The organism is Streptomyces sp. NPDC044044, assembly GCF_056434405.1.
In genome coordinates this window covers 292496-350166 of record NZ_JBWKFG010000005.1, presented here as the reverse complement: position 1 = coordinate 350166, position 57671 = coordinate 292496, and the positions used below count along the sequence as shown (strand labels likewise).

Genomic DNA, 57671 nt, shown 5'->3' with positions numbered 1-57671 from the left:
ATACCGACGTTCGCGTTCGTCAACGGAGTCGCGATCGGCGGCGGTCTCGAACTCGCGCTGTCGTGCCACTACCGCACGGTGGCCTCGGACGTCCCCGCGATCGCCTTTCCGGAGTGCGCCCTCGGCCTGTTCCAGGGCTGGGGCGGCACGCAGCTGCTGCCGAACCTGATCGGTCCGGACCACGCGGTCACCGTGATCGTCGAGAACGCGTTCGACAACAAGATGCTCCAGCCCGCGGAGGCCGTCGAACTGGGCGTCGCTGACGTGCTGTTGGACCCGGCCGACTTCCTCGACCAGTCGCTGCGCTGGGTCGCCGGTGTGGTCAACGGCGAAACCACCGTGCCCCGCCCCGAGTTCGACCGCGGCGCGGGCTGGGACGCGGCCATCGCACGGGCACGCGCGCTCGTCGAAGCAAAGACCCACGGAGCCTCGCCGGGGCCGTTGCGGGCCGTGGAACTCCTCGACTTCGCCCGCCACAACGACCTTGACCGCGGCTACCCCGCCGAGTCCGAGGCCATGGCCGACGTACTGATGAGCGACGAGTCGCGTGCCAGCCTGTACGCGTTCAGCCTGGTGCAGTGGCGCACCGCCCTGCAGCCGGGCATCCCCGACGCCTCACTGGCGCGTCCGGTGGAAAGGGTCGGGATCGTCGGTTCGGGCCCCGAGGCCTCGCAGGCGGCGCTGCTGTGCGCGCGACAGCTGGGCGTTCCCGTGGTGCTGACCGACACCGACCAGGCACGTGTGGACGAGGGCCTGGGTCGCGTGCGCAGCGCCATCGCCGCGCTGCTCGACGGCGAGCAGATCTCGCAGGAAGAGGCGCACCGCCTCAAGACACTGGTGTCCGGCTCGCCGGGCCGGGAAGCGCTCCGGGGAACCGACTTCGTCGTCGAGGCCGTGGACGACGAACTCGCCGCCAAACAGCGGGTGTTCGCGGAGGTCGAGGAGTACGTGCCGGCCGGATGCGTCCTGGCGACCGCCACGTCCCGCGTGCCGGTCGCGGAGGCGGCGGCCAAACTGCGGCACCCGGAGCGGGTGGTGGGCTTTCACTTCGCCGCCCCGATCGCCGCCGCGCCGCTGTTGGAGGTCATCCGCACGGACCGCACCGACGACACCACGGTGGCGACGGCGCTCGCGCTGGGCAAGGGCCTGGGGAAGTCCTGCGTACTGGTCGCGGACACGCCCCCGTTCGTGGTCGACCGGGTGCTCGCCCGGTTCCTGGGCGAGGTCGTCGCGGCCCTCGACGAGGGCACACCGTTCGAGTCGGCGGACCACGCGTTCGACCCGCTGGGGCTGCCGATGACACCGCTGGGCCTCTTGCGGCTCATCGGCCCCGCCGCCGCCCTGCGCGGCGCCGAGACCCTGCACACGGCCTTCCCGGACCGGTTCGCCGTGAGCGGGAACCTGCGGCGGCTCGTCGAGGCGGGCAAGACCTCCGTGTGGCTGGAGGGCGCCGACGGCTCCGACGGCTCCCAGGACGGGAAGACGGTCGACCCCGAGGTCGCTGAGCTGTGGCAGGCCGGGTCGTCACCGTCCGCTCCGGCCGACCTCCTGGACCGTACGTCGGCGGCGCTCGCCGACGAGATCCGGCGGATGCTGGACGAGGGCGTGGTGACCGAACCCCAGGACGTCGACCTGTGCCTGATCCTGGGCGTCGGCTGGCCGTTCTGGCTCGGTGGGATCACGCCGTACCTCGACCGGGTCGGGGTGTCGGAGCGGGTGACGGGCAGGCGGTTCCTGCCGCCGGGCATCGCCAGCGTTCCCGAGGACTAGAGGGCCTGAGGGCCACCCGAGGAGGGGCGGTGACCGGGTCCCACCCGGTGACCGCCCCCACCCGGTTACCGGGTCGCCGCCCCCACCCGGCTACGGGGTGGCCGCTCCCAGCTCGGCGCGCTGCTGCAGCGGCTCCCACCAGTGCCGGTTCTCGCGGTACCAGGAGACGGTCTCGGCGAGCCCGGCGGCGAAGTCCTTGCGCGGCCGGTAGCCCAGTTCCTGGCTGATCTTGGCGCAGTCCACCGAGTAGCGGCGGTCGTGGCCCTTGCGGTCGGTGACGTACTCCACCGACTCCCAGCCCGCTCCGCACGCTTCCAGCAGCAGGGAGGTCAGCTCCTTGTTGGTGAGTTCGGTGCCGCCACCGATGTTGTAGACCTCGCCGGGGCTGCCCTTCGTGCGCACCAGCTCGATGCCCCGTACGTGATCGTCGATGTGCAGCCAGTCGCGGATGTTGAGCCCGTCTCCGTACAGCGGGACCGTGCGGCCCTGCATCAGCCGGGTGATGAACAGCGGGATCAGCTTCTCGGGGAAGTGGTGGTGGCCGTAGTTGTTGGAGCAGCGGGTCACCCGGACGTCGAGACCGTGCGTGCGGTGGTAGGAAAGCGCGAGCAGGTCGGCGGACGCCTTCGACGCCGCGTAGGGCGAGTTGGGGGCCAGCGGGTGCGTCTCCGGCCAGGAGCCGTGCGCGATGGAGCCGTACACCTCGTCCGTGGAGACATGGACGAACACGCCCCGGCCGTCAGGGTGATCGTCGGCACGGCCATCGGCATGGTGGCGCAGTGCCGCGTCGAGCAGGACCTGCGTCCCGCCGACGTTCGTCCGTACGAACTCGGCGGCGCCCAGTATCGAGCGGTCCACGTGCGACTCCGCGGCGAAGTGCACGATCTGGTCGTGCTCGGCGACCAGCCGGTCCACGGCGGCCGCGTCGCAGATGTCGCCCTGGACGAAGGAGAACCCGGGGTGTGCGCGCACCGGGTCGAGATTGGCCGGATTGCCTGCGTAGGTCAGCTTGTCGAGCACGGTGACCTGCACTCCGGCAGGACCCTGCGGGCCGAGCAGGGTGCGGACGTAATGGGAGCCGATGAAGCCGGCACCGCCGGTGACCAGGATCTTGGTGGTGGTCATGACGATATACGCACCTTGCTGTGGTCCCCGAGAACCAGCCGATGGGCCGCCGGCACCCCGGTGGCGGGTGTGACCTCGACGTCCCGCCCGATCAGCGAACTCTCGATGCGGCGGACCCCCTGGACGGTGGCCCCGGCCAGGACGATGGAGAACTCGATTTCGCTGGACTCGATCCGGCAGTCGGGCGCGATCGAAGTGGACGGTCCCACATAGGAGTTGACGATCCGCGTGTTCGCGCCGATCACGACGGGCCCCACGATCCGCGAGCCCCGTATCTCGGCCCCGGCCTCGATCGTGACCTGGCCGATGATCGCGCTGGCCGCGTCGACCGAGCCGTCGATCCGGCCCGCGACGCCCTCCAGCACGGCACGGTTGACCTCCAGCATGTCGATGACGTTGCCGGTGTCCTTCCAGTAACCGGAGATGGTCGTGGAGTGAACGTCACGCCCGTGGTCGATGAGCCACTGCAGGGCGTCGGTGATCTCCAACTCACCTCGCGTGGAGGGCTCGATGCCTTGTACGGCGTCGTGCACGGCCGGGGTGAACAGGAAGACCCCGACCACAGCCAGATCGCTGCGCGGGGCGGCCGGCTTCTCTTCGAGCGCCACCACCTTCCCGGCGCTGTCGAGTTCGGCGACACCGAAGGCCGAGGGGTCGGCCACCTTGGTGAGCAGGATCTGCGCGTCGGGGCGGCTGCCGCGGAACTCGTCCACGAGATCCGCGATGCCGCCGACGATGAAGTTGTCGCCGAGATACATGACGAAGTCCTCGTCGCCGAGGAACTCCCGGGCGATCAGGACGGCATGGGCGAGGCCGAGAGGCGCGGACTGCTGGATGTAGGTGATGTCGAGCCCGAAGGCGGAGCCGTCGCCGACCGCCTGCTGGATCTCGGCGGCCGTCTCACCGACGACGATGCCGACCTCGCTGATGCCTGCCTCTGCGATGGCCTCCAACCCGTAGAAGAGCACGGGCTTGTTGGCCACGGGGACAAGCTGCTTGGCGTAGGAGTGGGTGATGGGCCGCAGGCGGGTTCCGGCCCCGCCGGACAGTACGAGAGCCTTCATGTCGGCGCAGTCTAGGCTGCGGGACACATGTGCCGGTGGGGTGAACCTCACGAGTGCTGAACGCCACAAACGATGTACCAACACCGACGGCGAAGGCCTCTGACGACGGATGCGACCAGGCCCCACATCCCTTGCAGGGCCCGGCTGTTGACGTGGTACGCCGCCAAGCGGCCGACGCGCCCGATCTCCGGAGCCCTCTCCACGCCACTGCCCGCCAACTCCTCCCTGATGGCCGGAAATCGCCGCCGGGAACGGCTCAAGTCACGTACACGCACGTCGTTATGGACGATCTCGGCCCGCCCCGGACGTCAGGACGCCTCCGGCTTATGCTGACCGGATGAGGGGGAACAACAGCGTGGTGCGTGCGGTCAGCGATCTGCACGTGTCGTACGAGGACAACCGGGCCATAGTCAAGAAGCTGGAGCCCGGGTCGCCGGGTGACTGGCTGATCGTGGCGGGGGACGTCGGGGAGCGCTTCGAGGACATCGAGTGGACGCTCGGGCTGCTGCGCGACAGATTCGAGAAGGTGATCTGGGCCCCGGGGAACCACGAACTCTGGACCATGGAGAAGGACGACCCGGCCGCGCCGCGCGGGGTCGCGCGGTACGAGGCGCTGGTGGCGATGTGCCGGCGGCTGGGGGTGCTGACGCCGGAGGACCCGTACCCGGTGTGGACGGGGGCGGGCGGCCCGGTCCGGATCGCGCCGCTGTTCCTGCTGTACGACTATTCGTTCCTGGCGCCCGGCACCTCGACTCCCGAGGAGTCACTGGCCCGCGCCCACGAGACCGGGATCGTCTGCACCGACGAGTACTACCTGCACCCCGACCCGTACCCGTCGCGGGCGGCCTGGTGCGCCGCCCGGGTCGAGGAGAGCGAACGGCGGCTGACGGAGGTGGCGGGTGACGTGCCTCTGGTCCTCGTGAACCACTGGCCGCTGCTGCGCGAGCCGACCAAGATCATGACGTACCAGGAGTTCGCCCAGTGGTGCGGGACGGTGCGGACCGCCGACTGGCACACGCGCTTCGGTGTGGAGGCCGTGGTCTACGGCCATCTGCACATCCCCCGGCGCACCGTGTACGACGGGGTGCGGTTCGAGGAGGTGTCGATCGGCTACCCGCGCGAGTGGCGCCGCTTCGGGCTGCGGGCCGACCTCGCGCGGCAGATCGTGCCGGCACGGGACGTCCCGGAGGCGGTCGCGGGCAGGGTCGGCGTGTGATCGAGGGCCTGGGCCTGCTGCCGTCGAGCGCGGTGTGCGTCCACAGCTTCGCGGACCGCCTCGACACTCCCCTGTTCCCCGAGGAGGAGGCCGTGATCGCTCGGGCCGTCGCCAAGCGGCGGGCCGAGTTCACCACGGTCCGCGCATGCGCGCGGGAGGCGCTGGCGAAGCTCGGACACCCGCCGGCGCCGCTCCTGCCCGGGGAGCGGGGCGCGCCCCGCTGGCCCGAGGGCGTCGTGGGCAGCATGACGCACTGTCCGGGCTACCGCGCGGCCGTGGTGGCCAGGTCCGAGGAGGTGGCCGCGCTCGGCATCGACGCGGAACCGGACGCCCCCCTCCCGGACGGCCTCCTTGAGGGCATCGCCCTCCCCGAGGACCTCACCGCACTGGCCGCGCTGCCCTCCTCCGGGGGCCCGGCCTGGGACAGGCTGCTGTTCAGCGCCAAGGAGTCCGTCTACAAGGCATGGTTCCCGGCGGGCAGGCGCCTCCTGGACTTCAAGGAGGCCTCGGTCACCATCCAGCCGGACGGCACCTTCACGGCCCGCGTACTCGTGCCGGCACCGCTCCTGCGGGGCAGACCGCTGACCTCCTTCTCCGGCCGCTGGGCATCCGGAAACGGCCTGCTGCTGACGACGATCGCCGTGGCGGCCTGACGGATCACCTCCTGCCCCGGCCGCCCCACTCCTGGGGAGCCCCCACAAGCCGGGGTGATCAACTCAATCCCCCCGCCACGAGCCCACCCGCTACACTGGCCGCGGTGCACAGCCTCCAGAGGCCATGCGCACCATGCCTCGCCTTCGTAGCTCAGGGGATAGAGCACCGCTCTCCTAAAGCGGGTGTCGCAGGTTCGAATCCTGCCGGGGGCACCAGGTCAAAGAGGGGCCACATCCCGTTTTCGGGATGTGGCCCCTCTTTGACGTCTGCTTCTGACCCTCAACGCGGGCGATCACTGCCGACCGGGGTACCTCTTGCCTCGCCGCCCTACATTCATTTAACGTCCCTTGTATTCAATACATGATGCATCGGGGAGGTGCAGGCGTGGCGGAGGCGTCGGAGCGTCGCGGTTACGACTCGCAGCGTCGTCAGGCCCAGGCCCATCAGACTCGCGTCGAGATCGTCGGCGCGGCTCGTCATCTGTTCGTCTCGCGAGGCTGGGCTGCGACCACGATGCGCGAAGTCGCGCGCGAGGCAGGCGTGTCGGTGCCCACCGTGTACGCGGCCTACGGGAACAAGACCGGCCTGGTCCGTGCCCTGGTGGATGCGGCGGACCTGTCCGCGGACATGCCCCAGCTGCTCACCGAGCTGGAGACGAGTTCGGCGCCCGAGCGGCAACTGGCTGCGATGGCGGGCTACGACCGAAGGCTCTTCGAGCACGCCGGTGACCTCATCAGGCTGATGCGTGAAGCCGGACGGACCGACGCCGAACTCGCGACTGTCTACGACCAAACCCGCCGCGATGCCGACCAGTTCCGCAGCGAGGTCTTCTCCTCCTGGCCCGCCGACACGCTGCGTCCTGGCTTGGGACTGTCCGGGGCCCTCGACGTCTACGCCGCGCTGTGCAACGTCGACGTCTACACCACGCTCACAGTCGAACGTCACTGGGCGCCCGCCCGCGTCGAAAGCTGGTGGGCCGAGACACTCGTCGGCCTGCTGCGGCCATAGCCCGTCGGCGGGACGACATCACAGAAAAGGGAACCTCCCATGACTGATCAGGGCGTCACCTTCATCAACGTCATCGAGATATCCGCCGAACGAGCCGACGAGTTCGTCGAACAGTGGCATGAACGCGCAGCCCTCATGAGAACAGCACCCGGGTTCCGCGACGTCCGGCTGCACTGCTCCCTGCTGCCGGACGCCCGTTTCCAGCTCATCAACGTCGCGCACTGGGACAGCGTCGAAGCCTGTGAGGCCGCCGGCGCCAACCCCACCGTGGTCGCCTCCGTCTCCGAAGCAGTAACCATCGCCAGCGCCAATCCCGGCTTCTACCAGGTTGTCGCCGAGTACTCCTGAGATGGGCTGGCCCGCCGTGAGCTTGCGGCCCTGCTTCAGTCGGTCTCTTCGCCGTCGGAGCCCTCGGATCCCTCGGATCCCTCGGAGCTGTCAGGCTCGTCCGCCGCGTACGGATGGATGTACCGGTCCTTGTTGAAGGGGGTGAACCAGGTCGAGATCCCCATCGGAGTGATGCCGATGGCCGTGCCCGTCTCGCTCTCGTCCACGCCGTCCATCGCGTCGTCGTAGAGCCACTCGTGGTCCATGTCCTCGTAGACCAGATCGGCGAAGGACTCCAGCGCCGATGAGACGCCCTCGTCCAGGAGGCCGAAGGTGTCGAGCGTGACCGCCGCCTCGCGCAGCAGCAGCCTGAGCGTCAGTTCCTCGGCCACGCAGCTCAGCTGCTGGAAGCTGCCCTCCGTGAGCCGCGTGGTCAGCGCGATCGCCGTCACCAGGAATCGGCGGGCGAAGCGTGCGTCGTACTGCAGGGCGTAGCGCGGTGGCAGCTCGTCCAGGAGCCACAGGGGGCGGTCGCACTCGGCGACGTTGGTTCCCTCCCGGTCCAGCGCGTACGCGTCCTGGAACAGCTCGTCCAGGAGTACGTCCATGCCCCAGATCAATGCCCCCGCCGCCAGCTCGGCGTCTCCCTCGGTCGGGGTGCCCGCACATGACGCCTCCGCCTCCGCCTCCGGCACACCGAACGTTCCCGAGCCGAACGCCGCAAGCCGTGGAGCCATGGTGCGGATCTTGAAGCGGATCGCGTCGGAGTCGGCGGTCGTCCCGCCTGTCTCCTGGGTCGACGCCGCTCCCCCGGCAAGACCCATCAGCCGGGCGCGGCGGGACTCGACGTCGTCCGGCGGCGCGTCCGGGCCGTCCGCCGCGTCCAGGCTCTCCTTGGCCAGGTCCGGCTGCAGCTCCACCTGGCAGCGCTCGACGGTCCAGTCGGCGAGCAGCTCCGTGCGATCGAGGAGTTCCTCCACCAGTTCGCGGACGGCCTCCTCGGCGAACTCCAGTGCCGGGGCGTCCACGAAGACCTTGAGCAGCGCCCCACCGGGATACACACCCACAAACGTGTCGAGGACCTTCACCTCCATCCCGTCGGGGCCCTCGATCTCCTCGACGGAATCGAATCCGTCCTCAAGAAGAGCGCCGGCGCCGACCCGATGCAGCTCATCCATCTCCGAGGTGCCGTTGGCTATCCGCGTATCCACACTCACTGCATAGGTCACACGCCCAGCCTCGCAGGAGGTGCCGCCGCTTGCTCACGCAATGCCGACTCCCGTCCCCTGACGGGGTGCCGCGCCGTGCCGGACGGGCATGGTGGCGTTCGCGCATTCAACCTGTGTTGAGCGCCTCGCCGTGGGAACCCGATACGTGAACCGGTGGCATCGGACCTCGCCGGTCCGACCGACGACCGACGTCACGGTTCCGTAGCTCCCATGGAGATCGGCACGCTCCCGCACCGTCGACCCCCATGGTTGAGGCGGGCCGGCCGTGGCCAAGGGGAGCCGCCGCGGCCGAGCCCTGCCACCAGGGCCTCACCGCCCCCGTCGCCGCCCCGCCCCCCGCACCACCCCCGCTGTTACGTCCCCCTAATACGGTCCCGGCCAACCGCCCCACCCCCGCGCCCCCTCTCCTCCACCATGGGGACACACACTCAGGGGAAGCCCGCGACGCGCAGGAAGCCCAAGCACCCCCGCGCCCGCACGCCACGCCTCCGCAACCTCAGGAGCCTCCGCCTCCACCGCCTCCACCGCCTCCACCGCCTGCACCGCCTGCACCTCCGTCGACGCCTCATCGACTACCCCCGTCACGGCAGACGCGGCATCCGGCGGTGGATCCCCTCCTGGCGGCAGGGGCTCGGTTCCCTCACCCTCACGTTCTCCGCCCTCGGCTGCCTCTTCGCCCTCGTGTACGCGTCCGTCGACATCCCCGACGAGAACGCGACCGCCCAGCGCGAGGCCAATGTCTACTACTGGGCCGACGGCACCCAGATGGTGAGCACCGGTGAGGTGAACCGGCAGAACGTGCGGCTCTCGGAGATTCCCGATGCCGTCGAGAACGCCGTCATCGCCGCCGAGAACGACACCTTCTACAGCGATTCCGGCGTCTCGCCCAAGGGCCTCGCCCGCGCCGCCGTCAACATGGTCCGCGGGCAGGAGACGCAGGGCGGCTCCACCATCACCCAGCAGTACGTGAAGAACACGTACCTCTCCCAGGACCAGACGGTGACGCGGAAGGTCAAGGAGTTCGTCATCGCGCTGAAGGTGGACCGGAAGAAGAGCAAGCGCGAGATTCTGCAGGGATATCTCAACACCAGTTGGTTCGGGCGTGGCGCCTACGGCATCGAAGCCGCCGCCCACGCCTACTACGGCATCCCCGCACGGCAGTTGAACCCCAGCCAAGGTGCCGCGCTCGCCGCCCTGTTGAAGGGTGCCGAGCAGTACGACCCCTCCGTCAGCGAGGCCAACCACCGCCGCTCCGTGGCCCGTTGGAAGTGGATCCTCGACCGGCAGGTCAAGTCCGGGCTGATGAAGGACGGCGTGCGGGCGAGGTTCACCGCCTATCCCGAGCCCCAGAAGGAGTCCCGGACCACCAGTCTCGGCGGGCAGACCGGCTACCTCGTCGACGTCGCGAACAAGTACGTCAAGCAGCACACCGCCCTCACCGACAAGGATCTCGCGCACGGCGGCTACCGGATCCACACCACCTTCGACAAGGACAAGGTGCGGCGCCTGAAGGGCGCGGTCGAGCGAGTCGTCGACCGCGACATCGACCCGAAGAAGCGCGCCGCCGACAAGGGCGTGCAGGTGGGTGCCGCTTCCGTGCGGCCGTCCGACGGCGCCATCGTCGCCCTGTACGGAGGGGCCGACGCCACCCGGCACTTCACCAACAACGCCGACACCTCCGGCGTCCCCGTCGGGTCCGCCTTCAAGCCCTTCGTGCTCGCCTCCGCCCTTGAGCACGGCCTCCGTACGTCGGCCGGGCGCAGCACGCGGTGGCAGCCCGTGTCCACCGGGAGTTTCTACGGCGACGACGGCCTGCTCCAGGGCGCCGTCTCGGACGGCTCGGGCATCGCCGCGCCCACTCTCGGCAGCGGCAGCGACAGCGACAGCGGCACCAGCCGGCCCGACTCCGCCCACCCCACCCTCCGCCGAGCCCTGGCCAAGGGCGGCAACGCCACCTACGTACGCCTCGGCAAGGACGTCGGCCTGGAGCGCGTGCGCCGCACCGCCATCTCCTCCGGGCTGCTCGAAGGCAGCATGGCCCGCCTGGAGAAGACCTTCCCCATCGGCACGTCGACCCCCAGCGCGATCCGCATGGCCGGCGCCTACAGCACCTTCGTCAACCGCGGCCTGCAGCACGATCCTTACTCGGTGACCAAGGTCGTCAAGGACGACGAGACCGTCGGCGGGCTCGCGAGGCCCGGTGCGCGGCGCGCGCTGGATCCGGATGTGGCCGACGAGGTCGCGGGCGCGATGCGGGGCGTCGGCGCGTCGTCCGTCCACCGGCCGGTCGTCGCCGGGCGCACCGGCGAGCAGGACCGCCTCCGGTCGGCCTGGTTCACCGCCACCACCGAGGAGTTGTCGACCGCCGTGACGATGTTCCGGACCAGTGCGGGCCAGGCGCAGTTGATGCCCATGTCGGGCGTGGGCGGGGCGCGTTCGCAGCACGGGAACGTCTTTCCGGTGCGGATCTGGCAGGACTACGTGAACTCCCCGTCCACTGACGGCGGTTCATAGCCGTTCCGTTCTTCGCCCTTGGAGCCTTGGCCTTCCCCCGCCGTCGATCGGCTGTCATTGTTCCGATATGTATCCGTATGGGCCACCGCCCGGACCGCCGCCACGCATCGACGCGCGGCAACTGCGCCCGCGGCGGCGGTGGTTCGTCGTCGCGGGGGTGATCGCGGCGATCTGTGTGGGCATCGGCGTCGCGAGCTTCGTCCTGACGCTCACCTCGACCGTGGACTCCGTCGACGACGGCGAGGCGTTCGCGAGCGGGCAGTCCGTCACGCTGCGGATCGGGCCCGACGACCACGCCGCCATCTACGTACGCAGCCCCTTCATCGCCCGTGCGCACTGCAAGGTCGTCTCCGGCCCCTCCGGCTCCACGCCGCGCGTGACCACGCCCGACAGCAGCTTCACCGTGACCAAGGGCAGCGTCGAGTGGCAGCGGGCGTTCGTGCTCAAGACGGACACGGACGCGGACTACCGCGTGATGTGCGACGACGCACGCGGCGTCCTCACCTTCGCGCCCGGCGACGACGCCGACCTCGCGTCCTTCGTCGGCGGCATCGTCGTGACCGTCGTCGTGCCGCTCCTGGGCCTCCTCGCGGGCGCCGGCATCGCGATCATCGTCGGTGTGCGGCGCGGCAGGCACCGCCGATGGCTGGAGGCACAGGCGTACTACGGCTACCGGGGCGCCCCTCCCCCGCACGCCGGTTGACCTTCCCCCTGGGGCAGAGCCCATCGTCCTGCGTGCCGGGCCAAGGGGCCTGGTGACGGAGGATTCCCCCATGGACGCGCACGCAGGCATGGACTCAGGCATGGATGCAGGCATGCACACCGGCATGCAGGCAGACGTACCGGCAGGCGGCGAACCGCTGCTCACCATCGGCGACTTCGCCGCCCGCGCACGGCTCTCGCCCAAGGCACTGCGCCTGTACGACCGCCTCGGGCTGCTGACTCCCGCGTACGTCGACGAGTCCACCGGCTACCGCCACTACCGCCCTGCGCAGGTGGAGCACGCCCGCATGGTCGTCCTGCTGCGCCGCCTCGGCATGCCGCTCGCGGACATCGCCGCGACGGTGCGGCTCGACGGCGAGGAGGCGGGGCGGGCGGTCGCCGCGTACTGGGCGGGCGTCGAGGAGCAGCATGCGGAGCAGCGCACGCTCGTGGGGTACCTCCGTGGACGATTGTCCGAGAGAGGTTTTGAGATGTACGCGAAAGATTTCGAGGTCAGGACCGTCGACGTGCCGGAGCAGTACGTCATCTGCGAGAGCAGGCACGTGGTCTCCGAGGAGCTGCCGGTCTGGATCGACGCGTCGACGCGTCGCCTGGAGGAGGCGGCCGAGCGCGAGTGCGGCGGCATGGCGGACTCGCCGTTCGTCGTCTACCACGCGGAGGTCACCCAGGACAGCGACGGCCCCGCGGAGGCCTGCGTGCCGGTCAGGGACGCGGCGGCCGCGCGGGCGTGGGCGCAGAAGGCGGGCCGCGAGCGGGGCACGAGCTCCCGCGTGGAGCCCGCACGCCGTATCGCCTACACCCGCATCACCAAGGCCCAGGTCTCCTATCCGCAGATCCTCGGCGCGTTCGAGGCGGTGGAGGCGTGGGTGGCCCGCGAGGGCCTGAAGGTCACGGGCCCGTGCCGCGAGATCTACTTCGTGGAGTGGGACACGGCCGGTCCGGAGGACCAGGTGTGCGACGTGGCGTTCCCGGTGGCCCCTGCGGAGTGAGCCGGTAGCCGTAGGACGGCAGGGTCTGCCTCCGCCGTGCGGCGGAGGCGGACCCTGCCATGGGCCGACGCGGACACCCCGCCCCGGTTCGTAGCGTCGACGTATGCGACACCTCCCCCGCGAACTCCCCGGCGGCCTCCGCCCCACCGCACCGGTCCGCCCCACCGCACCGGTCCGCCCCGGCTGGGCCCACGCCGCCGCGCTCTGGCTCGCCGTCAGCTTCGTATGGCATCTCCAGATGGGCGTGATGTACGAGGAGTCCATCGGCCCCGGCGACCACAGCGGCACCGAGATCGCGGTGTTCCTCGCCTACGACGGGCTCGTCACCCTCATGTCGGCCGCCGGGGTCGTCTGCGTCCTGGCCACGGTCAGGCCCTGGGGTGCCCGCGTCCCCCGTTGGCTGGTGCGGGGGCCGCTGATCTTCGGCTGCGTGCTCCTGACCGTGCGCGGTCTTCCCGGCCTCGTCGAGAACATCACCGTGACGACCGGGCTCACCCCGCACGGGCTGCTCGGCATGGAGGACGAGGCGATCGACACCGGCACCTGGGCGTTCTGGAAGAGCATGGCGATCAACGCGTACTTCTTCCTCGGCGCGGTCACGCTCGTCCCGGCCACCCTGCGCCACATCCGCGGCCCGCGCGCGGCTTCTGCGGCCTGATACGGACGAGAGGCCCTAGCGCACGCTCTCGCGCAGTTCCTCCGGGCAGGCGGTGCCGCGGGGCAGCTGGTAGGGGGCGCCGAGGCGGTAGACACCGGGACCCGGAGCGAGCAGCTCGGTCCACTTGTCGCCCTCGGCGTCCTCCTCGGCCTCCATCAGGCAGCCGTTGAGGTTGTCGAACTCCTTGGGGGCGTCCTCGTCGTCCTCGCGCTGCCGCTGGGACTCCTCGGTCTCCCTCGGCCGCTCGACGCCCTTGCCTTCGGCGTCGACGAGGCTGAGCCACGGCGAGTACGGGACACGGATCAGGACGCGGCCCGCCTCCTTCACCTCGATCGTCATGCCGCCCGCCTCGGCGCGGTCGACGACCGCGGGCGGATCGGCGAGCGGCGTCGGGTCGGTGACCTCGTACAGCTGCCAGTTGGAGTCGACCCACACCTGCTTCAGATACGGCAGGCCCCGCTCGACCAGCGCGGCCTCGCGCTTGCCTCCGTCGCCGTCGGGCTCGCCCTTGGGCAGCACGACGTAATGCACGGACCAGCGCTGGAGCCACTCGTGGTAGTTCGCGGAGTTGAGGGTGTCGTCGTAGAAGAGGGGGTTGCGCTCCATGTCCGCCTGGCGGTTCCAGCCGCGGGCGAGGTTCACGTACGGCGCGAGGGCGGATGCCTCGCGGTGGCTGCGCGCGGGCACGACCTCGACGCGGCCCTTCTCGGCGCCGACCTCCTGCAGTTCGTTGACGAGCGGCGCGAGCTCACGCGTCCAGGAGGCCTGGGGCGTCGTGTGCACTATGTCGTCGACCGCCTTGAACCCGACCCAGCCGGTGAAGGCGACGAGCGCCATGACGATCGTGTACCACTTGCGGGACTTCTTCACCGTGAACGGCAGCGCGGCGAGGAACGCGACGCCCGCGAAGGACATCGCGAGGCGGCTGATGTTGGAGCCGATCTGCGAGTTGATCAGCCAGACGCCGAGCACGAAGGCCGCGTACACCGCGGTGGTGATCCGCACGGTCTTCCACTGCTTCGGCACGAGGAAGAAGACGAGGCCGGAGCAGATCAAGGGCAGTGACGCCGACCCGAACGACATCGGCTGCGTGCCGGAGAACGGGAAGAGCCACGCGGACAAGCCCACGACGACGGCGGGCGCGAGCCCGAGCGCGTACGCGCCGGGGTAGCGCTTGCTGAGGAAAAGGGCGACGGCGACCAGGCCCACGAAGAGCCCGGCCACCGGGCTTCCCATGGTCGCGAGCGCGGCGAACGGCGCGGCGACCAGGGCCTTCGCCCACCGCTTGTAGCGCCAGCGGTAGGGCCAGCAGAAGACGGCGGCAACGGCCATCAACGCGAACATCTGACCGAGGCCGTACGTCACGCGGCCCGAGACCGCGTTGCAGAACAGCGCGAAGACACCCGCGAAGGCGGGCCACAGGGGCTGCTTCACCGCACGGCTGCGGATCAGGATCATCGTGAGCAGCGCGGCGGAGACCGTCCCGGCGATCATCATCGTGGTCCGGACGCCGAGCACCGACATCAGATACGGCGAGACGACGCTGTACGACACCGGGTGCATCCCGCCGTACCAGGCGAGGTTGTACGCGGAGTCGGGGTGCCGTCCGACGAACTCGGCCCAGGCGTCCTGCGCGGCGAGGTCTCCACCGCTGTTGGCGAAGGTGAAGAACCACAGGACGTGCAGGACGGCCGCGGTGAGGGTCGTGATGGTCACGGGGTGCCGCAGGAACCGCATCCACCCGGGGGCCTCTTGGGGCGTCACGGGATGGGCGCGGCGCTGGGCGGGCAGCTGTATTCGCGCCCCGGTGCGGGTGCCACCACCGGTGCCGGAATCAGGATCGGCGTCGTCGGCTCGCGTCGGCTCCGCTGTGGCCACTTGCGGCACTCCCCGTGTCGTTCTTGTCCGTCCGGGGGCCGTGTCAGGGGGCCCGTCCCGGAACACCCCGTCGCTCAGCCCCGGCGTACTGCCCCCGAACTTGTGACGCTAGCACGCACGGTCCGCAGGGAGCAGACGTGGGCGGCGGCTTGCGCCTCCGCCCACGCCCACGTCGTACTGCTCCTGCGTCGTGCCGCGTTGCGTTGTACTGCGCGCGTCGCGTCTGCCTCAGCCGACGCGCTTGAGCTTGGCTCCGAAGCCCGGCTCGCCGAGGTCCTTCTGGAGCGCGACGGGCACCTCTACGGCGCCGTCCTTGCCGTCGCCGACGCTCAGCACGCCGACCTTCGTACCGGCCTTCGCCGAGTGCGGGACGGTTTCGCCGCCGTCCTCGCCGAGCTTCAGCTTCACGGTCAGGCCCGACCAGCCCGCGGCGGTGACGTCCTTGGTGGCGACGACCGGGGTCGTGCCGCCCAGGCCGTCGTCGACCTCGCCGACGACATCGCCCTTCTTCACGATCTTCTTGGAGATGAGCGCTTCCTGCCCGGCCTCGATGAGCGTGCGGGTGACCTTGGTGACCTCGTCGATGTTGGCCACGCCGTTCTGCCCGTACTGACCGAGTGCGGCACCGATGATCGTCCGGGTCTCGCCGCCGATCTTCTTCTCCGCGGCGAAGAGGATGTTGCCGCCCGCCGCGGTGGTGGTGCCGGTCTTGATGCCGATGGCGACCGTCGGGACGAGCCCGAAGAAGTTGTTCTGCTTGTCGCCGTTGAGGTCCTTGTAGCTGGGCTGGCGGGAGATCTCGTTGAAGACCGGGTCCTCCATCGCGGCCCGGCCCAGCTTCACGAGGTCCTCGGCGGTCGACACGGTCGTCTTGTCGAGGCCGCTGGGGTCCGTGTAGTGGGTGTTCTTCATGCCGAGTTCCTTGGCCGTCTTGTTCATCTTCGCGACGAACTCGTCCTCGGAATCGCTCTTGGTGTCCCAGCGGGCGAGCAGCTTGGCGATGTTGTTCGCGGACGGCAGCATGACCGCCTGCAGCGCCTCGTACTCGCTGATCTTCTGCCCCTCGGTCACCTTGACGACCGACTCGTTGTCCGCCTTGCCCGTCTCGTAGTGCTTCGCCGCCGCGGCGTCGACCGGGATGTCCGGGCCGTTGTCGCCACCCTTCTTCAGCGGGTGGTCGCGGAGGATCAGATAGACGGTCATGACCTTGGCGATGCTCGCGATCGGCACGGGCTTCTGGCTCCCGCTCGTGCCGAACGTCCCGATGCCGTTGACGTCCATCGCCGCCTCGCCCTGGCTCGGCCACGGCATGGACGGCTTGTCCCCCTCGAAGGAAACCGTCTCCTTCGCGGTGAGCGTGAGGCTGGGCGTCGGCAGCGGACGCACTGCCTGTACGACCGCAAAGACGACCACCATGAGCAGCACCAGCGGCGTCCAGATCTTGACCCTCCGCACGGTGGTGCGCACGCGGGTCTCGGGCGGCGGCGGAGTGTTGGTCAGCTCGGCGAGGAGGTCGAGCGGCGGCCTCGGGGGAAGAGGCTGCTGGGTGGTGCGCTCGGGGCCTACGCTGCCCTTTTCCGGCGTGGGCGCCTTCTCGGGCGTCGCGGCTCCGGCTGCGGGGGCCGCCTTGGCCGGGGGCAGCGCACCGCTGGACGAGGCGTTGTCCAGGGGCTTGAGCGCGACGAACTTGCTGGTGCGCTCGGCCTCGCCTTCCGGCTTTGCGGTCGGCTTTGCGGTCGGCTCTGCAGCGGGCTTTGCCCCGGCCTTGTCGGCGGGCTTGTCCTCAGCCTTGTCGGCCTTGTCGGCGGCCTTGGGCTTGGGCTTGTGGTCGCCCAGCTTGAGCATGGTCGTCGGCTGGTCGACGGCCTTCGGGGGCAGCGCCTTGAAGACGGCGGTGGCCTGATCGACTCCGCCGGAGGGGGGCTCGGGGGTCTCGTCCTTGGCCGCTGCCTCGGCCTTGGTCTCGTCCTTGGCCTCGTCCTCGTCGGCGTCGTCCTCGGTGGAATCCGTGGAGTCGGCGGAGTCGGCGGAGTCAGTGGGCTCGGGGTCCTCCGAGGCGTCGGCCTCGTCGTCAGCCGGGGCCTCGTCGGCCGCATCGCTCTCCGAAGCCGCAGCCTCGGAGTCGGATTCGGATTCGGAGTCGGAGGGCTCGGACTCACCGGCAGCGTCGGACTCGGAGTCGCCGGAGGAGTCATCCTCGTCATCGGCGGCGGTCGCCTCGTCGTCGGCGGTCGCGTCCTCGTCAGAGGCTGCGTCCTCCCCAGAGGCGGCCTCCTCGTCGGCCGCAGCCGCCTCCTGCGCGGACTTCTCGCCCTCCGCGGCCTCGGGGCCCTCCTCGTCCGCGGAGGCCACCCACGCCGCCACAGCGGCGCGCAGCCGCGCGTCGCCCTTCTCCTCGCCCTTGGGCTCGGCCTCGGCCTCGGCGGCCTCGGAAGAACCCTCAGAGGAACCCTCGGCGGACCCCTCGGCGTCCTTGGAGCCGGAGGCATCCGCCTCCGCCTCAGCCGCGGCCGCCTCAGCCACCGCCTTCGTCGAGAAGACGGCCGTCGCCTTGTCCTCCCGAACCTCGTCGCGCACCTCGCCGCGCGTCTCCTCGCGCGCCGCGGGGACCTCGCGGGCCACCGCAAGGCGCGGATCGCGTTCCTCCGGCGCCGGCACGGACGGTTCTGACCCAGTCGGTTTCCCCGACGACTTCCGCTGCTTCGACCTGTCGGGGGTCTCGCCCGCCACCGATGCCTCCTCGTACGCCATGCCGCTCGCGTTGCCGTTGCGCCAAAACATGGCCGGACCCGCTGTCCGAACCATGTACCAGTGTCCTGTGTGGGGGCTTAACCCCCGTGGTAGACGAGAACGACATACCTACTGGTTCCCGTACTTACCGGTCACGCACTCTCGACAGACCAATGTGAGAGGGGTCACCCTGTCATTCATCCACGCGGGGAGGCATGGATGGGCAAGAGCCGCAGAACGATTCCGGAGGAGCTTCTGCTGCTCGCTTTGGACCCGGCCACGGGTACCACAGCGCAGCCGCAGTCGCTCGACCTCGGTCTGGCCGGAGCACAGCTAGTGGAGCTGGCGCTGGCCGGACGGATAGCCCCAGACGGGGATCGTATCGCCGTGGTGATGCCACGGCCGACCGGAGATCCGACTCTGGACTCCGCACTGGAACTGCTGCGCAGGCGCGGCAGCCCGGTTCGGGCAGTCCACTGGATTGGCGGGCCCCGACTGGGGCTGCGCCAGATTTACCTCGCGCACCTGGAGCGGTGCGGCATGGTGCATGCCGTATCGGGCCAGATGTGCGGAGTGCTGCCGACGACTCGCTATCAAGCGACGGACACGGCAATCAGCCGGGACATCAGGTCCCGACTGGACAGTGCGATCCGCACCGGCGTACCTCCGGACCCGCGGACCGCGGCGCTCGCCGCGCTCGCTCACGCAGTGGGACTCGGCAAGCACCTCTACCCCGGCAACGAAGGGCGTTCATCGCGCTCCCGTCTCCGGGACCTGATCAGGCACGACCCGATGGGCGGCCTCGTGGCGCACGCCGTGATGGACGTCCAGAACGGTGTGGCCGCTCAGCCACGCCGCAGCCCGGCCCCAGCGGGCCCGGGTGGGCCGGGTGGGCCTGGTGGACCGGGCGGTGGCCGACAGCCGGCCAGGACCGCGCCGGAACCCGGCGGGGTTCCGATGCAGCCGCGCCGCGGGTCCATGGCACGTGCCGTGGCCCACTGAACCGGTCGCCCTGGCTGGACGCACCGCAGTAACCGCAGCAACCGCAGCAAAAGACTCACCGCAGTAGAGACTCACCGCAGCATCGGCAACAGCAACGCCGCACCGCAGTCCCCCAGACCCGGTTCGGGAGCCGCTGGGCCGCGCGGGGCACTGGCACCGGAACGTCCGGACGACGACACCGGTACCTCCGCCCCGCGCGGCCGCACATTCACGCCGGCACCGCGCGGCCGGGCCGCACCCCTCACACCAGTCCTCACGTCCGTCTTCGTGTCGCATTGCGGTTCGCACCGCACATCGGCTGTTTCCCAGCGGTGCGCGACACGTTGGTGGCACTCTGCTGAACAGCAGATACGCAAAGTAGAGGCATGTAGTCGGAGGTGCACGTCCGTGGCGTCCAGTGTCAATCCCACCGTCAGGCGACGCCGTTTGGGCCAGGAGCTCCGCAGGCTCCGTGAGCTCAAGGGCATGACGGCCGAGGAGGTCGCCGAGCGCCTGCTGGTCTCGCAGTCGAAGATCAGCCGCCTCGAGAACGGCCGCCGTTCGATCAGCCAGCGCGATGTACGCGATCTCTGCGGGGTCTACGAGGTCGAGGACCACCGCATCGTCGACTCGCTCATGCAAATGGCCAAGGACTCGCGCCAGCAGGGCTGGTGGCACTCCTTCGGCGACATCCCGTACAGCGTCTACATCGGTCTGGAGACGGACGCGGCATCCCTGCGCGTGTACGACCCGCAGGTCGTCCCCGGCCTGCTCCAGACCCGTCCGTACGCGGAGGCCCTCATCACCGGCGCCCTGCCGGAGACCACGCCGACGGACATCGAGAAGCGCGTCCAGGTCCGCGTCCGGCGTCAGGAGCGCATCAGCGCCCCGGAGAATCCGCTGCGCCTGTGGACCGTCCTGGACGAGTCCGCGCTGCGCCGCGTGGTCGGCTCCCGGCACCTCATGCGCGACCAGCTGGAGCATCTCGTGGAGCAGTCCCAACTGCCGCACGTGACCGTCCAGGTGATTCCCTTCGAGATGGGTGCGCACCCCGGCCTCAACGGCCAGTACGCGATTCTGGAGTTCCCGGACGCCGCGGATTCCAGCGTGGTCTACATCGAGGGCGTCACGAGCGATCTCTATCTGGAGAAAGCGAACGACGTCCAGCAGTACAGCGTGATGTACGAACATCTGCGGGCACAGGCCCTGAACGTGGATCAATCACGCCAACTCATCGCAGACATCGCGAAAGAGTACGCACGCTAGATCGCGGACCGCGTATACGACCGCCCCGCACAGGAAAGTGCCGCACGGTACACCTTGGCCTCGGCGAGGCGGAAGACCCCACTGGAATATGCCATCCGGTCGAGTGAACGCTCTCTTCACTCAGCGATGTTGGCGAGTAGCGTCATTCACGCCACCAAGCAACACCTGTTGGCGCAGCCGCACTTGGCGGTGACCGCAACTCAACAACTGGGCAAACCGGAGTAACCATGGCAATTCATCAGGGCGCTACGAATACATGGGTCAAGTCCTCGTATTCCACGGGAAACGGCGCGTGTGTCGAGGTCAAGTCCCCCATTTCAACGGCAATTTCGGTCCGGGACTCAAAGGTCACCGAGGGCCCCGTCCTCGCCTTTCCCTCCGACTCATGGCGCGCGTTCGTCTCCGAGGTCGGCCGGGAGACCACACACCTCGGCTGATAGGCGACCCCCCGCACAACAGCACCACAGGATCAGCGAGAGATCAACAACCGCATAAGCAGAACCGATTGAGCCCTCTCGACTGGCCCGCCGTCCCGGCCGAGGGGGCTCGGCCTTTTCTACCGGAGCTGATCGACGTACAGATCCGTTCCCGGCACCGTGGGAATGAACGGCGCCACCAGCTCCACCCTCCCCATCCCTGACTCCGCCACCGCGTCCGCCCGCCCGGCGAAGTGCTCCTGCCAGCACTCCCGCGGATCGGCCTGCAGGAACCAGAGCAGCGTGAGCCGCGTGTCGACTCCCTCGACCTGCTTCACGTACGTCATCCGGTCCCCCGGCAGCGGGGTCGGCCGGAAGATGGTCACCATCGCGGCGGGCGATCCGGCGAGGGCGCGCGGCAGATGCTTGGCGCGCAGCCACTCCAGGAGTTCCTCGCGCCGCCCGACCGATTCGGCGTCGACGACTTCGAGCACGAGGCCCTGGTAGGGGTGGTCGAGCGCGTGGAAGTCGCGGGGTCCCGCGGCCCCGTCCCGGTAGACGGTGGCCTCGTGGTCCTGGAAGGCCGTGAACACGTGCGTGCGGTCCTGGTAGACGCGGCCGTCGCGGTTGAGGCGCTTGTTGATGCCGACGGTCCACTTCATGTGCTCGTCGTAGCGGCCCTCGGTGACCCAGTACGTGGAGAGGTAGCAGCCCGCGGTCAGGGGCTCGGCGACCGCCGACTTCTCGGGCAGGCGCAGGAGTTGGAGCTCCCGGGGTGCGACCCAGCGGCGGCCCGCGTACATCCAGGGCATCGCCATCGCGCCGGCGTAGTAGTGGTCGTCCTCGTACCAGCGGTTGTAGGCGTACTCATGGCCCGGGTGCGGCTCGACCATGGTGATCAGGGCGTGGCCCGGGTGCACGCCGTAGGGCCCGACGGCGGCCAGTTCGCCGTACACCTCGCCGCGGGTGCCGTCGCGCGTGTCCTCGCGGGCGCTGCCGCTGGTGTCCTCGCTCATGCCTCTCCCCTTCCTCCCTCTTCCTTCCTCCGGTGGACGCCCATACTCTGACGCCCCGTCAGCAAAACTGCCAGAGCCGGGAGGCGCCCCATGCGCTCGCTCCTCGAAGGAAAGACCGTCGTCGTCTCGGGGGTCGGTGCCGGTCTCGGCCATCAGGTGGCGGCCGCCGTCGTACGTGACGGGGGCCGGGCCGTCCTCGGGGCGCGCACGGAGGCGAACCTCGCGAAGTCCGCCGCGGAGATCGACCCCGAGGGCACGCGGACGGCGTACCGCGCGACCGACATCACCGACGAGACCCAGTGCGAGGCCCTGGCGGGGCTGGCGCGCGAGCGCTTCGGCGGGATCGACGCGGTGGTCCATGTGGCCGCCTGGGACAGCTACTTCGGGGGTGTTCGGGACGCGGACTTCGCGACCTGGCAGCAGGTGATCGACGTGAACCTCCTCGGCACGCTGCGGATGACGCGGGCCTGTCTGCCCGCGCTCAAGGAGCGGGGCGGCGGCTCGGTGGTGTTCATCGGCACGCAGTCGGCCATCGCCTCGCCCTCGCAGGTGCGGCAGGCGGCATACGCGGCGTCGAAGGGCGCGCTGACGTCGGCGATGTACTCGCTCGCCCACGAGGTGGGGCCCGACCGGATCCGGGTCAACACGGTGCTGCCCGGCTGGATGTGGGGCCCGCCGGTCGAGGCGTACGTCCAGTTCACCGCGCACACCGAAGGGGTGCCGGAGGAGGAGGTGCGGGGGCGGCTCGCGGAGCGGATGGCGCTGCCCGAGCTGGCCACGGACGGGGATGTGGCGGACGCGGCGGTGTTCCTCGCGTCGGACCGGGCGCGGGCCATCACGGGGCAGTCGCTCCTGGTGAACGCGGGAGAGCTGATGCGATAGGGGTTCATGCGGCAGGCGTCGCGCCGCCGAACGGACAACGGCTGTACGGGACCTGGGTCCCGTACAGCCGTTTTTTGCGCGTGGTCAGGGTCCGGCTCGAAGATCACCCAGGATCAAGAATGTGAACGCAGGTCAGCAAACAGAACGATTTTACTTGCTCTTGACCTCACGGGCGGTTGTCCGCGGCGTGCGCCCGAACCCACCATGAGCGGGCACTTCAAGGCCGCCCACGTCCCGTATGTCACGAAACTGGCGAAGTGCACGGCATTTCAGCGCAGTTCACAAGGCGGACCCCTGGAGGGGGCACATGAACAGTCTCGACTGGGCCGTGCTCATCGGCTACTTCGGCGTCATGGTCGCGATCGGCATCTGGTCCCACAAGCGCGTGGACAACGTCAGCGACTTCTTCACCGCGGGCGGCAAGATGCCCTGGTGGCTGTCCGGCATCTCGCACCACATGTCCGGCTACAGCGCGGTGATGTTCACCGGGTACGCGGGCATCGCGTACACCTACGGCGTCACGTCCTTCATCACCTGGTCGTTCCCGATCGCGCTCGGCATCGCCATCGGCTCGAAGCTCTTCGCTCCCCGCATCAACCGGCTGCGCTCACGGCTGCACGTGGCCTCGCCGCTCGAATACCTCAAGAACCGCTACAACCTGAAGACCCAGCAGGCGCTCGCCTGGTCCGGAATGCTCCTGAAGATCGTGGACGTGGCCGCCAAGTGGGCCGCCATCTCCACACTGCTCTCCGTCTTCACCGGCATCTCGATCAACCAGGGCATCCTGATCACCGGCGTGATCACCGCCATCTACTGCACCATCGGCGGCCTGTGGGCCGACGCGCTCACCGAGCTCGGCCAGTTCATCATCCAACTCCTGGCCGGTGTCGCGATGTTCGTGGCCGTGGTCGCCAAGCTCGGCGAGCACGGCGGCTTCTTCGGCGTCTGGGACGAGCCCGAACTGGCCGGTCACGGAAAGCCGTTGGTCGGCCCGTACGGCACGATCTTCCTGCTGGCGTTCCTCTTCATCAAGCTCTTCGAGTACAACGGCGGCATGCTCAACCAGGCCCAGCGCTACATGGCCACGTCGAGCCCCCGCGAGGCGGCGCGCTCGGCCCGGCTCTCGGCGATCCTGTGGCTCGTCTGGCCGGTCGTCCTCTTCTTCCCCATGTGGATGTCCCCGCTCCTGGTCGACGCGCAGAAGCCCGACGGCTCGGACTCGTACGCCCTGATGACCGAACAACTGCTGCCGCACGGCCTGTTGGGACTGGTCATCGTCGGCTTCTTCTCGCACACGATGGCCATGTGCTCATCGGACGCGAACGCGATCGCCGCGGTCTTCACGCGGGACGTGGCACCGGTGGTGTCCAGGGCGGCCAGGAGCTGGAACGACCGCAAGGGCCTCATCGCGGCCCGCCTCACGACGGTGGTCTTCCTGGGCCTCTCGATGGCGGTGGCCACTCAGGTCAACTCCCCCGCGTTCAAGGACATCATCACCGTCGTCATCAAGTGGGTGGCCGGACTGATGGGCCCGATCGCGATCCCGATGATGCTGGGTCTGCTGCGCACGTTCCGCAAGTCGGGACCGACCGCGGCACTGACCAGCTGGTCGATGGGTCTGCTGGCCTTCTGGCTGGTCAACTACCCGATCAACTGGAACGTCGAGGGCGGGGTGCCGCTGGAGTACCAGGTCTCGATCCCCCTGGCGGTCTCGCTCGTCCTCTACATCCTGGTCGGCCACCTGAAGCCGGAGGACACCCCGGAGCGGGACGCGATCATCGAGAAGATCAATACGGATGATGACGGCGACTCCGCCGGTGCGGCAGTTGTTCCGCCGCGGGCGGGCGAGGGTGACGAGGTGGCCACCCCCCAGGGCCGGTTGCCGTAGATCACCGGCTCCGCCGGGTTCGTCCTCGAACGCCGGGCAGGCTGCTTCCCGCGGCCTGTCCGGCGTTCGCGTCGAAGCCCACCCTCACGCCCGCGGATACCGCGCCAGCCACCCCGGCGAGGAAACGGCAGGCCCGTGCAGCGCGGGCCCCTGCGTCATCTCCATCGCGAAGTCGTCCGCAAGCTCAAGAATCGTCGCGCGGCCCTCCAGCTCGGTCAGCCAGCCCGGAGGCAACGCGGTCTCTCCGTGCAGCGCGCCGAGCAGCGCCCCGCACAGGCCTCCCGCTGCGGCGGACGCGCCGCCCTGGTTGACCGCGAGCCGCAGCCCGTGCCGGATGTCCTCGCCCACGAGGGCGCAGTACACGGCGGCGGCGAGCGCGCCCTCGGCTCCCCCGTCCCCCATCAGCTCCTCCACCCGGGAGGGCGTGGGCATCCCCTGCCGCACGGCCCCCAGCGCATGCTTCAGCGCATCGGTGACGGGCTGATGACCGGGCCGGGCGGCGAGCAGCGCAAGCGCCCGCTGGATGGCCCCGTCCAAGGACTCGCCCCGGGCGAGACCGTGCACGAGGACCGTGTGCGCGCCGGCCGCGAGGTAGGCGGTGGGATGGCCGTGCGTCTGCACGGCGCACTCCACGGCCAGCTGAAGCACGAGCTGCGGCTCCCACCCGACCAGCAGCCCGAAGGGAGCGGACCGCGTCACGGCCTCGGCCCCCCGCTCGTCCGGATTCTTGGGGGCCTCCAGCGTTCCCATGGTGTCGTCCCCCAGCCCGACCAGGCAGGCGCGGGCGGGCGAGCGCCGCGAGTAGAGCCACTCCTCGCGGGCCAGCCATCCGTCTTCCTTGCGCCGCTCGTCGGGCCCCCAGTCGCTCTGGGTGGCCGCCCAGCGGCGATAGGCGCGGTGCAGGTCGGTGGGCGGATGCCAGGCGCCGGTGTCGCGCCGCACCTGGGCGCGTATGAGTCCGTCGACGGTGAAGAGGGTGAGCTGCGTGGCCGCGGTGACGGCTCCGCGCCTGCCGTGAGCGGGGGCGGGCTCGGTCAGCCCTTCCGCGCCGTGAGCCTCCCGTATCCCGTCGAGGCTCAGCTCGTCGACGGGCGCGCCAAGGGCGTCCCCGACGGCGGCTCCGAGCAACGTGCCGCGAACCCGGCTGCGGAAGTCCTGCTGCTCGGCACGCCCCCAGACTCCGGTGGCTGCTGCGGTGCTCACGGCACCCCCTCTCCCTGCTCTCGGCGCGCACCCTCTGCGCACGTTCTGCGCAGCACTGTAATCGACCAGGAACGGTCGGTTCAGGGTCGATGCGATATCTAAGGAGTCGCCCTTCAGATCACTTTTGACCGGCCTTCACCAGGGCTTTTCATCGCGGGAGGGGGTGGAAGGGCCATGGCCGGAACCCGTCGGAACCTCGATGTGAAAACCCGATGTGAAAAGCTGCCGCGATGCGCAAGCCCACGCCCCGCGTCGCGTTGATGTCCCTGGCCGCCGCCATCGCCGTCTCGGCCGTCGCCACGGTCGTGCTCGAGTCCTCGGCCTTCCCCGCCAGGGACGACCCGAAGGCCAAGGAAGCCTATGACCAGGGCTATGCGTGGGTGAAGGCCCGTACCGAGGCGGAACCTGACCCGGCGACGCCGCCCGCGCCCGCTCCCGCAACGACCGCCGCGCCCACGCCCGCAACGACCGCGGCGCCCACGCCGTCGTCCCCCTCGCCGTCGGCAAAGCAGCCCTACCCACTCCAGTCCCCGAGCCTCACGACCGAGATACCGACGGACACGATCACGATCAGAACGCGCACGGTCGGCGAGGACGGTGAAGTGGACTACCAGGAGATCTGCCACAGCTACGTCTCCATACCCGAGTACACGGGCGCCCTTCCCGCGAAGTACCGGAGTCACTGGGTACGCGGCTGCCAGGCGGCCCTGGTGCGCCATTCCGGAAGCGGACCGCGCCCCAAGTGACGCGGACCGCACGGACCTTGACGGTGCGTGGGCGCGAACTCCGTGCTCTGTAACGGAAATGTCCGGGCGTCGTAACGGTGAACCTGTGGTGTACAACCACTTGCCCGAGGCGCCCGTCTCCTCTGGTGTCACACGCAGTTTCCCCACAGGAGGACCAGTGCGCCGTTCACTCATTGCCGCCGTCGCCGTCGCCGCGCTCACGACACCGCTCGCCGTCGTCGCCACGGCGGGTTCCGCCGCCGCCGCGCCCGCCGCGTCCGCCGCGAGCAAGCCGGTGACCGACTTCAACCACGACGGATATGCCGACCTCGCCGTCTCCGCGTACCGCGGCGCCGTCGACGGCGTGTCCGGCGCGGGCTACGTCTCGATCGTGTACGGCTCGGCGTCCGGCGCCGACACCGCGCACGCCAAGCAGATCAACCGCACCACCGCCGGCGTACCCGGCGACCCCGAGGTGGACGGCGGCTTCGGCGCGAGCACCGAGGCAGCCGACCTGGACGGCGACGGATACACCGACCTCACCGTGAACAACGGCTCCAAGGACGTCGTGATCTGGGGCTCCGCGAACGGCCTGACCCAGGGCAGCGAGCTGCCGGGCGAGTACGTGCAGACGCTGAAGGCAGGCGACTTCAACGGCGACGGCAAGTCCGACCTCGTCGCCAACTCCTCCTCCACCCTTGAGGTGCGCTACGGCCCCTTCACCCGTGACGGGAAGCCCGCCTCCACCTCGTCCGTCGAGAACGGCGACGACGGCCCCAGGGAGCTCATGGTGGGCGACGTGACCGGTGACGGCGCCGACGACCTCGTCACCAGCCACGACTTCGAGGAGATGCAGCACTCCTCGCGCCTGTGGAAGGGCAGCAAGGACGGCCTCGCCAAGACGTCGACGGCGACCAAGAAGTTCACGACGAACGGCGTCATCGCCGACGTCGACAAGGACGGATACGGCGACCTGGTCGCCCGCGAGGTCGACGAGGTCTCCGAGACCCAGGTCTACGACGCGGGCGCGGTCCGGGTCGTCTACGGCTCCGCGGCCGGCTTCTCCAGCCGCACCGCGAAGATAGACCAGGACACCGCGGGCGTTCCCGGCGCCGGCGAGGCCGCGGAGATCAACGGGCCCGAGCGGGGCGACCAGTTCGGCTACTCCCTTTCCGCGGGTGATGTCACCGGCGACGGCTACGCGGACATCGTTGTCGGCGTGCCCGGCGAGAACCTCGGCGACGTCGCGGACACCGGCGCGGTCGTCCTGCTCAAGGGCGGCGCGAACGGCCTGACCGGCACCGGCGCCCAGGCGTTCAACCAGGACACGGCAGCCGTCCCCGGCGTCTCGGAGAAGGGCGACAACTTCGGTGAGGAGGTCAAGCTCGCCGACGTGAACAAGGACGGCCTCGCCGACCTGACCGTGGGCGTGCCCCAGGAGGACGGCACCACCAAGGACTCGGGCGCCGCCTGGCTGTTCCGTGGCGCCAGGACGGGCCTGACGACGACCGGCATCACGTCGTTCAGCCCGTCCTCGCTCGGCACCCCGGAGGCGGGCGCCCGCTTCGGCGGCGAGCTCGCCTGACCCGCCGTCGGGCGAACTCGCCCGACGGCCCCGCCCCGCCGGGCTGACCTCTCCCCCGAGTCAGTCCAGGACGGGAAGCAGCTCCGGGAGGTGGCCGTCCGAAGCGGCGGCCGCCTCCTGGCGCTCCAGCGGCACCTCTCCGTACAGCGTCGTCCGTGGTTTCGCCGGACGCCCGGCCTCCTCCGCGATCGAGACGAGGTCCTTGACCGAGCGGTACGAGCCGTAACTGGAGCCCGCCATGCGGGAGATGGTCTCCTCCATCAGCGTCCCGCCCAGGTCGTTCGCGCCCGAGCGCAGCATCTCCGCCGCACCCTCCGTGCCCAGCTTCACCCAGCTGGTCTGGATGTTCGGGATGTGGGGGTGCAGCAGCAGCCGGGCCATCGCCACCACCGCGCGGTTGTCGCGGGTCGTCGGCCCCGGGCGTGCGATGCCCGCCAGATACACCGGCGCGTTCGTGTGGATGAAGGGCAGCGTCACGAACTCCGTGAAGCCCTCCACCCCCTTGCTCAGTGCCTCCTGCTGGATCGCGGCCAGCGTGCGGAAGTGCCCGAGCCAGTGCCGCGGCTGGTCCACATGCCCGTACATCATCGTCGAGGACGAGCGGATGCCCAGCTCGTGGGCCGTCTTGACCACCTCGATCCACGTCGCCGTGGGCAGCTTGCCCTTGGTCAGGACCCAGCGCACCTCGTCGTCGAGGATCTCCGCGGCCGTGCCGGGGATCGAGTCCAGGCCCGCTTCCTTCGCGGTGCTGAGCCAGTCCCGTATCGAAAGACCCGTGCGCGTCGCGCCGTTCACGACCTCCATCGGCGAGAAGGCGTGCACGTGCATGCCCGGCACGCGCTCCTTCACCGCACGCGCGATGTCGAAGTAGGCGGTGCCCGGCAGGTCCGGGTGGATGCCGCCCTGCATGCACACCTCGGTGGCGCCCACCTCCCAGGCCTGCGCGGCCCGGTCCGCGACCTGGTCCAGGGAGAGCGTGTACGCGTCGGCGTCCGTGCGGCGCTGGGCGAACGCGCAGAAGCGGCAGCCGGTGTAACAGACGTTCGTGAAGTTGATGTTGCGCGTGACGATGTACGTGACGTCGTCGCCGACCATCGACTTGCGCACGTCGTCCGCGATGCCGCACAGCGCGTCGAGCGCGGGCCCGTCCGCGTGCAGCAGGGCCAGCGCCTGCTCGTCACTCAGGCGCGTCGGGTCGTCGGCAGCGGTCTTGAGCGCGGCCCGCACGTCGCCGTCGATGCGTGAGGGGACCATGCCGGGCGCGGCCTGCTCGCGCAGGGCCTCCCAGTCGCCGTACACCTCGTCGAAGTCGTCGCGGCGGTCGGACGTGCGGCCCGTCGTGTCGATCGTGCGGTGCAGGTCCGTGCGGCCGGACGAGGCGACGTACCCCTCGTCGGGCTCCTGCCAGGGCAGTCCGCTCGGCCGTGCGTCCTCGTTCGCCAGGCCCGTCTCCGGGTCGACGAGCGCGCGCACGTGCGGCAGCAGGCGCGGGTCGAGCCAGGGCTCGCCGCGCTCGATGAACTCGGGGTAGATCGTGAGCCGTTCGCGCAGCGTGAAGCCCGCGTCGGCGGTCTTGCGCGCCAGTTCGTCGATGTGCGGCCAGGGGCGCTCGGGGTTCACGTGGTCGGGCGTGAGGGGCGAGACGCCGCCCCAGTCGTCGATGCCCGCGCCGATGAGCAGCGCGTACTCCGCGTCCACCAGGTTCGGCGGCGCCTGGATGCGGGCGCTCGGGCCGAGGATGTGCCGGGCCACCGCGATGCACGCGGCGAGCTCCTCAAGCTCGGCGTCGGGCATGCCGCGCATGGCCGTGTCCGGCTTGGCGCGGAAGTTCTGGACGATGACTTCCTGGATGCCGTGGTACGAACGCTGCGTCGAGCGCAGCCGGAAGAGGGCGTCCGCCCGCTCCTCGTACGTCTCGCCGATCCCGATCAGGACCCCGGTGGTGAAGGGGACGTTCGAGCGGCCCGCGTCCTCCAGGACCCGCAGCCTGACCGCGGGCTCCTTGTCGGGCGAACCGTGGTGCGGGCCCCCCGGCTCGCTCCACAGCCGCGTCGCCGTCGTCTCCAGCATCATCCCCATGGAGGGCGCGACGGGCTTGAGCCGCTGCAGGTCGGTCCAGGTCATGACGCCGGGGTTGAGGTGCGGGAGCAGACCCGTCTCCTCAAGGACGCGGATCGCCATCGCGCGGACGTAGGCGAGGGTGTCGTCGTAGCCCTCCGCCTCCAGCCACTCGCGCGCCTCGGGCCAGCGGTCCTCCGGGCGGTCGCCGAGCGTGAACAGGGCTTCCTTGCAGCCCATTTCCGCCCCGCGCCGCGCGATGTCGACGACCTCGTCCGGCGAGAGGAACATCCCGTGCCCGTCGCGCCGCAGCTTGCCGGGGACGGTCACGAAGGTGCAGTAGTGGCACTTGTCCCGGCACAGCCGGGTCAGCGGGATGAAGACCTTCTTCGAGTACGTGATGACGCCGGGCCGCCCCACCGCCGCGAGCCCCGCGTCACGCACCCGCGCGGCGGACGTGGCGAGGTCCTTCAGGTCGTCGCCGCGCGCCTGGAGCAGCACGGCGGCCTCGGCGGTGTCGAGCGCGACTCCGTCCCTGGCCCGTTTGAGGGCGCGTCGCATGGCGTTGGCGGTGGGTCGGGCCGGCGCGGGGGCCGACTCCTGAGGGCCTGGGTCCTGCGGCGCGCTGTTGGTCATGCGTCCGAGCATACGAGCGACCTCCCGGAGAAACAGCTACAGGTCAGTGCTGGTTCGGTCCTGCCCGGCGGGGGCGGGTGTGAGGTGCACGTATCGCTCGAACCCGTCGAGCACCCGGAGAACCTCGGCTTCACCGCCCGCCGGAAGCTGCACGATGACCTCGTCCACGCCGAGCTCTTCGTAGTGCGCGAGCTTGCCCTCGGTCGGCTCGACGGCGGAGAGCGCCACGTACAGACCGGCGGGGTCGCGGCCCGCGTCCGCCCAGGCGGTGCGCAGCGCGGGGAGCGTCTCGCGCAGTCCGCCGCCGCCGATGGGCAGCCAGCCGTCGGCGTACTCCGCGATGTGCGCGAACAGCTGGGGGCCCGCGGCCCCGCCGATGAGGGTGCGGGGGCCGTGGAGTGGGCCCTCCTTGCGCGGGCGGGGCGCGCGCACCGGCTTCGGATGGACGTCGCTGGCCCGGACACTGGCGAACTCACCCTCGTACGACGTCGGTTGCTCGGCCCACAGCGCCCGCATGACCGCCATCCGGTCCCGCACGAGCGCGCGCCGCGTGCGCCACTGGACGCCGTGGTCGGCGGCCTCCTCCTTGTTCCAGCCGTAGCCGATGCCGAGGGTGAAGCGGCCGCCGGAGAGGTGGTCGAGGGTCGCGATCTGCTTGGCCAGGTCGATGGGGTCGTGCTGCCCGACGAGCGTGATGTTCGTGCCGAGTCCGAGCCGGTCGGTGACGGCGGCGGCCTGGGCCAGGGCGACGAAGGGGTTGAGCATGCGGGCGCACTCGGGCGGGAGTTCACCGCCGGGGTAGGGCGTCTCGCGGGACACGGGGATGTGGGAGTGCTCGGGGAGGTGGAGCGCCGCGAAGCCGCGCTGCTCCAGCTCACGGGCCAGGCGGATCGGGGTGATGGTCTCGTCGGTGAGGTAGAGGGTGGCGGCAACTCGCATGTGGTGGCCTCCGGTCACGTCGTCGTACGTCGCCGTGCCGCTCGCGCACGGACTTCCGTACGCGAGCGGGGCTCACTTACTAGCCGCCTGCGCCGCAGGAGTCCATGCCGCGCCCGCACCTCCCGTCCGCCGCCTGTAGTACGCGGCCGTCACCGCGACGAGCAGCGGGGCCCACAGGACGAGCGGCGCGTAGCAGGCCACGAGGAGTGCCTCCTTGGCCGCGCTGCCGGTGACGCCCGGACCCAGGCCCGCGTACTGGGCGTAGGCGAACCAGCCCATGATCGCGAAGAGACCGGCCGCCCCGAGCAGGGCCGGGACCACCGCGGCGAGCGGCCGCACCCTGCGCCCGCCGAGCAGCGGTATCCACCCCGGCACGACCTCGCCCCACCCGCGCACCAGGCCGAGCGTCAGCAGGGCGAGGCCCTCGGAGACGACGCTGAGCCCCAGGACGTAGAGCACCGCCGCCCATCCCCTGACGGGCTCGTCGGCCACCGGGAGCCCGGCGACGAGGGCGATCCGCCACAGCCCGGAGGGGAGCGTGGCCAGGGGGACGGCGTGGGCGGCGATCACGGCCCAGCGGGGCACGTCGGGCAGTGCGGTCGTCTTCAGCACGTTCGGCATGTTCGGCATGCGAGCCATGCTGGCCGCGGGTCCGTGCCGCCCACATCGGCGTACGGGCCGAGTACGGGCCGCGCCCCTCCGCCGCACGGGGGAGCGGAAAATCCGACCACCTCGCGCACCCGCCGAACTACCCTGCCCCTCATGAGCAGACGGCGCCACAAGAAACAGACGAAGAAGCTGGTCCTGGCAGCGCAGCTGGGCTGCACCACCCAGGCGAAGGCGCTGCTGCGAGCGGGCGCGGACCCGCGGGCCGCCGACCCCGACGGCACGACCCCGCTGTACGGAGCGTCCGTCCACGGCACGGCGCCCATCGTCCGGGCCCTCCTGGCGGCGGGCGCCGACCCCGACGCCGAGAGCGGCCACGGCGACCAGGGCACGCCGCTGTGCGGGGCCGCATGCTGGGGCCACACCGAAGCCGTGCGCGAACTCCTCGCCCACGGCGCGGACCCCAACCTCCGCGAGGACGGCGGCACGGGCAGCACCCCGCTGTACTGGGCGACGCAGGGATCGCACGAGGAGACGGCGGCCGTGCTTCGCGCGGCGGGCGCGAGCACCTAGGCGCGGGGCGCCGCATGCCCTAGGATCCGCCGGAATCAAAGGAATCGGGGGGTTTCACCATGCGACTTCGCTTCGCGACCGTACTGCTGCTGCTCGGCGCACTGATGGGGGGCACGGCTTCCGCGGGCGCCTACGCGGCCACTCCACGGACGGCATCGGCATCCGCTTCGACGGCGCACACGGCAGGTGCCGCCGCCGCGAGGACGGACACCAGGGCGGCGGACGAGTCACGGGCCCAGCCCGAGGCCAAGCCCAAGAAGAAAAAGAAGAAGTCCAAGGGCGGGTCCATCGGGCTGGTCCTCGGGATCATCCTCGTCGTCGTCGTGATCGTCGTCATCGTCGTGATCGCCCGCAACCGCGCGCGCAAGGGCCGCCGCGGCGCCTGAGCGACACCCCGCGTAAGTCTGTCAATTGCCTTCCCTTGCCGGAGAGTTCACGGCTCAATACCAGGGTTGCCCTGCAGTCCCTTCCGACACCCTGGGGAGCCGACACATGTGCGAGGACGAACACCACCGGGCCGGACCCGCCGACACACCCCTCAACCGGCGCGGTCTGCTCGTGACGGGAGCCGCCGCCGCGCTTACGTTGAACAGCGTGAGCTTCGCGAGCGCCTCGGGGCGCGCATCCGGAAGTGACGACGAGACCAAGGTGGTGCGCGGGACGCTGCCCACCGGGTCACCCGACTTCGTGTATCTGCCGGTCGAAGTCCCCGACGGCGTACGGGAGATCCACGTCGCGTACACCTACGAGAAGGTCACGGTCCCGGCGGGCACCCAGGGCAACGCGCTCGACATCGGCATCTTCGACCAGCGCGGCACCGCCCTCGGCGGCAAGGGATTCCGCGGCTGGTCGGGCGGCGCGCGCACGGAGTTCTTCATCCGCGCCGACGACGCGACCCCCGGCTACATCCCGGGTCCGGTCAAGGCAGGCACCTGGAACATCGCGCTCGGCCCGTACACGGTCGCCCCGCAGGGCCTGCCCTACGAGGTCACGATCACCCTCAAGTACGGGGCGCCCGGCAAGACGGTCAGGCCCGTCTACCCGCCGGAGCGGGCGAAGGGGCGTGGCCGCGCCTGGTACCGCGGCGACTGCCACCTGCACTCCTGGTACTCGGACGGCAGGCGCACCCCGGCCGAGATCGCGGCCCTCGCGCGCGCGGCGGGCCTCGACTTCATCAACTCCTCCGACCACAACACGCACTCCGCGCACGCCCATTGGGCCGACGAGGCGGGCGACGATCTGCTCGTCATGCTGGGCGAGGAGATCACCACGCGCAACGGCCACGTGGTCGCGCTCGGCACGGACCCCGGCACGTTCATCGACTGGCGCTACCGCGCCCGCGACAACCGCTTCGGCAAGTACGCCCGCGAGGTCCGCGACGCGGGCGGCCTCGTCGTCCCCGCCCACCCGCACGCCACCTGCATCGGCTGCAACTGGAAGTTCGGCTTCGGGGAAGCGGACGCGGTGGAGGTGTGGAACGGCGCCTACACCCCGGACGACGAGATCTCCCTGGCCGACTGGGACAGCACCCTCGTCGCCTCCGTCCGGGGCCGCAAGCCGTGGATCCCCGCCATGGGCAACAGCGACGCCCACCGCGACCCCGACCCCATCGGCACCCCGCAGACGGTGGTCCTCGCGGACGACCTGACCCGCGACGCCATCCAGGCGGGCATCCGCGCCGGCCACAGCTACGTCGCCGAGTCCAAGAACGTCACGCTCAAGTTCACGGCGACGGGCGGCAAGGGCAAACAAGCGGGCATCGGCGAGCGCCTCTACGTCGAGCAGGACGCCCCGGTGTCGGTCCGCCTGGACGTCACGGGCGCCCCCGGCTGCACGATCCGCTTCGTGACGGACCAGGGCGTCCTGTTCACCTCACCGGCGCTGCCCGCCTCCGGAACCGGCACGGCGGAGTGGCGGACGACGCCCTCGTACTCGGCGTACGTACGGGCAGAGGTCCGCCACGCGCCCACCGTGCCGGGCCTGCCGGGCCCCCTGACGGCGTTCACGAACCCGGTGTTCCTGGGCCGGAGCTAGACGCTCCGGGGCGGCGTGGAGGGACCGCGTCGACCGCCTTAGGGTCGAGACCAAGGACCCGCAAGCGCCGCCCCAGGAGAGCCCCATGCCGTCCGCCCAGCCGCCCACGAGGCCCCGCCTCCTGTTCGTCACCGACCTCGCCTACGAGGCGCGGGGCCGCAGGTACTGCGACGAGGACATCACGCTCGCCTCCCGCCTCCGCGAGGACTTCGACACGGCGCTCTGCCACCCGCTGGACGCGGCCGCGCTGATGGACTCCTTCGACGCGGTCCTGATCCGCAACAGCGGCCCGGTCCTGAACTACCAGGCGGCGTTCGACGCCTTCCGCACCCGGGCGGTCGCCTCCGGCACCCGTGTCTACAACCAGCTGACGGGCAGCGCGGACATGGCGGGCAAGCAGTACCTCGTCGACCTGACGGCGGAGGGCCACCCGGTGATCCCGACGGTCGACCGCCTTGCGGACGTGGGGAAGCTCCCGGACACGGCCGAGTACGTGATCAAGCCCAAGCAGGGCGCGGACTCGATAGGCCTGCGGTTCCTCACCCGGACCGAGCTGGAGACCCACGTACACACCGAGGGCGCGACGCTCGTCCAGCCGCGCATCGACTTCACGTACGAGGTGTCGTTCTACTTCGTCGACGACACGTTCCAGTACGCCCTGCACGCCCCGCACCCGGACAGACGCTGGGTCCTCGAGCCCTACGCCCCGTCCCCCGCGGACCTGGCCTTCGCCCAGCGCTTCATCGACTGGAACACCGTCGACCACGGCATCCAGCGCGTCGACGCCTGCCGCACGCGCGCGGGCGAACTGCTCCTGGTCGAACTGGAGGACCTCAACCCGTACCTGTCCCTGGACCTCGTCCCCCAGGAACACCGCGACGCCTTCATCACGAACCTGAAGGCGTCACTGCGGAGGCTGCTGGCGAGCTGAGGCTCAGTCCGCGACGACCAGCGCCGGGGTGTCCCGCTTCAGGACCTCGCCCCGGAAGAACGCCGGGCTCCTGCGGCCCATCGCCAGCATGATCACCACGCCGAGCAGCAGCAGGCCCACGCCGATCACGAAGACCGACCCGACGCCGAAGACGGAGGAGCCGCTGCCGTAGGCGGGGTTCCACATGTCCACCAGCGTCTTGACGAAGACCGCGGTCAGCAGGATGCCGCCGAACACCGGGAAGAAGCCCTTGAAGGCGAAGTCGCGCGCGGACGAGAACAGCTCGCGGCGGAAGTACCAGACGCAGGCGAAGGCCGTCAGCGCGTAGTAGAAGCAGATCATGAGGCCGAGCGCGTAGATCGTGTCGACCAGGACGTGCTCGGAGACCAGCGTCATGACCGTGTAGAAGACGCCGGTCGCGACGCCCGCGACGACCGTGGCACGGCCCGGGGTCTTGAACCGGGGGTGCACGCGCGCGTAGGACGGCGGCAGTGCCTCGTACGTCGACATCGCGAGGACCGTGCGGGCCACGGGGATGAACGTGGTCTGCAGGCTGGCGGCGGCCGAGGCGAGGACGGCGACGAAGAGCAGGATGCCCAGGCCGTTGCCCATGATGGGCCCGGCGAGCGCGGCGAAGACGTTGTCGGAGGTGTCCGGGTTGGCGAGGCCGAGGCCCTTGTCACCGGAGCCGACGGCCATCTGGGCGGCGATCCCGGTGGCGAGGTAGGAGCCGATCAGGACGACCATCGAGATGAGCGCCGCGCGGCCGGGGGTCTTCTCGCTGCCGGTGGTCTCCTCATTGGCGGTCAGGCACGCGTCCCAGCCCCAGAACATGAAGATCGACAGGGAGAGACCGGCCGTGAAGGCGCCGAAGGACTGGACCGAGAACGGGTTCAGCCAGGACCAGGAGAAGTCCATGGATCCGGCGATGTCCCCGCTGCGGGCCTTGCCCAGGGCCATCACGACGAAGAGCGCGAGGACCACCAGCTGAAGGCCGACCAGGAGGTACTGCACGCCCTTGGTGGCCGTCATCCCCCGATAGCTGATGGCCGTCGCGGCAGCGATCAGGGCCAGGCACGTGAGGATGTGGACGGCCTTGTTGTCGTCCAGGGCGGCGACCGAGTCGCTGCTCGTGATCTCGCCCGCCAGGAGCCAGAAGTACGAGGTCGCCACGCCCGCCAGGTTCGACAGGACGATGATCGTGGCGATGACGAGGCCCCAGCCGCACATCCAGCCGATCCGGGGGCCGAAGGCCTTGACCGTCCAGGTGAAGGACGTGCCGCAGTCCGGCATGGCCTTGTTGAGCTCGCGGTAGGCGAAGGCCACCAGGAGCATCGGCAGGAAGCCCGCGAGGAAGACCGCGGGCATCGCCAGGCCGACCTCGCCGGCCGTGGAGCCGAGGGTCGACGTCAGGCAGTAGACGGGGGCGACGGTGGAGATGCCGATGACGGCGCTGCCCATGAGGCCGACGGAGTTCCCGCCGAGGCCTTTGGCGCGTACGCCCCCGTCTGGGGCGCCGCCTACCGTGTCTCCGGCCTGGGGCCGTACGTCCAACTGGGTCATGAACAGGACGTTAAGGGCTGCGGTTTCCACATGCGGAGGATGAACATCCGGATCCATTGGCTTGCAATCCATGGGCGAATCGGGGCATGCCCCATGGATTGCTTCATCACTCAACCGAATCGCTTGCTCATTGCCAGGCAAATGCCAGACCGTCCGGTATGCGGGAACCGCAGCACTGTCCATTTTGTCCTAGTTCAAAATTTTCCCGAGCGTCTTCCCGTGTTCCACATATCGGACATCACCCAGGCCGTACGCCCGCTCACCCAGGCCACACGATCGACTGCAGCTCGCTGTACGCGTGCAGCGCGTACGAGCCCACGTCCCGGCCCACCCCGCTCTTCTTGAACCCGCCGAACGGCGCCTCCATGTTCCTGCCGATCGTGTTCACGCCGACCCCGCCCGCCCGCAGCCGCCGCGCGATCCGGAAGGCGCGGGCCACGTCGCCCGACCAGACGTAGTCGAGGAGGCCGTAGTCGCTGTCGTTGGCCAGAGCGATGCCCTCCTCCTCGTCCTCGAAGGGGACCACCACCACGACCGGGCCGAAGATCTCCTCGCGGACCACCCTCATGTCGTTCGTGCAGTCCGCGAGTAGCGTCGGCGCGACGTAGAAGCCCTTCTCGAACGAGGCCGGGCGCTCGCCGCCCGCGACGACCCGCGCGCCTTCCTTGCGACCCAGCTCCACGTACGACTCGATGCGGTCGCGGTGCGCCGCCGAGATCACGGGACCGACGATCGTCCCCTTCTCCCGCGGATCCCCGACCTTCATGAAGCCGATGTAGCCCGTCAGCTTCTCGATCAGTTCGTCGTGGATCGCGCGGTGCGCGATCACCCTCGTCGGGGCCGTGCAGATCTGTCCGCTGTAGAAGGAGAACGTCGTCCCGATCCCCGCCACCGCCGAGTCCAGGTCCGCGTCGTCGAGGACGAGCGCCGCGCCCTTGCCACCCAGCTCCATCAGCTGCCGCTTCATGTCCCGGCCGCACACCTCGGCGATCCGCTGCCCCACCGACGTCGAGCCGGTGAAGCTCACCATGTCGACGTCCGGTGCGTCCACGGCCGCCTCGCCCACCTCCGGGCGCGCGCCGCTCACCACGTTCACGACTCCCGGCGGCGCCCCGGCCTCCTCAAGGGCCGCCGCCATCCGGTACACCGACAGCGGGTCCTGCGGGGCGGGCTTCACGACGACCGTGTTGCCCATGGCCAGGGCGGGCGCCACCTTGCCCGCCGGGTTGGCCCACGGGTTGTTGTACGAGGTGATGCACGTGACGACGCCCACCGGCTGGCGGACGGTGAGCGCCCCCACGACGCCCGCCCTGCCCATCGGACCCGCCTCGTTGATCTGCGGGGGAAGGGCCGCCTCGACCGGCTCCAGGGCACCCTTCGCATACCGCTTGAAGCGCGCCACCGACACCGCGACCTGCATCCCGCGCGCCGTGCCGGTCGTCGCGCCGCTCTCGGCCTGGGCGAGATCCGCGTACGCGGCGAAGTCGCGCTGCATGATCGACGCGGCGCGGTCGAGGACCGTGGCGCGCTCCTCGGGTGTCGTGCGCGACCAGGTGGCGAAGGCCTCGCGGGCCGCGCCGGCCGCCGCGTGCACCTGCTCGCGGCTCGCCTCGGGGGCCAGGCCCACGACGTCCTCGGTGGCCGGGTTGACGACCTCGTAGTGGCCGCCGTCGGGCTCCGTCCACTCGCCGCCGATGAACAGCCTCTGCTCCTGCGGGAGTTGTCCGCTCACTTGGTGCTCACCGTCCGAGTGTCCCGGCCCGACCGCAGGACCGTGCCGGGCGTCGCACCCGTCACCCGGTCCTCGCGGATCGCCTCGACGCCGTTCACCCAGACGGCGTTGATGCCGATCGCCTTCGAGTCCAGGCGCGGGCTGTCGCCGGGCAGGTCGTGCACCAGGGTGGCCTTGCCCGCGTCGATGCGCTCGGGGTCGAAGAGGACGAGGTCGGCGTGGAAGCCCTCCTCGATACGGCCCCTCTCCCGCAGCCCGAAGAGCTGCGCGGGGTCGTCGGTGAGCATCTTGACCGCCTGCTCCAGTCCGACCAGCTTGCGCCCGCGCAGGCAGTCCCCGATGAACCGGGTCGTGTACGGGGCTCCGCACATGCGGTCCAGGTGCGCGCCGGCGTCGGAGCCGCCCAGCATGACGTCCTCGTGCTGCCAGGTCTCCTGGCGCAGGGCCCACGAGTCGGGGTCGTTGTCCGAGGGCATGGGCCAAAGGACCGTACGCAGATCGTCGTTGGCGCAGATCTCGACGAGGCACTGGAAGGCCTCCTGGCCGCGCTCGGCCGCGATGTCACCGACGACGCGGCCGGTGAGGCCCTCGTTCTCCTTGGAGTACGTGTCCCCGATGACGTACCGGTCGAAGTGCGTGAGCCGCCGGAAGACACCGGCCTCCTTGCTGTCGGCGCGCCGCAGCATCTCGCCCCTGACGTCGGGGTCGCGCAGCTCGGCGATGCGCTCGGGGACCGGGAGGCCGAGCACGTCGCCCCACCCCGGGATCAGGTTCAGGGCGCAGAAGGTGCCCAGCGACATGTTCATGGGGGTGAGGATCGGCATGGTCAGTGCCACGATCCGGCCACCGGACTCGCGGGCGCGCTCGCTGGCGATGAGCTGGCGCGGGACGCGCTCGGGCACGGCGGCGTCGATGGTGAGGACGTTCCAGTTGAGGGGCCGTCCTGCGGCGGCGCTCATCTCGACGAACAGATCGATCTCCTCGTCGCTGAACTGGTCGAGACAGCCCGCGACGATGGCTTCGAGCTGGGTGCCCTCGTGCTCGGCGACGGCGCGGCTGAGCGCGAGCAGCTCGTCGGGCTTCGCGTGCCGTGAGGCCACCGGCTGCCCGTCGCCGTCGGAGTGCGTGGACGACTGCGTGGTGGAGAGCCCCCAGGCACCGGCGTCCATGGCGTCATGGAAGAGCCGCAGCATCTCCTCCAGCTGCTCGGGCGACGGCTGCCCACCCACGGCGTCCGCGCCCATGACGTACCGCCGCAGCGCGCAATGCCCCACCATGAACCCCGCGTTGACGGCGACGCGCCCGTCCAGGGCGTCCAGGTACTCGCCGAACGAGCTCCACGTCCAGGGCGCGCCCTCTTCGAGCGCCACCAGCGACATGCCCTCGACCTTGGACATCATCCGCCGTGTGTAGTCGGCGTCTTCGGGCCGCGCCGGATTCAACGGCGCAAGCGTGAAACCGCAGTTGCCGCCCGCGACGGTGGTGACGCCGTGGTTCAGGGAGGGGGTCGCATAGGGGTCCCAGAAGAGCTGGGCGTCGTAGTGCGTGTGCGGGTCGACGAACCCGGGGGCGAGGATGCGCCCTTGGGCATCCTCACTGGTGGCGGCGGACTCGCTGACGGTACCGGGCTCGGCGACGACGGCTATGCGCCCGTCCCTGATGCCGACGTCGGCGGTAAATGCGGGGGCACCGGTTCCGTCGACTACGGTCGCGCCCTTGATCAGGTGGTCGAGCATGGCGAGGTCGTCCCCCTTGAAGGCTCTTTATGGGTGCGGATTCGACTGAAGGTCTTTGGTGGGTGCGGATTCAACCCGTCCAGAACGGGTGGGTGGGCGGGAGAAAGCCCGTCCGGCGCTTGAGGACACGCCCGAAGGGCAAAAAGGGGTGCCCCGACCTCCGTCCGGGAGGGGAAGCCGGGGCAGTAGGAGGACCGGCTCAACCGCCGGAGGCGCCCCGCATACGGGTGGTCCGATGCACAGGATCCGTATCGATCTTCGGAATCACATGCTCACCGATCAGCTTGATCGTGTTCTTCGTGTCCTCGGGCGAGATCCCGATCGGAAGCCCGAAGCTGAGCTGATCGGCCCCCGCCTGCTCCCACCGCTTGCACTGCGTGAGCACCTCGTCCGGGTCACCGCAGATCATCAGCTCCTCGGCGATGAGCAGCTCGATGATCTCCTCGCTGTACTCGGGCAGCAGCTCGGGCCACTCGGGGATGCCCTCGGGCCGCGGGAAGGTGTCGTGGTAGCGGAAGAGCAGCGACTGAAGGTAGTTGAGACCCCCGCTCACCGCGATCTCGACCGCCTTCTTGTGCGTCTCCGCACAGATCGCCGTCGAGGTCACCATGACGTTGTCGTTGACGAAGGCGCCGACCGGCTCCGCATCCTTCACGGCCGTCTTGTACGACTCGAGGACCCATTCCATGTCGGAGACCTTCTGCACACTGAAGCCCAGTACCCCGAGCCCCTTCTTTCCGGCCATCGCGTACGAGGGCGGGGACCCGGCGGCGTACCACATCGCCGGGTGCGCCTTGCCGTACGGCTTGGGCAGGACCTTGCGGGGCGGCAGCGACCAGTGTTTGCCCTGGAAGCCGACGTACTCGTCCTGGAGCCACATCTTGGGGAACTCGGCGATGGTCTCTTCCCAGAGTTCCTTGGTGTGGTTCATGTCGGTGATGCCCGGCATGAAGCCCAATATCTCGTGCGACCCGGCGCCTCGCCCGGACCCGAACTCGAAGCGTCCTTCGGAGAGATGGTCGAGCATGGCGACCTTCTCGGCGACCTTGACCGGGTGATTCACCGGGGCGAGCGGGTTGAAGATGCCGGAGCCCAGGTGGATGCGGTCGGTGGCGTGGGCGAGATAGCCGAGGAAGACGTCATTGGCGGAGAGGTGCGAGTACTCCTCCAGGAAGTGGTGCTCGGAGGCCCAGGCGTATTTGAAGCCGGACTTGTCCGCCTGGATGACGTACTCGGTCTCCTCGATGAGCGCCTTGTGCTCGGCTTCGGGGTCGACCTTCGCCCGCTTGGCGGGCACGTATCCCTGTACAAAGAGACCGAATTCCAAGGAGGTTCACCATCCTCGTGAGTTTCTGACGAACGAGTTTCTGACGAACCGTCAGATTGCGATGCGTCGACTGTTCCACCGGCCGCGAGGACCGTCAATACCCGCGGGCACGCTTACTGACGTTCCGTCAGACAGTGCGCGCGGCAGGCAGGGCGGCCTCAGACGATGCTGACCCCCGCGAGCCACCCCCCGTCGATGACGAACGGCTGTCCCGTGATGTACGCCGAGTCGTCCCCGGTCAGGAAGAGCGCGAGGGCGGCGACCTCCTCGGGCTTCCCGATCCGCCCCAGCGGCACGAGCTTCTTGTAGAGCTCGGCCACGGCCTCCTGCGCCTCGGCGGGGTCGGCGGCCGGGTCGAGCTGCGCGGGGTTGGTCATCGGGGTGTCGACGGCCCCGGGGCAGACAGCATTGACGCGGATGTTCTTGGCGGCCAGCTCCATCGCGGCGACACGGGTGAGCCCGAGGATGGCGTGCTTGGTCGCGGCGTACGCGCCGACGTACGCCATGCCCGTCATCGCCGTGTACGAGGCGGTGTTCACGATGGTCCCGCCGCCGGCGGCCTCGATCTCGGGCGCGACGGTGCGGATGCCGAGGAAGCAGCCGACCTGGTTGACCTGGATGACCTGCTGGAACTCTTCGAGCGGGGTGCTGACGAGCTCGTTGAAGCGCAGGATCCCGGCGTTGTTGACCAGGCCGTCGATCTTCCCGAAGGCGTCCTTGGCGGCACCGACCGCAGCGCCCCAGTCGGCCTCCTGACCGACATCGAGGTGCACGTACTTGGCCACGTCCCCGCCGAGCTCCTTGGCGAGGGCCTCCCCCTGGTCGTCGAGCACGTCGCCGATGACGACCCGCGCTCCCTCGGCGGCGAAGAGCCGCGCCTCCTGCTCACCCTGCCCGCGCGCCCCGCCGGTGACGATGACGACGCGGCCGTCCAGCTTGCCCATACCTGTCTCCTTGAATGAGCTCGGCGAGCTCTCAGTTGAGGTGCGGAGCCACTTCGGCGGCGAACGCCGCCATCTGATCGGTGAGTTCGGTACGACTCCGCGACCGGAACCGCACCTGGATCTGCTGAACCCCCATCGCCCCGTACGCGCGCAGCGACTCGGCGAGGGCATCCGGCTTCCCGCTGAGCGTGCGCCGCCCCACGGACCAGCCGGGCTCCCCCACGTACAGGGGCTCGGCGATCGCCCCCACGACGATCGGCTCCGCCACCCCCGCCTCCTCGCGCAGCCGCTTGAGCCTGGCGATCTGCGCGGGCAGCTTGTCGCGCGGGTCGCCCTGCGGCAGCCACCCGTCGCCGCGGACGGCGGCCCTGCGCACTGCGGCGGGCGAGGAGCCGCCCACCCAGATGGGCACGCGGGGCTGCACGGGTCGCGGCTGCTGCCCGAGGCCCCCGAAGTCGTAGTGCTCGCCGTGGTGTTCGGGATACTCCTCGGGCCCGAGCGAGGCCTTCAGCGCGTCGACGGTCTCGTCGAGCACGGGCCCGCGCCGCGCGAAGTCGGCCCCGACGGCGTCGAACTCCTCCTGCACGTGCCCGGCCCCGACCCCGAGGATCAGCCGCCCGCCGCTGAGCCGGTCCAGGGTCGCGTACTGCTTGGCACTGACCAGTGGATGCCGGAGCCCGACGACGGCGACATGGCTCATCAGCCGTACGTTCTCGGTGATCCCGGCGAGGAAGGAAAGCGTGGCCACCGGGTCGTACCAGACGGTGCTCATGGTGTCGGCGAGCCGCCGCGGGATGGCCACGTGATCACAGCTCGCGATGTACGCGAAGCCGCCCCGGTCGGCGGTGCGGGCGATCTCGGCGAGGTCGTCGGCGGTGGCGTCCGCCTCCCACGCCTCCGCGTAGATGACGCTCTGCGACTGGATCGGGAGCTGCATCCCGTAGACCAGTCGCCCTTGCGGGAAGATGTGCGCCAGCGCGTTGGCAGCCATGAGAACCCGACCCCTCACCTTGATCTGACGGCATGTCATATACGGCGACGGGTCTCATCGTCGTAGCTGACGGTCCGTCAGGCAAGGGTTGGGGGGCGGGCAACTCCGTGGACGGTGCGACGGGAGCCCGCCGGGCAGCCGCTCGACCCCTGAGCCAGGGCGGCCACCCGGCAGCGCGTGAGCCCCTACGCCCCCGGCCCCGCCCACAGCCCGTCATCCGTGAGCCCCAGCAGGTCGATCGCGTTGCCCCGCACGATCCGGTCGACGACGTCCGGTGCGAGGTGGCCCATCTGCGACTCCCCCACCTCCCTGGACTTGGGCCAGGTCGAGTCGGAGTGCGGGTAGTCGGTCTCGTACAGGACGTTTCCGACGCCGATCGAGTCGAGGTTCTTCAGGCCGAAGGCGTCGTCGAAGAAGCATCCGTAGACGTGCTCGGTGAAGAGCTCGGACGGCGGCCGGTGCACCTTGTCGGCGACCCCGCCCCACCCGCGGTTCTCCTCCCAGACCACGTCGGCGCGCTCAAGGATGTACGGGATCCACCCGATCTGCCCCTCCGCATACATGATCTTGAGGTTCGGGAAGCGCTCGAACTTGCCGCTCATCAGCCAGTCGACCATCGAGAAGCAGCAGTTGGCGAAGGTGATGGTGGAGCCGACGGCGGGCGGCGCGTCGGCGGAGGTCGACGGCATCTTGCTGCTCGACCCGATGTGCATGGCGATGACCGTGCCGGTCTCGTCGCAGGCCCGCAGGAAGGGATCCCACTCGTCCGTGTGGATGGAGGGCAGACCCAGGTGCGGCGGTATCTCGGAGAAGGCGACGGCGCGCACGCCGCGGGCGGCGTTGCGGCGGACCTCGGCGGCGGCGAGCTCGGCGTCCCAGAGCGGAATGAGGGTGAGGGGGATGAGACGGCCCTGCGCGTTGGGCCCGCACCACTCGTCCACCATCCAGTCGTTGTACGCCCGCACGCCGAGCAGGCCGAGTTCGCGGTCCTTGGCCTCGGTGAACGTCTGCCCGCAGAAGCGGGGGAAGGTGGGGAAGCAGAGGGCGGACTGGACGTGGTTGACGTCCATGTCGGCGAGGCGGTCGGGCACGCTGAAGGACCCCGGGCGCATCTGCTCGTACGTGATGACCTCGAGCTTGATCTCGTCCCTGTCGTACCCCACGGAGGTGTCGAGGCGGGTGAGGGGCCGGTGCAGGTCCTCGTAGATCCACCAGTCCCCTATGGGTCCTTCGTCCCCCTTCGCCCCCATCACGGGGGCGAACTTCCCGCCCAGGAAGCTCATCGACTTCAGGGGCGCCCGGACGATGCGGGGCCCGCTGTCCCGGTACTTCGACGGGAGCCGGTCCTGCCAGACATGGGCGGGCTCAACGGTGTGGTCGTCCACCGAGATGATCCTCGGGAACGTCGGCAAGGTCTCAGTGGTCTCCATGTGCTCCACGGTAGCGCTGATCTGACGACCCGTCAGCTCCTCGTCAGCTATCCATCGGTGATCGGCCGGCCGTCCATCCCCCGTCCATTACCGGCCGCCGAGTGCGTGGACCCTGTGAGAGCCGTCTCGCACGGCTGACGTATCCGCCATGAACAAGGCAAACTGGCGGGGAGCAAGAGCCGGGTGGAGAACGGAACCAGGCAAAGAGCGACAATCGCGGGCAGGGCAGACCCGCGCGCACGACCAGACCCGGTGACGGCCGGGCACGGAAGGGCAGCAGGGGGAGCGATGGACGTTGTACCGCGAGTACCGGACCAGCGACGTCCGGCCCCGGGGAACGCCCCCGAGGGGCTGAGACCGCACTTCAGCGTGCTCGGCCCCGTACGCGCATGGCACGGCGCCGAGCAGCTGTCCATGGGCTCTCCGCAGCAGCGGGCCCTGCTGGCGGCGCTCCTGCTGCGTGACGGCCGCACGGCGACGGCACACGAACTGATCGACGCGCTCTGGGGCGAGGAACCGCCCTCGCAGGCACTGGCCGCGGTCCGTACGTACGCCTCGCGCCTGCGCAAGGTGCTCCCGGCCGGTGTCCTGGTCAGCGAGTCGGGCGGCTACTCGATCGCGGTGGCCGACGGCGCCCTGGACCTGGCGCTCGCGGAGGACCTGTGGGCGGAGGCGGAGAAGGCGCGCGGCGTCGCCGATCTCTGCCAGGCGCGCTCCCTGGTCAACAAGGCGCTGAGCCTCTGGGACGGCGAACCCCTGGCGAACGTCCCCGGTCCGTACGCGGAGACGGAGCGCACCCGCCTGGAGGAGTGGCGTCTCCAGCTGCTCGAATCCCGCCTGGACATGGACCTGGAGGTCGGCTGCCACGCGGAGGCGGTGTCGGAGCTGACGGCGCTCACGGCGGCGCACCCCCTGCGGGAGCGGCTGCGCGAACTCCTGATGCTGGCGCTCTACCGCAGCGGACGCCAGGCGGAGGCCCTCGCGGTCTACGCCGACACGCGCCGCCTCCTGGCCGACGAACTGGGCGTGGACCCGCGCCCGGGTCTGAAGGAACTGCAGCAGCGGATCCTCCAGGCGGACCCGGCGCTCGCGGAACCCTCGGCGGCGGCCCCTGAGCCGGCGGCAGCGGCGGTGCGCCCGGCGCAGCTTCCCGCGACAGTGCCGGACTTCACGGGCCGGGCGTCCTTCGTCTCCGAGCTGAGCGAGATCCTCTCGGCTGCGGAGGGCCGGGTGATGGCGGTCTCGGCGCTGGCGGGCATCGGCGGCGTGGGCAAGACGACTCTCGCGGTCCACGTGGCGCACGTGGCCCGCACGTACTTCCCCGACGGACAGCTGTACGTGGACCTGCAAGGGGCGGGTTCGAGGGCGGCCGAACCGGAGACGGTGCTCGGCGCCTTCCTGCGGGCCCTGGGGACCGCCGACTCGGCGATACCGGACTCCCTGGAGGAGAGGGCGGCGCTGTACCGGTCGGTGCTGGACGGGCGCCGGGTCCTCGTGGTCCTGGACAACGCACGTGACGCGGCGCAGGTGCGCCCGCTGCTCCCCGGCATGGAGGGCTGCGCGGCGCTGGTGACGAGCCGGATCCGGATGGTGGACCTCGCAGGGGCCCACCTGGTGGACCTGGATGTCATGTCCCCGGAGGAGGCGCTCCTCCTCTTCACGCGGATCGTGGGCGAGGAGAGGGTCACGTCGGAGCGGAAGGCCGCGCTCGACGTGGTGGCCGCGTGCGGTTTCCTGCCCCTGGCGATCCGTATCGCGGCGTCCCGCCTGGCGGCCCGCCGCACCTGGACGGTCTCGACCCTCGCCGCCAAGCTGGCGGACGAGCGGCGGCGCCTGGACGAGCTCCAGGCGGGCGACCTGGCGGTGAAGGCGACGTTCGAGCTGGGCTACGGCCAGCTGGAGCCGGCGCAGGCGCGGGCGTTCCGGCTCCTTGGCCTCGCGGACGGGCCTGACCTGTCACTGGCGGCGGCAGCAGCGGTCCTCGACCTCCCGGCGGAGGAGACGGAGGACCTCCTCGAATCGCTGGTCGACACGTCTCTGGTGGAGTCGGCGGCTCCCGGCCGGTATCGGTACCACGACCTGGTCCGGCTCTACGCGCGTGCGTGCGCGGAGCGGGAGCTGCCGCCGGCCGAGCGGGAATCGGCGGTGTCGCGGCTGCTCGACTTCTACTTGGCCACGGCGGCTCGGGTGTACGCGATAGAGCGGCCCGGGGACCGGACGGCGGACCATCTGGAGGTCACCGATCAGGTCGGCCTGGACTTCACCGACGGCACCAAGGCCTTCGACTGGCTGCACGCCGAGGCCTCCTGCATCCTGGCGTGCGTCCAGCATTCGCTGAGCCGCGACAACTTGCGACGTGCGGTGGACCTGCTGCTCGCGGCGAAGGACCTCGCGGAGTCGGGGGCGATCTCGTACCGGTACGAGATGGCGACGCGCGCCGCGTGCGAGGCCGCCACCGCGGCGCGGGACACGCGCGCCGAGGGCCGGGCGCGGGTGAGCCTTGCCCAAGTCCTCAACAAGGTCGGCCGTTTCGACGATGCCGCCGTCGAGCTGGAGCGCGCCACAGAGCTCGCCCTGGACTCCGGGGACCCTTGGACCACCGGAAACGCCCTCAACGAGCAGGGGATCATCAACAACTGCATCAACCGGCCCGAGGTGAGCGAGACTCATCTGCGCAAGGCCATCGACGTCTTCCGCGCCGATGACAACCGCCACAGCGAGGCCAGCGCCCTGTGCAACCTGTCCCGGGCCCTCCTCGCGATGGGACGCACCGCCAAGTCGATCGACCTCGCCGAGCAGGGGATCGCCATATACAGCGACCTCGGAGTCACGTTCCGCCTGGCCAACGCGAAGTACGCGCTCGGGCTCGCCCTGAGCGACGCGAATCGCCACTCGGACGCCCTCGACCAGCTGAACGACGCCTTGCAGATCTTCGCCGAGAACCGCCAGCGCCTGTGGCAGGGGACGACGCACTACCGGATCGCCCAGGTGTACCTCGCGGACCGTCATGTGGCACAAGCCGCCCAGCACTCCGAGCAGGCGCTCGCCATCGGGTGCGTCGGTGGCGAGTGGATGCGGGCCAATGTCCTGACCCTGCTGGGAAGGTCCCTCGCCGAACTGGGACAGCTCGACCGCGCCCAGGCCTGCTGGCGCGAAGCTCTGGCCATCCACGAGGAAGCGGGCGCACCGGAAGCCGCTCAGGTCAGGAAACTCCTCGCTCCTGCCACCGCCGCCTGACCGCACCCTGACCGGCGTTCATCGAACGTTTATGACCGGCTGCCACTCTCATGGAGTCGATCCGTCGCGTCGGGGGGCAGACGGGTCGCCAGGGCCCTACGGATAAGGTAAGCGGCCCAATACGCCCGTTCGGCGATCCTCGGGGGAGTTGCCGAACGGGCGTATCCGATCCCGAAGCCCCGCCCAGAGCTTAGGAGTTGTCCTGTATGAGCGAAATCGACAAGAACACCGGCATTACCACCATGGGTGAAGGCCACACGCCCGCCCCGCCCGCCAAGGACGGCACGGCCACCACCCAGGGTGAAGGCCACACGCCCGCCCCGCCCGCCAAGGACGGCACGGCCACCACCCAGGGCGAGGGCCACACGCCCGCCCCGCCCGCCAAGGACGCCTAAGACTCCTTTCCTGACGGGGGGCACGGGGGGCACGGGGGACGGGGGACGGGGGCACGGGGGAACAGGGGGAAAACGGGGGGTCGACCGCGGTGGCGCGGAGGGGGAGCCACCGCGGTCGACGCATGTCCGGGCCCACGTCCGGACGCCTCCCATGGCAGAAAAGGCGGGGAACTCGTCATTGCAGCCATCGGGGCGCGCCTCAAGACTTGAGGCACGGCACGACACCTCGCCTCTGGGAAGGGACCCCCATGCAGATAGCGATCCTGCTCTACGACAAGTTCACCGTTCTCGACGCCGTCGGCCCCTTCCAGACCCTCTCGGGACTCCCCGGCGCCGAAGTCGTCTTCGTCGCCGAGCAGGCAGGTCCCGTACTCGACGACACCCGCACCCTCTCCCTCGTCGCCACGAAGTCCCTCGCCGAGGTGAGCAGCCCGGACATCGTCGTCGTACCGGGAAGTCCCGAGCCCGACCTGGAGAACGAGGCCGTGCTCAGCTGGCTCCGTGCCGTCGACGCCACCACCACCTGGACCACCTCCGTCTGCACCGGATCGCTGATCCTCGCGGCCGCCGGGCTTCTCAAGGGGCGCCGGGCCACGTCCCATTGGCTGGCGCTTGAGCAGATCAAGCAGTTCGGGGTCGAGTCGACCGGGCAGCGCGTCGTCTTCGACGGGAAGTACGTCACCGGGGCGGGCGTCTCCGCCGGGATCGACATGGGCCTCACCCTCGCCGGGAAGATCGCGGGCGACGAGCACGCGCAGACCGTGCAGTTGCTCATCGAGTACGACCCCCAGCCGCCGTACGACGCCGGGTCCCCGGAGAAGGCCCCCGCCGCGCTCGTGGAGAAGTTCCGGGCGCAGACCGTGTCCTAGCCGTGTCCGGAGGCGGGCCATGCGCGTCGGACACTCGTGGCAGAGTCATCCGCATGGTCCGCATGGTCACCTCAACTCAGCGGCGACGACGCCTCGGCGCGGTGTCCGCTCTCCTCATGGGCGCCGCCCTGGCCTCGGGCTGCGGCGAGCAGCGGCACGACACCGCGGCCCAGTCGAGCGCGCGCTCCAGCCCCAGCGGCTCCCCCTCCCCCGGCGCCTCCCCGTACGTGGAACCCGGCGTCGTCGACGGCGCGCCCCACAACGGTGACAACAACGCCTACCGCCGCCCCGGCGACATGTCCCCCGCGAGCGAGGAAGCCGCCCAGGCCGAGGCCGCCCGCATCGGGCCCGTCCTCAAGCGGCTCCACAAGGCGAAGACGTGGGACCCCGAGAGCGTGCGGGCCGCGCTCACCGGAGAGCTCGGGTACAAGATCGAGAAGTACGGCAGCAAGGGCAAAATCCTCAGCGGCAACCTCACCGTCAGCGAAATGCGTTCCCGCTACGAGAACGACGAGTACGTCACCCCCGAGGGCACGATGATCGGCCTCCGCGTACGCGACGACGCCTGCGTCACCGCGTTCGTGCAGCCCACCAACTACGAGGCGAGGGCCAACGGCCCCTTCATGGAGACCGGCTGCATGGCGCCGCCCGTCGGCCACTGAGGGCGTCGGGGCGCCGGGGCAATCAGGCCGTCAGGCCGTCGGGGCGTCAGGCGACGTGGAACGCCCTCAGCCACTCCACCAGGAGCCGGTTCACCTCGAACGCCCGCTCCTGCTGAACCCAGTGCCCGCACCCGTCAAGGATGTGCGAGGACACCAGGCCGGGCAGCGTCTCCGGGTAGGCCTTGATCGCGTCGGCCAGCCACGTCGTCGACGCGTCCTGGTCGCCGCCGATGAACAGTGACGGCTGGGTGATGGGGGCGCCGTCCCACGGCGCCAGGTCCTCCCAGTCGCGGTCGACGTTGCGGTAGCGGTTGAGGGCGCCCGTCATACCCGTCCGCTCGAACTCGCCCGCGTAGACGTCGAGATCGGCCTCCGTCAGCCAGGAGGGGAGCGTGTCTCCGCCCGCCACGAAGCGGTCCGACATCCTTCCGCCTCGGGGTACGAAGTGGAGGCTCGGGTGGTCGGGCGACGGCATCGTGTCCGCCGACAGGCCCGCGTAGAACCCCGCGAGCCAGCCCCGCACGTCCGGCTCGATCTCCGCCTCCGCCGTCCCATCCTCCTGGAAGTAGCTGACGTAGAACTCCTCGTCCCCTCCGCCGATCATGGCGAACGCGTCCGTGGGACGGGGCCCGCCCCGGGGCGCGTATGGGACGCTCAGCAGGCCCACCGCCGTGAACACGTCCGGCCTGAGCAGCGCCGAGTTCGCCGCGATGGTCGAGCCCCAGTCGTGGCCCACGATCGTCGCGGTCTCCGCACCCAGGGCGCGTACGACCCCGACGTTGTCGGCGACGTGCGCCAGCATCCGGTACGCGTCCACCGCGCGCGGCTTCGACGAGCGGCCGTAGCCACGCACGTCGATCGCCACCGCGCGGAAGCCCGCCTCGGCGAGCACCGGGAGCAGGTGACGCCACGAGTACCAGGACTCGGGGAAGCCGTGGACCAGGAGGACCAAGGGGCCCGTGCCCTGCTCCACGAGGTGGATCCGGCCGCCGGGGACGTCCACCAGGCGGTGGTGCGGGGCGTGGTGCGACATGTTTCCTCCCGGATCAGGATCAGCAGATGCGTGCGCAGTAGGTAGGTGCGCGGCAGATACGTACGGAACAAGTACGTACGTCATGATCCTGGGCCCCCGCGTCCCCCGCCCGCGAGGAACTTTGCCGACCCGGCAAATGGCTCATCCCGATCCCTGCGCCCCCCGCGCCACCACCACCGCCGCCTTGAGGTCCGCCCAGAACTCCGGGCGGACCGAGACCCGGAACCCGAGCCGGTACACCGTCGTCCGCTCCCTCCCCCGCACCCGCAGCCGCACCTCCGTGGGGCCCGGGTGCGAGCGGAGGATCTCCTTCAGCCGGGCGACCGAGCGCGGGGTCACCTGGGGCCCGTGCATGTCGAGGAGCACGGGTGCGTCCGCCGCCGCGTGCGAGAGGTCGGGGACCGAGAGCTCCATCCCCACCAGGCGCGGGACGTCCTCCCGCTTGTCGAGGCGCCCCTTCACGAACACCACCGTGTCCTCCACCAGTTGGGTCGACACCAGTTGATACGCCGCCGGGAAGAACATGCACTCCAGCGATCCCGCCAGGTCCTCCACCGTGGCGACCGCCCACGCGTTGCCCTGCTTCGTCACCTTGCGCTGGAGCCCGGAGATGATGCCGCCGATGGTCACCACCGCACCGTCCGCGTGCTCGCCCCCGGTCAGGCTCGCGATCGCCGCGTCGGCCTTCGCGGCCAGGACGTGCTCGATGCCGAAGAGGGGGTGGTCGGAGACGTAGAGACCGAGCATCTCCCGCTCCTGTGCCAGGAGATACGTCTTCTCCCACTCCTCGGAGGGGAACTCGACGTCGAGCCCGATCCCCGGCCCGGCCACCTCCCCCTCACCTCCGAAGAGGTCGAACTGCCCCTCCGCCTCCTTCCGCTTCACCTGTACGGCGTTGTCGATCAGGGGCTCGTAGCAAGCCGTCAGCCCCTTGCGCGTATGGCCCATCTCGTCGAAGGCGCCCGCCTTGATGAGAGATTCGGTCGTGCGCTTGTTGCACGCGGTCGCGTCCACCTTCTCCAGGTAGTCGGGGAAGGACGCGTACTTCCCCTTCTCCTCGCGGCACTTGACGATCGCATCGACCACACTCGCGCCCACGTTCCGCACCGCCGTCAGGCCGAAGAGGATGACGTCGTCGCCCTGCGCGGCGAAGTTCGCCACCGACGCGTTCACATTCGGCGGCAGGACCCTGATCCCCATCCGGCGGCACTCGTTGAGATAGACCGCCGACTTGTCCTTGTCGTCGCGGACGGAGGTCAGGACGGCGGCCATGTACTCGGCCGGGTAATTCGCCTTCAGATACGCCGTCCAGTACGAGACCAGCGCGTAGGCCGCCGCATGTGCCTTGTTGAACGCGTATCCCGCGAACGGGACCAGGACGTCCCAGACCGCCTGGATCGCCTCGTCCCCGTAACCCCGCTCCCGGCAGCCGTCACGGAACGGGAAGAATTCCTTGTCCAGAACCTCTTTCTTCTTCTTGCCCATGGCCCTGCGCAGCAGGTCCGCCTGGCCCAGCGTGTAGCCCGCGAGCACCTGCGCCGCCTTCTGCACCTGCTCCTGGTAGACGACCAGGCCGTACGTCAGGCCGAGCACGTCCCGCAGGGGCTCCTCCACCTCCGGGTGAATGGGGATGATCTCCTGCTGGGCGTTCTTCCGCAGCGCGTAATTGGTGTGCGTATTCATGCCCATCGGTCCCGGCCGGTACAGCGCGGTGACCGCCGTGATGTCCTCGAACTCGTCCGGCTTCATCAGCCGCATCAGCGAACGCATCGGTCCGCCGTCGAACTGGAAGACACCCAACGTGTCGCCGCGGCCGAAGAGTTCGAAGGTGCGGGAGTCGTCGAGGGGAATGCCGAGCAGGTCGAGTTCCACGCCCTTGTTCGCCGCGACCATCTTGACCGCGTCGTCCATGATGGTCAGATTCCTCAGGCCCAGGAAGTCCATCTTGAGCAGGCCGAGGGATTCGCACTGCGGATAGTCCCACTGCGTGATCGTCACGCCGTCGCTGTGCCGCACCCACACCGGCACGTGGTCGGTGATGGTCTCGCTGGACATGATGACGCCTGCCGCGTGCACGCCCATCTGCCGGACCAGGCCCTCCACACCTTTCGCGGTGTCGATGACCTTCTTCACGTCGGGCTCGCTCTCGTACATCCCCCGGATCTCGCCCGCCTCGCCGTGGCGGGGGTGGGAGGGGTCCGTGATGCCGGCGAGCTCGATTCCCTTTCCGCCCGCGTCCGGTGGCATCGCCTTCGTCAGGCGGTCGCCCATCGCGTACGGATATCCGAGGACCCGCGCGGAGTCCTTGATGGCGTTCTTCGCCTTGATCTTTCCGTATGTGCCGATCATGGCGACCTTGTCGGCGCCGTACTTCTCGGTCACATACCGGATCACTTCGACGCGCCTGCGCTCGTCGAAGTCGATGTCGACGTCCGGCATGGAGACGCGCTCGGGATTGAGGAACCGCTCGAAGATGAGGCCGTGCTCGATGGGGTCCAGGTCCGTGATGCCCATCGCGTACGAGACGAGTGAACCGGCCGCCGAACCGCGCCCCGGGCCCACCGCGATGCCGTTGTTCTTGGCCCACATGATGAAGTCGGCGACCACGAGGAAATAGCCCGGGAACCCCATCTGGATGATGATGTCCATCTCGTACTCGGCCTGCCGCGCATACGCGTCCCCCACCCCGCCGGGAAACCGCCGCCGCATTCCGGTGGCCACCTCGTCGCGGAACCAACTGACCTCCGTATAACCGTCCGGCACCTCGAATCTGGGCATGAGGTCGCGCTTCTCGAACATCCCGGTGGTGTCGATCTGCTCCGCGACCAGAAGCGTGTTCCTGCATCCCTCCTGCCAGGCGTCCGAGGAGTCGATGGCGTACATCTCGTCCGCGGACTTCAGGTGATAGCCGGTGCCGTCGAAGCGGAAGCGGTCCGGGTCCGAGAGGTTCTTGCCGGTCTGGATGCAGAGCAGGGCGTCGTGCGCTGCGGACTCATGGGCGTAGGTGTAGTGCGAGTCATTGGTGACGAGCGGAGGGATCCCCAGCCCCTTCCCGATCTCCAGAAGACCGTCCCTCACCCGGCGTTCGATCTCGATGCCGTGGTCCATCAGCTCCAGGAAATAACGGTCCTTGCCGAAGATGTCCTGGTACTCGCCCGCCGCCTTGCGGGCCTCGTCGAACTGCCCGAGGCGAAGGCGTGTCTGCAGCTCGCCCGACGGGCAGCCGGTGGAGGCGATCAAGCCCTCCGACCACGCGGCCAGGGTCTCCTTGTCCATGCGGGGCCACTTCTGCAGCCAGCCTTCGGCATACGCGTCCGACGACAGCCGGAAGAGATTGTGCAGACCCGTCCTGTCGGCCGCCCAGAGGGTCTTGTGGGTGTAACCACCGGAGCCGGACACGTCGTCGCGCTTCTGGTGCGGCTGCCCCCACCGGACCTTCCGCTTGTCGCGCCGTGACTCCGGCGCGACGTACGCCTCGATGCCGATGACCGGCGTGATCCCCGCGCCCTGGGCCTGGTGGAAGAAGTCGTACGCGCCGTGCAGATTGCCGTGGTCCGTCATCGCGATGTGCGACATGCCCATCTCGGCACAGGCCTTGAACAAATCGCCGAGGCGGGCGGCGCCGTCGAGGAGCGAGTACTGGGTGTGGACGTGCAGGTGGGCGAAGGGCTTCGGCACTTCCACTCCCGGGTCGGTCAGTCGATCAGTCGGCCGGTGGGTCGGTCGGCCGGTGGGTCAGTCGGCGGCGGGTGCGGTCCCGGCGTCCCCCTCGGTCCCGGCGTCCTCCTCCAGCCGCCGGGCGATGACCCGCAGGCCGACCGCCACGTCGTGCGCCGACGGCGCGTGGCCCGGGTCGATGAGCCACTGCTGGGTCAGGCCCGCGACCAGAGCCATGTGGACCGAGCCGACCGCGCGGGCCGTGTCCGGGTCGTCGGCGGCGTCGATGCCGTGCAGATGGGCGGCCATATCGGGGCGCGCGCGCTCGTACGCGGCGGCGATCTGCTCGCGGATCTCGGGGGCACGCTCGGCCTGCGCGAACGCCTCGGTGCTCGCGACCAGCATGGGCCGGTCCGTGGCCTCGGACCCGATGATGCGGGCCCACATCCGCTCCAGGGTCTCGGGCGCACCGCCCTCCGCATCCGCCGGCCGGTCGACGATCGCCGTGCCCCACTCCATGAGTGTCTCCAGGAGAGCGGCGTTGAGCAGGGCCTCCTTGGAGCCGTAGTGGTAGTTGATCGTCCCCACGGGGGCGTTGTTCGCGGCGGCGGCGATGTCCCGGGAGGTCGTACGGGCGTATCCCCGCTCCTGAAGGCATCGCTTGGCGCCGGTCATCAGCTGTTCTCGGTGTCCCATGGATCCACCGTACAACAGTCTTGAACGTCCGTTCAGAACGGAAGTTCAGAACAAACGTTCATGGGAGCGGATTCGGACGGCATCACTCCGCCCACAGGCCCCGGAAACTCGTTGGACAGCCCCCAGCCCCTCGCGGATAGTGCCGCGCATGACCACACTCGTGCGCCACCTCACGTTCGACTGTTCCGACGCCTACCGCCAGGGCACCTTCTGGGCCGAAGTGCTCGGCGGCAAGCTCTCCGACGAGGACTTTCCCGGTGACCCTGAAGCCCTCGTCGAGGCCGAAGGCATCACCCTGCTCTTCGTGACCGTCCCCGACACCAAGACCGTCAAGAACCGCGTGCACGTCGACCTGCAGCCGCAGGACCGCACCCGCGACGAGGAAGTCGAGCGGCTCCTGGAGCTGGGCGCCAAGCTCGAGGAGGATCATCGCGTGCCCGACGGGCGCGGCTGGGTCACGCTCAGCGACCCGGAGGGCAACGAGTTCTGCGTCGAACGCAGCAGCGGGGAGCGGGCCGGGGCCAACTAGGGCCTGCGGCCGCGCAGTTCGTGCTTGAGGACCTTGCCGCTCGCGTTCCTCGGCAGCTCCGTCACGAACTCGACCTCCCTGGGAACCTTGTAGTTCGCCATCTCGCGGCGTGACCACGCGATCAGGTCGTCCGCCGTGAGCACCGCTCCCGGCCGCCGCACCACGTACGCCTTCCCCACCTCACCGAGCCGCGGATCCGGGACGCCGATCACCGCGACGTCCGCCACCTGCGCGTGCACGCCGATGAGTTGCTCGATCTCCGCGGGGTAGGCGTTGAATCCGCCGACGATGAACATGTCCTTGATCCGGTCCGTGATCCGGAGGTTGCCGGCCCCGTCAAGGACCCCGACATCCCCCGTCCGCAGCCAGCCGTCCGGCGTGACCGCCTTTTTCGTCTCCGCCGGATCCTCGAAGTAGCCCTGCATGACGTTGTGTCCGCGGACCAGGACCTCTCCCGGGTGGCCCGGCGAGAGTGCCTCGCCGCCGGGGCTCACCACCCGTACCTCCGTGTCCGGGATGGCCCGGCCCGAGGTCGACGCGATGGTCTGCGCCGCGTCTCCCTGGCGGCACATCGTCACGATGCCGCTCGCCTCCGAGAGGCCGTACGCCGTCAGGACCGTGGCGATGCGCAGCTCGGTGCGCAGGCGCTCGACCAGTTGCAGGGGGACCACCGCCGCGCCCGTCACCACCAGGCGCAGGGCCGACAGGTCGTGCTGGTCGCGGGCGGGGTGGTCGAGGAGGGACTGGTGCAGGGTCGGCGGGCCGGGGAGGACCGAGATCCGCTCCGCGGCCACGTTCGCCAGGACCGTGTCCACGTTGAAGACCGGCTGCGGGATCATCGTCGCGCCGCGCATCAGGCAGGCGATGATCCCCGCCTTGTAGCCGAAGGTGTGGAAGAAGGGGTTGACGATCAGATAGCGGTCGCCCTCGCGCAGGCCCGCCAGTTCGCTCCATACGTCGTAGCAGCGCAGGGTCTGGGCGTGGGTGATGACCGCGCCCTTGGGGCGGCCCGTCGTGCCCGAGGTGTAGATGATGTCCGAGGGCGCCGCCGCGTCGACGCCGTCCGCGCGCTCCCGTACGTCCTGCCCGCTCACCCCGTCGCCGCTGGCCACGAAGTCCTTCCAGGTACGGAAGTCCTCCGGGGCGTCGTCGGAGAGGACCACCACCTGCTCCAGGTGCGGAAGGCCCGGCAGCGGCCCATCCCCCTTGCCCTCCACGGCTGCGCGGCGCAGCGACGCGACGTACG

General features: G+C 70.0%; 46 protein-coding genes and 1 tRNA gene (2 of these 47 running past the window's edge). 26 read left to right on the top strand and 21 right to left on the bottom strand.

Annotated elements, in window-relative coordinates; genetic code table 11:
• Positions 1–1770: the 3' portion of a 3-hydroxyacyl-CoA dehydrogenase NAD-binding domain-containing protein gene (locus AC07AG_RS21165; RefSeq protein ID WP_478756636.1), read on the top strand. It extends 330 nt beyond the left edge of the window; 1770 of the gene's 2100 nt are visible here — the last part of the coding sequence; its start codon lies off the left edge, out of view; it ends in the stop codon at positions 1768–1770.
• Between the two features lie 90 nt (positions 1771–1860).
• Here the strand turns inward: AC07AG_RS21165 and rfbB are convergent, their stop codons facing one another.
• Both rfbB and AC07AG_RS21155 read right to left on the bottom strand, forming a co-directional pair.
• Positions 1861–2895 carry a dTDP-glucose 4,6-dehydratase gene (gene rfbB, locus AC07AG_RS21160; protein ID WP_478756635.1) on the bottom strand — a complete coding sequence of 345 codons (1035 nt, stop codon included), beginning with the start codon at positions 2893–2895 and terminating at the stop codon, positions 1861–1863.
• Positions 2892–3959, bottom strand: coding sequence for a glucose-1-phosphate thymidylyltransferase (locus AC07AG_RS21155; RefSeq protein WP_478756633.1), 1068 nt, complete (start codon positions 3957–3959; stop codon positions 2892–2894). The genes rfbB and AC07AG_RS21155 overlap by 4 nt, the downstream gene beginning before the upstream one ends.
• 337 nt (positions 3960–4296) lie before the next feature.
• Here AC07AG_RS21155 and AC07AG_RS21150 point away from each other — a divergent pair, with 337 nt between their 5' ends.
• The 5 genes from AC07AG_RS21150 to AC07AG_RS21130 all read left to right on the top strand — a co-directional run bounded on the left by AC07AG_RS21150 (position 4297) and on the right by AC07AG_RS21130 (position 7185).
• Positions 4297–5175, top strand: a complete 879-nt coding sequence (locus AC07AG_RS21150; RefSeq protein WP_478756632.1) for a metallophosphoesterase family protein — start codon at positions 4297–4299, stop codon at positions 5173–5175.
• Positions 5172–5828: a 4'-phosphopantetheinyl transferase family protein gene (locus AC07AG_RS21145; protein ID WP_478756630.1), complete on the top strand. Its 657-nt coding sequence runs from the start codon at positions 5172–5174 to the stop codon at positions 5826–5828. The genes AC07AG_RS21150 and AC07AG_RS21145 overlap by 4 nt, the downstream gene beginning before the upstream one ends.
• A gap of 140 nt (positions 5829–5968) precedes the next feature.
• A tRNA-Arg gene (locus AC07AG_RS21140) sits at positions 5969–6044 on the top strand.
• A gap of 169 nt (positions 6045–6213) precedes the next feature.
• Complete coding sequence (locus AC07AG_RS21135; RefSeq protein WP_478756628.1) at positions 6214–6837, top strand: TetR/AcrR family transcriptional regulator; 624 nt, start codon at positions 6214–6216, stop codon at positions 6835–6837.
• Positions 6838–6876: 39 nt separating this feature from the next.
• Complete coding sequence (locus tag AC07AG_RS21130; protein WP_478756626.1) at positions 6877–7185, top strand: antibiotic biosynthesis monooxygenase family protein; 309 nt, start codon at positions 6877–6879, stop codon at positions 7183–7185.
• A 35-nt stretch (positions 7186–7220) separates the two neighbouring features.
• Here the strand turns inward: AC07AG_RS21130 and AC07AG_RS21125 are convergent, their stop codons facing one another.
• On the bottom strand, positions 7221–8375 hold the full coding sequence (locus tag AC07AG_RS21125) for a hypothetical protein (protein ID WP_478756625.1): 1155 nt from the start codon (positions 8373–8375) through the stop codon (positions 7221–7223).
• Positions 8376–8807: 432 nt separating this feature from the next.
• Here AC07AG_RS21125 and AC07AG_RS21120 point away from each other — a divergent pair, with 432 nt between their 5' ends.
• The 4 genes from AC07AG_RS21120 to AC07AG_RS21105 all read left to right on the top strand — a co-directional run bounded on the left by AC07AG_RS21120 (position 8808) and on the right by AC07AG_RS21105 (position 13277).
• Positions 8808–10907 (top strand): transglycosylase domain-containing protein, encoded by a 2100-nt coding sequence (locus tag AC07AG_RS21120; protein ID WP_478756623.1) that lies wholly within the window; start codon positions 8808–8810, stop codon positions 10905–10907.
• A gap of 67 nt (positions 10908–10974) precedes the next feature.
• A complete protein-coding gene (locus AC07AG_RS21115; RefSeq protein WP_478756621.1) occupies positions 10975–11610 on the top strand; it encodes a hypothetical protein in 636 nt (211 codons plus the stop codon).
• 100 nt (positions 11611–11710) lie between these two features.
• Positions 11711–12619, top strand: coding sequence for a MerR family transcriptional regulator (locus AC07AG_RS21110; protein ID WP_478757059.1), 909 nt, complete (start codon positions 11711–11713; stop codon positions 12617–12619).
• Between the two features lie 103 nt (positions 12620–12722).
• Positions 12723–13277, top strand: a complete 555-nt coding sequence (locus AC07AG_RS21105) for a hypothetical protein (protein ID WP_478756620.1) — start codon at positions 12723–12725, stop codon at positions 13275–13277.
• A gap of 15 nt (positions 13278–13292) precedes the next feature.
• Here AC07AG_RS21105 and AC07AG_RS21100 read toward each other — a convergent pair whose 3' ends face one another.
• A complete protein-coding gene (locus tag AC07AG_RS21100; protein ID WP_478756618.1) occupies positions 13293–15155 on the bottom strand; it encodes an MFS transporter in 1863 nt (620 codons plus the stop codon).
• A gap of 228 nt (positions 15156–15383) precedes the next feature.
• Positions 15384–17936, bottom strand: a complete 2553-nt coding sequence (locus AC07AG_RS21095) for a D-alanyl-D-alanine carboxypeptidase (protein WP_478756617.1) — start codon at positions 17934–17936, stop codon at positions 15384–15386.
• Positions 17937–18104: 168 nt separating this feature from the next.
• Between AC07AG_RS21095 and AC07AG_RS21090 the strand changes: the two genes are divergently transcribed.
• The 3 genes from AC07AG_RS21090 to AC07AG_RS21080 all read left to right on the top strand — a co-directional run bounded on the left by AC07AG_RS21090 (position 18105) and on the right by AC07AG_RS21080 (position 20569).
• On the top strand, positions 18105–18887 hold the full coding sequence (locus AC07AG_RS21090; protein WP_383315415.1) for a GOLPH3/VPS74 family protein: 783 nt from the start codon (positions 18105–18107) through the stop codon (positions 18885–18887).
• Between the two features lie 387 nt (positions 18888–19274).
• Positions 19275–20132, top strand: a complete 858-nt coding sequence (locus tag AC07AG_RS21085; protein WP_249589348.1) for a helix-turn-helix domain-containing protein — start codon at positions 19275–19277, stop codon at positions 20130–20132.
• Positions 20133–20359: 227 nt separating this feature from the next.
• Positions 20360–20569: a DUF397 domain-containing protein gene (locus tag AC07AG_RS21080; protein ID WP_249589347.1), complete on the top strand. Its 210-nt coding sequence runs from the start codon at positions 20360–20362 to the stop codon at positions 20567–20569.
• Between the two features lie 119 nt (positions 20570–20688).
• Here AC07AG_RS21080 and AC07AG_RS21075 read toward each other — a convergent pair whose 3' ends face one another.
• Positions 20689–21564, bottom strand: coding sequence for a hypothetical protein (locus AC07AG_RS21075; protein ID WP_478756614.1), 876 nt, complete (start codon positions 21562–21564; stop codon positions 20689–20691).
• A 90-nt stretch (positions 21565–21654) separates the two neighbouring features.
• On the opposite strand from AC07AG_RS21075, the gene AC07AG_RS21070 reads away from it, so the two are divergent.
• Both AC07AG_RS21070 and AC07AG_RS21065 read left to right on the top strand, forming a co-directional pair.
• Positions 21655–22446: an SDR family oxidoreductase gene (locus AC07AG_RS21070; protein ID WP_478756612.1), complete on the top strand. Its 792-nt coding sequence runs from the start codon at positions 21655–21657 to the stop codon at positions 22444–22446.
• Positions 22447–22753: 307 nt separating this feature from the next.
• A complete protein-coding gene (locus AC07AG_RS21065) occupies positions 22754–24334 on the top strand; it encodes a sodium:solute symporter family protein (protein ID WP_478756610.1) in 1581 nt (526 codons plus the stop codon).
• Between the two features lie 84 nt (positions 24335–24418).
• Here AC07AG_RS21065 and AC07AG_RS21060 read toward each other — a convergent pair whose 3' ends face one another.
• Positions 24419–25537: an ADP-ribosylglycohydrolase family protein gene (locus AC07AG_RS21060; protein ID WP_478756608.1), complete on the bottom strand. Its 1119-nt coding sequence runs from the start codon at positions 25535–25537 to the stop codon at positions 24419–24421.
• A gap of 230 nt (positions 25538–25767) precedes the next feature.
• Here AC07AG_RS21060 and AC07AG_RS21055 point away from each other — a divergent pair, with 230 nt between their 5' ends.
• On the top strand, positions 25768–26283 hold the full coding sequence (locus AC07AG_RS21055; protein WP_478756606.1) for a hypothetical protein: 516 nt from the start codon (positions 25768–25770) through the stop codon (positions 26281–26283).
• A 157-nt stretch (positions 26284–26440) separates the two neighbouring features.
• On the top strand, positions 26441–27847 hold the full coding sequence (locus tag AC07AG_RS21050) for an FG-GAP-like repeat-containing protein (protein WP_478756604.1): 1407 nt from the start codon (positions 26441–26443) through the stop codon (positions 27845–27847).
• 60 nt (positions 27848–27907) lie between these two features.
• Here AC07AG_RS21050 and AC07AG_RS21045 read toward each other — a convergent pair whose 3' ends face one another.
• The 3 genes from AC07AG_RS21045 to AC07AG_RS21035 form a co-directional block, all read right to left on the bottom strand.
• Positions 27908–30541: a bifunctional FO biosynthesis protein CofGH gene (locus AC07AG_RS21045; RefSeq protein WP_478756603.1), complete on the bottom strand. Its 2634-nt coding sequence runs from the start codon at positions 30539–30541 to the stop codon at positions 27908–27910.
• Positions 30542–30577: 36 nt separating this feature from the next.
• Positions 30578–31480, bottom strand: a complete 903-nt coding sequence (locus tag AC07AG_RS21040; protein WP_478756601.1) for an LLM class F420-dependent oxidoreductase — start codon at positions 31478–31480, stop codon at positions 30578–30580.
• A gap of 72 nt (positions 31481–31552) precedes the next feature.
• Positions 31553–32110, bottom strand: coding sequence for a hypothetical protein (locus AC07AG_RS21035; RefSeq protein WP_478756600.1), 558 nt, complete (start codon positions 32108–32110; stop codon positions 31553–31555).
• A 132-nt stretch (positions 32111–32242) separates the two neighbouring features.
• Here AC07AG_RS21035 and AC07AG_RS21030 point away from each other — a divergent pair, with 132 nt between their 5' ends.
• The 4 genes from AC07AG_RS21030 to AC07AG_RS21015 all read left to right on the top strand — a co-directional run bounded on the left by AC07AG_RS21030 (position 32243) and on the right by AC07AG_RS21015 (position 35624).
• Positions 32243–32659 carry an ankyrin repeat domain-containing protein gene (locus AC07AG_RS21030; protein ID WP_478756599.1) on the top strand — a complete coding sequence of 139 codons (417 nt, stop codon included), beginning with the start codon at positions 32243–32245 and terminating at the stop codon, positions 32657–32659.
• Positions 32660–32718: 59 nt separating this feature from the next.
• Complete coding sequence (locus tag AC07AG_RS21025; protein WP_478756597.1) at positions 32719–33045, top strand: hypothetical protein; 327 nt, start codon at positions 32719–32721, stop codon at positions 33043–33045.
• 106 nt (positions 33046–33151) lie between these two features.
• Positions 33152–34693, top strand: a complete 1542-nt coding sequence (locus AC07AG_RS21020) for a CehA/McbA family metallohydrolase (protein ID WP_478756596.1) — start codon at positions 33152–33154, stop codon at positions 34691–34693.
• Positions 34694–34778: 85 nt separating this feature from the next.
• Complete coding sequence (locus tag AC07AG_RS21015; RefSeq protein ID WP_478756593.1) at positions 34779–35624, top strand: ATP-grasp domain-containing protein; 846 nt, start codon at positions 34779–34781, stop codon at positions 35622–35624.
• 3 nt (positions 35625–35627) lie between these two features.
• Here the strand turns inward: AC07AG_RS21015 and AC07AG_RS21010 are convergent, their stop codons facing one another.
• The 7 genes from AC07AG_RS21010 to AC07AG_RS20980 form a co-directional block, all read right to left on the bottom strand.
• Positions 35628–37187: an APC family permease gene (locus AC07AG_RS21010; protein WP_478756591.1), complete on the bottom strand. Its 1560-nt coding sequence runs from the start codon at positions 37185–37187 to the stop codon at positions 35628–35630.
• A 259-nt stretch (positions 37188–37446) separates the two neighbouring features.
• Positions 37447–38919 carry an aldehyde dehydrogenase family protein gene (locus tag AC07AG_RS21005; protein ID WP_478756590.1) on the bottom strand — a complete coding sequence of 491 codons (1473 nt, stop codon included), beginning with the start codon at positions 38917–38919 and terminating at the stop codon, positions 37447–37449.
• Positions 38916–40655, bottom strand: a complete 1740-nt coding sequence (locus AC07AG_RS21000; RefSeq protein WP_478756588.1) for an N-acyl-D-amino-acid deacylase family protein — start codon at positions 40653–40655, stop codon at positions 38916–38918. Before AC07AG_RS21000 ends, AC07AG_RS21005 begins: the two co-directional genes overlap by 4 nt.
• A gap of 199 nt (positions 40656–40854) precedes the next feature.
• Positions 40855–41982 (bottom strand): LLM class flavin-dependent oxidoreductase, encoded by a 1128-nt coding sequence (locus tag AC07AG_RS20995; protein ID WP_478756586.1) that lies wholly within the window; start codon positions 41980–41982, stop codon positions 40855–40857.
• A gap of 158 nt (positions 41983–42140) precedes the next feature.
• Entirely contained in the window at positions 42141–42926 is a 786-nt protein-coding gene (locus tag AC07AG_RS20990) for an SDR family NAD(P)-dependent oxidoreductase (RefSeq protein WP_478756584.1), read from the bottom strand.
• Between the two features lie 31 nt (positions 42927–42957).
• Complete coding sequence (locus tag AC07AG_RS20985; RefSeq protein ID WP_478756582.1) at positions 42958–43917, bottom strand: LLM class F420-dependent oxidoreductase; 960 nt, start codon at positions 43915–43917, stop codon at positions 42958–42960.
• Positions 43918–44102: 185 nt separating this feature from the next.
• Positions 44103–45329, bottom strand: coding sequence for an amidohydrolase family protein (locus AC07AG_RS20980; RefSeq protein WP_478757057.1), 1227 nt, complete (start codon positions 45327–45329; stop codon positions 44103–44105).
• A 306-nt stretch (positions 45330–45635) separates the two neighbouring features.
• On the opposite strand from AC07AG_RS20980, the gene afsR reads away from it, so the two are divergent.
• The 4 genes from afsR to AC07AG_RS20960 all read left to right on the top strand — a co-directional run bounded on the left by afsR (position 45636) and on the right by AC07AG_RS20960 (position 50510).
• Positions 45636–48584: an SARP-family global regulator AfsR gene (gene afsR / locus AC07AG_RS20975; protein WP_478756580.1), complete on the top strand. Its 2949-nt coding sequence runs from the start codon at positions 45636–45638 to the stop codon at positions 48582–48584.
• Between the two features lie 206 nt (positions 48585–48790).
• Entirely contained in the window at positions 48791–48979 is a 189-nt protein-coding gene (locus AC07AG_RS20970) for a sigma-like protein (RefSeq protein WP_478756578.1), read from the top strand.
• Positions 48980–49227: 248 nt separating this feature from the next.
• Positions 49228–49848, top strand: coding sequence for a DJ-1/PfpI family protein (locus tag AC07AG_RS20965; protein WP_478756577.1), 621 nt, complete (start codon positions 49228–49230; stop codon positions 49846–49848).
• 53 nt (positions 49849–49901) lie between these two features.
• On the top strand, positions 49902–50510 hold the full coding sequence (locus AC07AG_RS20960) for a hypothetical protein (protein ID WP_478756575.1): 609 nt from the start codon (positions 49902–49904) through the stop codon (positions 50508–50510).
• Positions 50511–50556: 46 nt separating this feature from the next.
• On the opposite strand, the gene AC07AG_RS20955 is transcribed toward AC07AG_RS20960, so the two are convergent.
• The 3 genes from AC07AG_RS20955 to AC07AG_RS20945 all read right to left on the bottom strand — a co-directional run bounded on the left by AC07AG_RS20955 (position 50557) and on the right by AC07AG_RS20945 (position 55896).
• Complete coding sequence (locus AC07AG_RS20955) at positions 50557–51543, bottom strand: alpha/beta fold hydrolase (RefSeq protein ID WP_478756573.1); 987 nt, start codon at positions 51541–51543, stop codon at positions 50557–50559.
• A 141-nt stretch (positions 51544–51684) separates the two neighbouring features.
• Entirely contained in the window at positions 51685–55221 is a 3537-nt protein-coding gene (gene dnaE, locus AC07AG_RS20950) for a DNA polymerase III subunit alpha (protein ID WP_478756571.1), read from the bottom strand.
• A gap of 57 nt (positions 55222–55278) precedes the next feature.
• Positions 55279–55896 (bottom strand): TetR/AcrR family transcriptional regulator, encoded by a 618-nt coding sequence (locus AC07AG_RS20945; RefSeq protein WP_478756569.1) that lies wholly within the window; start codon positions 55894–55896, stop codon positions 55279–55281.
• Positions 55897–56044: 148 nt separating this feature from the next.
• On the opposite strand from AC07AG_RS20945, the gene AC07AG_RS20940 reads away from it, so the two are divergent.
• A complete protein-coding gene (locus AC07AG_RS20940) occupies positions 56045–56425 on the top strand; it encodes a VOC family protein (RefSeq protein WP_478756567.1) in 381 nt (126 codons plus the stop codon).
• On the opposite strand, the gene AC07AG_RS20935 is transcribed toward AC07AG_RS20940, so the two are convergent.
• Positions 56422–57671, bottom strand: partial view of a FadD3 family acyl-CoA ligase gene (locus tag AC07AG_RS20935; RefSeq protein WP_478756565.1) — the 3' portion only. It continues 355 nt past the right edge of the window; 1250 of the gene's 1605 nt are visible here — the last part of the coding sequence; its start codon lies off the right edge, out of view — the gene reads right to left on this strand; the stop codon is at positions 56422–56424. The genes AC07AG_RS20940 and AC07AG_RS20935 overlap by 4 nt on opposite strands.

What these genes read in the sequence shown, in the direction of transcription:
- rfbB (WP_478756635.1), bottom strand. Translation starts at nt 2,895, where the DNA reads ATGACCACCACCAAGATCCTGGTCACCGGCGGTGCCGGCTTCATCGGC.
- AC07AG_RS21155 (WP_478756633.1), bottom strand. Translation starts at nt 3,959, where the DNA reads ATGAAGGCTCTCGTACTGTCCGGCGGGGCCGGAACCCGCCTGCGGCCC.
- AC07AG_RS21150 (WP_478756632.1), top strand. Translation starts at nt 4,297, where the DNA reads ATGAGGGGGAACAACAGCGTGGTGCGTGCGGTCAGCGATCTGCACGTG.
- AC07AG_RS21130 (WP_478756626.1), top strand. Translation starts at nt 6,877, where the DNA reads ATGACTGATCAGGGCGTCACCTTCATCAACGTCATCGAGATATCCGCC.
- AC07AG_RS21120 (WP_478756623.1), top strand. Translation starts at nt 8,808, where the DNA reads ATGGGGACACACACTCAGGGGAAGCCCGCGACGCGCAGGAAGCCCAAG.
- AC07AG_RS21115 (WP_478756621.1), top strand. Translation starts at nt 10,975, where the DNA reads ATGTATCCGTATGGGCCACCGCCCGGACCGCCGCCACGCATCGACGCG.
- AC07AG_RS21110 (WP_478757059.1), top strand. Translation starts at nt 11,711, where the DNA reads ATGGATGCAGGCATGCACACCGGCATGCAGGCAGACGTACCGGCAGGC.
- AC07AG_RS21105 (WP_478756620.1), top strand. Translation starts at nt 12,723, where the DNA reads ATGCGACACCTCCCCCGCGAACTCCCCGGCGGCCTCCGCCCCACCGCA.
- AC07AG_RS21095 (WP_478756617.1), bottom strand. Translation starts at nt 17,936, where the DNA reads ATGTTTTGGCGCAACGGCAACGCGAGCGGCATGGCGTACGAGGAGGCA.
- AC07AG_RS21090 (WP_383315415.1), top strand. Translation starts at nt 18,105, where the DNA reads ATGGGCAAGAGCCGCAGAACGATTCCGGAGGAGCTTCTGCTGCTCGCT.
- AC07AG_RS21080 (WP_249589347.1), top strand. Translation starts at nt 20,360, where the DNA reads ATGGCAATTCATCAGGGCGCTACGAATACATGGGTCAAGTCCTCGTAT.
- AC07AG_RS21075 (WP_478756614.1), bottom strand. Translation starts at nt 21,564, where the DNA reads ATGAGCGAGGACACCAGCGGCAGCGCCCGCGAGGACACGCGCGACGGC.
- AC07AG_RS21070 (WP_478756612.1), top strand. Translation starts at nt 21,655, where the DNA reads ATGCGCTCGCTCCTCGAAGGAAAGACCGTCGTCGTCTCGGGGGTCGGT.
- AC07AG_RS21065 (WP_478756610.1), top strand. Translation starts at nt 22,754, where the DNA reads ATGAACAGTCTCGACTGGGCCGTGCTCATCGGCTACTTCGGCGTCATG.
- AC07AG_RS21055 (WP_478756606.1), top strand. Translation starts at nt 25,768, where the DNA reads ATGCGCAAGCCCACGCCCCGCGTCGCGTTGATGTCCCTGGCCGCCGCC.
- AC07AG_RS21045 (WP_478756603.1), bottom strand. Translation starts at nt 30,541, where the DNA reads ATGACCAACAGCGCGCCGCAGGACCCAGGCCCTCAGGAGTCGGCCCCC.
- AC07AG_RS21040 (WP_478756601.1), bottom strand. Translation starts at nt 31,480, where the DNA reads ATGCGAGTTGCCGCCACCCTCTACCTCACCGACGAGACCATCACCCCG.
- AC07AG_RS21035 (WP_478756600.1), bottom strand. Translation starts at nt 32,110, where the DNA reads ATGCCGAACATGCCGAACGTGCTGAAGACGACCGCACTGCCCGACGTG.
- AC07AG_RS21030 (WP_478756599.1), top strand. Translation starts at nt 32,243, where the DNA reads ATGAGCAGACGGCGCCACAAGAAACAGACGAAGAAGCTGGTCCTGGCA.
- AC07AG_RS21025 (WP_478756597.1), top strand. Translation starts at nt 32,719, where the DNA reads ATGCGACTTCGCTTCGCGACCGTACTGCTGCTGCTCGGCGCACTGATG.
- AC07AG_RS21020 (WP_478756596.1), top strand. Translation starts at nt 33,152, where the DNA reads ATGTGCGAGGACGAACACCACCGGGCCGGACCCGCCGACACACCCCTC.
- AC07AG_RS21015 (WP_478756593.1), top strand. Translation starts at nt 34,779, where the DNA reads ATGCCGTCCGCCCAGCCGCCCACGAGGCCCCGCCTCCTGTTCGTCACC.
- AC07AG_RS21010 (WP_478756591.1), bottom strand. Translation starts at nt 37,187, where the DNA reads ATGACCCAGTTGGACGTACGGCCCCAGGCCGGAGACACGGTAGGCGGC.
- AC07AG_RS21000 (WP_478756588.1), bottom strand. Translation starts at nt 40,655, where the DNA reads ATGCTCGACCACCTGATCAAGGGCGCGACCGTAGTCGACGGAACCGGT.
- AC07AG_RS20990 (WP_478756584.1), bottom strand. Translation starts at nt 42,926, where the DNA reads ATGGGCAAGCTGGACGGCCGCGTCGTCATCGTCACCGGCGGGGCGCGC.
- AC07AG_RS20985 (WP_478756582.1), bottom strand. Translation starts at nt 43,917, where the DNA reads ATGGCTGCCAACGCGCTGGCGCACATCTTCCCGCAAGGGCGACTGGTC.
- afsR (WP_478756580.1), top strand. Translation starts at nt 45,636, where the DNA reads ATGGACGTTGTACCGCGAGTACCGGACCAGCGACGTCCGGCCCCGGGG.
- AC07AG_RS20970 (WP_478756578.1), top strand. Translation starts at nt 48,791, where the DNA reads ATGAGCGAAATCGACAAGAACACCGGCATTACCACCATGGGTGAAGGC.
- AC07AG_RS20965 (WP_478756577.1), top strand. Translation starts at nt 49,228, where the DNA reads ATGCAGATAGCGATCCTGCTCTACGACAAGTTCACCGTTCTCGACGCC.
- AC07AG_RS20960 (WP_478756575.1), top strand. Translation starts at nt 49,902, where the DNA reads ATGGTCCGCATGGTCACCTCAACTCAGCGGCGACGACGCCTCGGCGCG.
- AC07AG_RS20955 (WP_478756573.1), bottom strand. Translation starts at nt 51,543, where the DNA reads ATGTCGCACCACGCCCCGCACCACCGCCTGGTGGACGTCCCCGGCGGC.
- AC07AG_RS20945 (WP_478756569.1), bottom strand. Translation starts at nt 55,896, where the DNA reads ATGGGACACCGAGAACAGCTGATGACCGGCGCCAAGCGATGCCTTCAG.
- AC07AG_RS20940 (WP_478756567.1), top strand. Translation starts at nt 56,045, where the DNA reads ATGACCACACTCGTGCGCCACCTCACGTTCGACTGTTCCGACGCCTAC.